The sequence below is a fragment of the Pseudoroseicyclus sp. CXY001 genome, assembly GCF_041714655.1.
Classification (GTDB): domain Bacteria; phylum Pseudomonadota; class Alphaproteobacteria; order Rhodobacterales; family Rhodobacteraceae; genus Pseudoroseicyclus_A.
Window position 1 is genome coordinate 432,265 of sequence record NZ_CP168219.1, and the last position, 54,744, is coordinate 487,008.

The 54,744-nt window shown below is 69.1% G+C and carries 56 protein-coding genes and 1 tRNA gene (2 of these 57 cut by a window edge); 34 read left to right on the forward strand and 23 right to left on the reverse strand.

Going from position 1 to position 54,744, the window contains the following annotated elements; translation table 11 throughout:
• The 5 genes from cbiE to ACAZ03_RS02325 all read right to left on the reverse strand — a co-directional run.
• Positions 1 to 911: the 5' portion of a precorrin-6y C5,15-methyltransferase (decarboxylating) subunit CbiE gene (gene cbiE / locus ACAZ03_RS02305; RefSeq protein WP_373355734.1), read on the reverse strand. The gene continues 334 nt to the left of window position 1, outside the view; 911 of the gene's 1,245 nt are visible here — the first part of the coding sequence; its start codon is at positions 909 to 911; the stop codon falls past the left edge of the window.
• Entirely contained in the window at positions 904 to 1,533 is a 630-nt protein-coding gene (locus tag ACAZ03_RS02310) for a precorrin-8X methylmutase (RefSeq protein ID WP_373357029.1), read from the reverse strand. Before ACAZ03_RS02310 ends, cbiE begins: the two co-directional genes overlap by 8 nt.
• Before the next feature lie 956 nt (positions 1,534 to 2,489).
• Positions 2,490 to 3,785 carry a sirohydrochlorin chelatase gene (locus ACAZ03_RS02315; RefSeq protein WP_373355735.1) on the reverse strand — a complete coding sequence of 432 codons (1,296 nt, stop codon included), beginning with the start codon at positions 3,783 to 3,785 and terminating at the stop codon, positions 2,490 to 2,492.
• Entirely contained in the window at positions 3,782 to 4,030 is a 249-nt protein-coding gene (locus ACAZ03_RS02320) for a DUF6732 family protein (RefSeq protein WP_373355736.1), read from the reverse strand. Before ACAZ03_RS02320 ends, ACAZ03_RS02315 begins: the two co-directional genes overlap by 4 nt.
• Before the next feature lie 350 nt (positions 4,031 to 4,380).
• Positions 4,381 to 4,623: a hypothetical protein gene (locus tag ACAZ03_RS02325; protein WP_373355738.1), complete on the reverse strand. Its 243-nt coding sequence runs from the start codon at positions 4,621 to 4,623 to the stop codon at positions 4,381 to 4,383.
• Positions 4,624 to 4,840: 217 nt separating this feature from the next.
• Between ACAZ03_RS02325 and ACAZ03_RS02330 the strand changes: the two genes are divergently transcribed.
• From ACAZ03_RS02330 to ACAZ03_RS02375, 10 genes are all read left to right on the forward strand, one after another.
• Positions 4,841 to 5,644, forward strand: coding sequence for a hypothetical protein (locus ACAZ03_RS02330; RefSeq protein WP_373355739.1), 804 nt, complete (start codon positions 4,841 to 4,843; stop codon positions 5,642 to 5,644).
• Positions 5,645 to 5,902: 258 nt separating this feature from the next.
• A complete protein-coding gene (locus ACAZ03_RS02335) occupies positions 5,903 to 6,895 on the forward strand; it encodes a glutathione S-transferase family protein (RefSeq protein ID WP_373355740.1) in 993 nt (330 codons plus the stop codon).
• Between the two features lie 163 nt (positions 6,896 to 7,058).
• Positions 7,059 to 7,184: a hypothetical protein gene (locus tag ACAZ03_RS02340; protein WP_373355741.1), complete on the forward strand. Its 126-nt coding sequence runs from the start codon at positions 7,059 to 7,061 to the stop codon at positions 7,182 to 7,184.
• A 71-nt stretch (positions 7,185 to 7,255) separates the two neighbouring features.
• Positions 7,256 to 7,645 (forward strand): DUF1636 family protein, encoded by a 390-nt coding sequence (locus ACAZ03_RS02345; RefSeq protein WP_373355742.1) that lies wholly within the window; start codon positions 7,256 to 7,258, stop codon positions 7,643 to 7,645.
• Positions 7,642 to 8,562 (forward strand): threonine-phosphate decarboxylase, encoded by a 921-nt coding sequence (locus ACAZ03_RS02350; protein WP_373355743.1) that lies wholly within the window; start codon positions 7,642 to 7,644, stop codon positions 8,560 to 8,562. The genes ACAZ03_RS02345 and ACAZ03_RS02350 overlap by 4 nt, the downstream gene beginning before the upstream one ends.
• 49 nt (positions 8,563 to 8,611) lie before the next feature.
• Positions 8,612 to 9,526 (forward strand): adenosylcobinamide-phosphate synthase CbiB, encoded by a 915-nt coding sequence (gene cbiB / locus ACAZ03_RS02355; RefSeq protein ID WP_373355745.1) that lies wholly within the window; start codon positions 8,612 to 8,614, stop codon positions 9,524 to 9,526.
• Positions 9,527 to 9,735: 209 nt separating this feature from the next.
• Positions 9,736 to 10,905, forward strand: a complete 1,170-nt coding sequence (locus tag ACAZ03_RS02360) for a lytic murein transglycosylase (RefSeq protein WP_373355746.1) — start codon at positions 9,736 to 9,738, stop codon at positions 10,903 to 10,905.
• Between the two features lie 417 nt (positions 10,906 to 11,322).
• The gene (locus ACAZ03_RS02365) at positions 11,323 to 12,252 is read left to right on the forward strand and encodes an AEC family transporter (RefSeq protein ID WP_373355747.1); all 930 of its coding nucleotides are present in this window, start codon (positions 11,323 to 11,325) and stop codon (positions 12,250 to 12,252) included.
• 3 nt (positions 12,253 to 12,255) lie between these two features.
• Complete coding sequence (fghA, locus tag ACAZ03_RS02370) at positions 12,256 to 13,077, forward strand: S-formylglutathione hydrolase (protein WP_373355748.1); 822 nt, start codon at positions 12,256 to 12,258, stop codon at positions 13,075 to 13,077.
• Entirely contained in the window at positions 13,074 to 13,517 is a 444-nt protein-coding gene (locus ACAZ03_RS02375) for a YaiI/YqxD family protein (RefSeq protein WP_373355749.1), read from the forward strand. Before fghA ends, ACAZ03_RS02375 begins: the two co-directional genes overlap by 4 nt.
• A 76-nt stretch (positions 13,518 to 13,593) precedes the next feature.
• Here the strand turns inward: ACAZ03_RS02375 and ACAZ03_RS02380 are convergent, their stop codons facing one another.
• A complete protein-coding gene (locus ACAZ03_RS02380) occupies positions 13,594 to 14,916 on the reverse strand; it encodes a mechanosensitive ion channel family protein (RefSeq protein ID WP_373355750.1) in 1,323 nt (440 codons plus the stop codon).
• A gap of 691 nt (positions 14,917 to 15,607) precedes the next feature.
• Here ACAZ03_RS02380 and leuC point away from each other — a divergent pair.
• The 6 genes from leuC to leuB all read left to right on the forward strand — a co-directional run bounded on the left by leuC (position 15,608) and on the right by leuB (position 21,894).
• A complete protein-coding gene (gene leuC, locus ACAZ03_RS02385; RefSeq protein ID WP_373355751.1) occupies positions 15,608 to 17,032 on the forward strand; it encodes a 3-isopropylmalate dehydratase large subunit in 1,425 nt (474 codons plus the stop codon).
• 298 nt (positions 17,033 to 17,330) lie between these two features.
• A complete protein-coding gene (locus ACAZ03_RS02390; protein WP_373355752.1) occupies positions 17,331 to 17,843 on the forward strand; it encodes an HdeD family acid-resistance protein in 513 nt (170 codons plus the stop codon).
• A 19-nt stretch (positions 17,844 to 17,862) separates the two neighbouring features.
• A complete protein-coding gene (gene leuD / locus ACAZ03_RS02395; RefSeq protein ID WP_373355753.1) occupies positions 17,863 to 18,468 on the forward strand; it encodes a 3-isopropylmalate dehydratase small subunit in 606 nt (201 codons plus the stop codon).
• A 382-nt stretch (positions 18,469 to 18,850) separates the two neighbouring features.
• On the forward strand, positions 18,851 to 19,687 hold the full coding sequence (locus ACAZ03_RS02400; protein ID WP_373355754.1) for a hypothetical protein: 837 nt from the start codon (positions 18,851 to 18,853) through the stop codon (positions 19,685 to 19,687).
• A 56-nt stretch (positions 19,688 to 19,743) separates the two neighbouring features.
• The gene (locus tag ACAZ03_RS02405) at positions 19,744 to 20,703 is read left to right on the forward strand and encodes an endonuclease/exonuclease/phosphatase family protein (RefSeq protein WP_373357030.1); all 960 of its coding nucleotides are present in this window, start codon (positions 19,744 to 19,746) and stop codon (positions 20,701 to 20,703) included.
• A 93-nt stretch (positions 20,704 to 20,796) separates the two neighbouring features.
• Positions 20,797 to 21,894 (forward strand): 3-isopropylmalate dehydrogenase, encoded by a 1,098-nt coding sequence (gene leuB, locus ACAZ03_RS02410; protein WP_373355755.1) that lies wholly within the window; start codon positions 20,797 to 20,799, stop codon positions 21,892 to 21,894.
• A 22-nt stretch (positions 21,895 to 21,916) separates the two neighbouring features.
• Here the strand turns inward: leuB and ACAZ03_RS02415 are convergent, their stop codons facing one another.
• Positions 21,917 to 22,429, reverse strand: a complete 513-nt coding sequence (locus tag ACAZ03_RS02415; protein WP_373355756.1) for a DUF421 domain-containing protein — start codon at positions 22,427 to 22,429, stop codon at positions 21,917 to 21,919.
• Positions 22,430 to 22,577: 148 nt separating this feature from the next.
• On the opposite strand from ACAZ03_RS02415, the gene ACAZ03_RS02420 reads away from it, so the two are divergent.
• Together ACAZ03_RS02420 and ACAZ03_RS02425 are read left to right on the forward strand one after the other, a co-directional pair.
• Complete coding sequence (locus tag ACAZ03_RS02420) at positions 22,578 to 23,573, forward strand: DMT family transporter (protein WP_373355757.1); 996 nt, start codon at positions 22,578 to 22,580, stop codon at positions 23,571 to 23,573.
• Positions 23,574 to 23,640: 67 nt separating this feature from the next.
• Positions 23,641 to 23,717: transfer RNA gene (locus tag ACAZ03_RS02425), tRNA-Pro, on the forward strand.
• Between the two features lie 29 nt (positions 23,718 to 23,746).
• Here ACAZ03_RS02425 and ACAZ03_RS02430 read toward each other — a convergent pair.
• Entirely contained in the window at positions 23,747 to 24,295 is a 549-nt protein-coding gene (locus tag ACAZ03_RS02430) for a DUF4453 domain-containing protein (protein WP_373355758.1), read from the reverse strand.
• 97 nt (positions 24,296 to 24,392) lie between these two features.
• On the opposite strand from ACAZ03_RS02430, the gene ACAZ03_RS02435 reads away from it, so the two are divergent.
• Positions 24,393 to 25,271 carry a DMT family transporter gene (locus ACAZ03_RS02435; protein WP_373355759.1) on the forward strand — a complete coding sequence of 293 codons (879 nt, stop codon included), beginning with the start codon at positions 24,393 to 24,395 and terminating at the stop codon, positions 25,269 to 25,271.
• A 30-nt stretch (positions 25,272 to 25,301) separates the two neighbouring features.
• Here the strand turns inward: ACAZ03_RS02435 and ACAZ03_RS02440 are convergent, their stop codons facing one another.
• Positions 25,302 to 26,096, reverse strand: coding sequence for a DUF1013 domain-containing protein (locus ACAZ03_RS02440; protein WP_373355760.1), 795 nt, complete (start codon positions 26,094 to 26,096; stop codon positions 25,302 to 25,304).
• 109 nt (positions 26,097 to 26,205) lie between these two features.
• Between ACAZ03_RS02440 and ACAZ03_RS02445 the strand changes: the two genes are divergently transcribed.
• On the forward strand, positions 26,206 to 26,847 hold the full coding sequence (locus ACAZ03_RS02445) for a ribonuclease T2 family protein (RefSeq protein ID WP_373355761.1): 642 nt from the start codon (positions 26,206 to 26,208) through the stop codon (positions 26,845 to 26,847).
• Here the strand turns inward: ACAZ03_RS02445 and ACAZ03_RS02450 are convergent, their stop codons facing one another.
• A complete protein-coding gene (locus ACAZ03_RS02450; protein WP_373355762.1) occupies positions 26,848 to 27,339 on the reverse strand; it encodes a DUF3859 domain-containing protein in 492 nt (163 codons plus the stop codon).
• 210 nt (positions 27,340 to 27,549) lie between these two features.
• On the reverse strand, positions 27,550 to 29,148 hold the full coding sequence (locus ACAZ03_RS02455) for a phosphoenolpyruvate carboxykinase (RefSeq protein WP_373355763.1): 1,599 nt from the start codon (positions 29,146 to 29,148) through the stop codon (positions 27,550 to 27,552).
• A 365-nt stretch (positions 29,149 to 29,513) separates the two neighbouring features.
• Here ACAZ03_RS02455 and ACAZ03_RS02460 point away from each other — a divergent pair, with 365 nt between their 5' ends.
• Genes ACAZ03_RS02460 through ACAZ03_RS02490 form a run of 7 tightly spaced genes read left to right on the forward strand, consistent with a single transcriptional unit; the run spans position 29,514 to position 34,915 of the window.
• On the forward strand, positions 29,514 to 30,215 hold the full coding sequence (locus ACAZ03_RS02460; protein WP_373355764.1) for a response regulator transcription factor: 702 nt from the start codon (positions 29,514 to 29,516) through the stop codon (positions 30,213 to 30,215).
• Between the two features lie 10 nt (positions 30,216 to 30,225).
• Positions 30,226 to 31,953: an ATP-binding protein gene (locus ACAZ03_RS02465; protein ID WP_373355765.1), complete on the forward strand. Its 1,728-nt coding sequence runs from the start codon at positions 30,226 to 30,228 to the stop codon at positions 31,951 to 31,953.
• A gap of 3 nt (positions 31,954 to 31,956) precedes the next feature.
• On the forward strand, positions 31,957 to 32,373 hold the full coding sequence (locus tag ACAZ03_RS02470; RefSeq protein ID WP_373355767.1) for an HPr kinase/phosphorylase: 417 nt from the start codon (positions 31,957 to 31,959) through the stop codon (positions 32,371 to 32,373).
• Positions 32,374 to 32,376: 3 nt separating this feature from the next.
• Positions 32,377 to 33,294, forward strand: coding sequence for an RNase adapter RapZ (rapZ, locus tag ACAZ03_RS02475; protein WP_373355768.1), 918 nt, complete (start codon positions 32,377 to 32,379; stop codon positions 33,292 to 33,294).
• Positions 33,295 to 33,298: 4 nt separating this feature from the next.
• A complete protein-coding gene (locus ACAZ03_RS02480) occupies positions 33,299 to 33,718 on the forward strand; it encodes a PTS sugar transporter subunit IIA (RefSeq protein ID WP_373355769.1) in 420 nt (139 codons plus the stop codon).
• A complete protein-coding gene (locus ACAZ03_RS02485; RefSeq protein WP_373355770.1) occupies positions 33,715 to 33,996 on the forward strand; it encodes an HPr family phosphocarrier protein in 282 nt (93 codons plus the stop codon). The genes ACAZ03_RS02480 and ACAZ03_RS02485 overlap by 4 nt, the downstream gene beginning before the upstream one ends.
• Before the next feature lie 22 nt (positions 33,997 to 34,018).
• Entirely contained in the window at positions 34,019 to 34,915 is an 897-nt protein-coding gene (locus ACAZ03_RS02490; RefSeq protein ID WP_373355771.1) for a lysophospholipid acyltransferase family protein, read from the forward strand.
• Between the two features lie 4 nt (positions 34,916 to 34,919).
• Here the strand turns inward: ACAZ03_RS02490 and ACAZ03_RS02495 are convergent, their stop codons facing one another.
• Complete coding sequence (locus ACAZ03_RS02495; RefSeq protein ID WP_373355772.1) at positions 34,920 to 35,798, reverse strand: 3-hydroxybutyryl-CoA dehydrogenase; 879 nt, start codon at positions 35,796 to 35,798, stop codon at positions 34,920 to 34,922.
• Between the two features lie 154 nt (positions 35,799 to 35,952).
• Here ACAZ03_RS02495 and ACAZ03_RS02500 point away from each other — a divergent pair, with 154 nt between their 5' ends.
• The gene (locus ACAZ03_RS02500; protein ID WP_373355773.1) at positions 35,953 to 36,816 is read left to right on the forward strand and encodes a DUF6473 family protein; all 864 of its coding nucleotides are present in this window, start codon (positions 35,953 to 35,955) and stop codon (positions 36,814 to 36,816) included.
• 85 nt (positions 36,817 to 36,901) lie between these two features.
• Here the strand turns inward: ACAZ03_RS02500 and ACAZ03_RS02505 are convergent, their stop codons facing one another.
• The 6 genes from ACAZ03_RS02505 to ACAZ03_RS02530 all read right to left on the reverse strand — a co-directional run bounded on the left by ACAZ03_RS02505 (position 36,902) and on the right by ACAZ03_RS02530 (position 41,831).
• Positions 36,902 to 37,825, reverse strand: a complete 924-nt coding sequence (locus ACAZ03_RS02505) for an electron transfer flavoprotein subunit alpha/FixB family protein (protein ID WP_373355774.1) — start codon at positions 37,823 to 37,825, stop codon at positions 36,902 to 36,904.
• The gene (locus tag ACAZ03_RS02510) at positions 37,825 to 38,583 is read right to left on the reverse strand and encodes an electron transfer flavoprotein subunit beta/FixA family protein (protein ID WP_373355775.1); all 759 of its coding nucleotides are present in this window, start codon (positions 38,581 to 38,583) and stop codon (positions 37,825 to 37,827) included. The genes ACAZ03_RS02505 and ACAZ03_RS02510 overlap by 1 nt, the downstream gene beginning before the upstream one ends.
• A 418-nt stretch (positions 38,584 to 39,001) precedes the next feature.
• Positions 39,002 to 39,976: an NAD(P)H-quinone oxidoreductase gene (locus ACAZ03_RS02515; protein ID WP_373355776.1), complete on the reverse strand. Its 975-nt coding sequence runs from the start codon at positions 39,974 to 39,976 to the stop codon at positions 39,002 to 39,004.
• Positions 39,977 to 39,981: 5 nt separating this feature from the next.
• Entirely contained in the window at positions 39,982 to 40,638 is a 657-nt protein-coding gene (locus ACAZ03_RS02520) for a COQ9 family protein (protein ID WP_373355777.1), read from the reverse strand.
• 420 nt (positions 40,639 to 41,058) lie between these two features.
• Complete coding sequence (locus ACAZ03_RS02525) at positions 41,059 to 41,193, reverse strand: hypothetical protein (RefSeq protein WP_373355778.1); 135 nt, start codon at positions 41,191 to 41,193, stop codon at positions 41,059 to 41,061.
• Positions 41,194 to 41,654: 461 nt separating this feature from the next.
• Positions 41,655 to 41,831: a hypothetical protein gene (locus ACAZ03_RS02530; protein WP_373355780.1), complete on the reverse strand. Its 177-nt coding sequence runs from the start codon at positions 41,829 to 41,831 to the stop codon at positions 41,655 to 41,657.
• A gap of 398 nt (positions 41,832 to 42,229) precedes the next feature.
• Between ACAZ03_RS02530 and ACAZ03_RS02535 the strand changes: the two genes are divergently transcribed.
• Together ACAZ03_RS02535 and groL are read left to right on the forward strand one after the other, a co-directional pair.
• On the forward strand, positions 42,230 to 42,517 hold the full coding sequence (locus ACAZ03_RS02535) for a co-chaperone GroES (RefSeq protein ID WP_373355781.1): 288 nt from the start codon (positions 42,230 to 42,232) through the stop codon (positions 42,515 to 42,517).
• A 66-nt stretch (positions 42,518 to 42,583) separates the two neighbouring features.
• Positions 42,584 to 44,221: a chaperonin GroEL gene (gene groL / locus ACAZ03_RS02540; protein WP_373355782.1), complete on the forward strand. Its 1,638-nt coding sequence runs from the start codon at positions 42,584 to 42,586 to the stop codon at positions 44,219 to 44,221.
• 442 nt (positions 44,222 to 44,663) lie between these two features.
• On the opposite strand, the gene ACAZ03_RS02545 is transcribed toward groL, so the two are convergent.
• Together ACAZ03_RS02545 and ACAZ03_RS02550 are read right to left on the reverse strand one after the other, a co-directional pair.
• Positions 44,664 to 45,104, reverse strand: coding sequence for an NUDIX domain-containing protein (locus ACAZ03_RS02545; protein ID WP_373355783.1), 441 nt, complete (start codon positions 45,102 to 45,104; stop codon positions 44,664 to 44,666).
• Positions 45,105 to 45,377: 273 nt separating this feature from the next.
• Positions 45,378 to 46,217 (reverse strand): alpha/beta hydrolase family protein, encoded by an 840-nt coding sequence (locus tag ACAZ03_RS02550; RefSeq protein WP_373355784.1) that lies wholly within the window; start codon positions 46,215 to 46,217, stop codon positions 45,378 to 45,380.
• 197 nt (positions 46,218 to 46,414) lie between these two features.
• Here ACAZ03_RS02550 and ACAZ03_RS02555 point away from each other — a divergent pair, with 197 nt between their 5' ends.
• The gene (locus ACAZ03_RS02555; protein ID WP_373355785.1) at positions 46,415 to 47,227 is read left to right on the forward strand and encodes an esterase/lipase family protein; all 813 of its coding nucleotides are present in this window, start codon (positions 46,415 to 46,417) and stop codon (positions 47,225 to 47,227) included.
• Here the strand turns inward: ACAZ03_RS02555 and ACAZ03_RS02560 are convergent.
• Positions 47,196 to 48,380, reverse strand: a complete 1,185-nt coding sequence (locus tag ACAZ03_RS02560) for an FAD-dependent oxidoreductase (RefSeq protein ID WP_373355787.1) — start codon at positions 48,378 to 48,380, stop codon at positions 47,196 to 47,198. The genes ACAZ03_RS02555 and ACAZ03_RS02560 overlap by 32 nt on opposite strands.
• Positions 48,381 to 48,558: 178 nt before the next feature.
• On the opposite strand from ACAZ03_RS02560, the gene ileS reads away from it, so the two are divergent.
• From ileS to ACAZ03_RS02575, 3 genes are read left to right on the forward strand one after another with little or no spacing between them, the layout of a single operon-like run.
• A complete protein-coding gene (gene ileS / locus ACAZ03_RS02565; RefSeq protein ID WP_373357031.1) occupies positions 48,559 to 51,480 on the forward strand; it encodes an isoleucine--tRNA ligase in 2,922 nt (973 codons plus the stop codon).
• Positions 51,481 to 51,523: 43 nt separating this feature from the next.
• Positions 51,524 to 51,886, forward strand: coding sequence for a VOC family protein (locus ACAZ03_RS02570; RefSeq protein ID WP_373355788.1), 363 nt, complete (start codon positions 51,524 to 51,526; stop codon positions 51,884 to 51,886).
• A complete protein-coding gene (locus ACAZ03_RS02575) occupies positions 51,874 to 52,323 on the forward strand; it encodes a methylated-DNA--[protein]-cysteine S-methyltransferase (RefSeq protein ID WP_373355789.1) in 450 nt (149 codons plus the stop codon). Before ACAZ03_RS02570 ends, ACAZ03_RS02575 begins: the two co-directional genes overlap by 13 nt.
• On the opposite strand, the gene ACAZ03_RS02580 is transcribed toward ACAZ03_RS02575, so the two are convergent.
• Positions 52,320 to 53,153 carry an effector binding domain-containing protein gene (locus tag ACAZ03_RS02580; RefSeq protein WP_373355790.1) on the reverse strand — a complete coding sequence of 278 codons (834 nt, stop codon included), beginning with the start codon at positions 53,151 to 53,153 and terminating at the stop codon, positions 52,320 to 52,322. The genes ACAZ03_RS02575 and ACAZ03_RS02580 overlap by 4 nt on opposite strands.
• 182 nt (positions 53,154 to 53,335) lie before the next feature.
• Positions 53,336 to 54,744, reverse strand: partial view of a primosomal protein N' gene (locus ACAZ03_RS02585; RefSeq protein ID WP_373357032.1) — the 3' portion only. The gene runs 811 nt beyond the window's last position; the window shows 1,409 of its 2,220 coding nt (coding positions 812-2,220); its start codon lies beyond the right edge, outside the window — the gene reads right to left on this strand; the stop codon is at positions 53,336 to 53,338.

Sequence of the window (54,744 nt, forward strand, 5' to 3'; positions counted from 1 at the left end):
GCCGCCAGCGCCCGGCGGTCGGCCCGCGGCTCGATGCCGATGGCGCGGGCATAGCGGGCCGCGCGCATCCATTCGATGGCGACCGAGCCGGAGCCGCAGCCGATGTCCCAGAGGAGCGCCCCGCGCATCGGCATCAGCTTGGCGAGCGTGATGGCGCGGACCTCGCGCTTGGTCATCGTCCCGTCGGAGCGGAAGAGCGCGTCGTCGAGCCCCGGCACGCGCGGCAGGAGCGCGGCGTCGGGCGCGGCGACGCATTCCACCGCCAGCGTGTTGAACTCGGGGACCTCGTGGTCCCAGGCGTCCGCCCGCGCCTCGAAGCGCCGCTCCTCCGCGCCGCCCATGGCCGCGAGCACGGTCATGCGCGAGGCGCCGAAGCCGCGCTCGGTGAGGAAGCGGGCGATCTTCGCCGGGGTCTCGGCCCCGGTGGTGAGGATCAGGAGCCGCGCCTCGGGCTGGATGAAGGCGATCATCTGCTCGACGGGCCGGCCGTGGACGGTCAGCGTCTCGCAATCGGCGAGGGACCAGCCGAGCCGCGCGGAGGCGAGCTGGAAGGCCGAGAGCTGAGGGTGGAAGGTGATCTCCTCCGGCGGGATGCCGCGGGCGATGCGCGCGCCGGCGGAGAACCAGAGCGGGTCGCCGGTGACGAGCACCACGGCGCGACGGCCGCGGAGCCCCCGGATCGTCTCGATCATCGCCGAGAAGGGCGAGGGCCAGGCGATGCGCTCGGCGGTGATGGCGTCGCTCAGGTGGTGGTGCCGGTCGCCGCCGAGGATGACCTCGGCCGATTCCACCACCGCGCGGGTGGCGGGGGTGAGCCCGGCGAGCCCGTCCTCGCCGATGCCGACGATATGGAGCCAGGGGTCCGGCCGGGGCGGCGTGGCGCCAAGCGCGCCAAGAGGGGCGTCAGCCATGGGTCTCTCCCAGCGCGAGAGCGTTGACGGCGGCGGAGGCCATGGCCGATCCGCCGCGCCGGCCCTTGAGCGCGATGAAGTCGCAGCCGCGCGGGTCGGCGGCCAGCTCGGCCTTCGATTCGGCGGCGCCGACGAAGCCGACGGGAAAGCCGAGGATCACCGCCGGCTTCGGCCAGCCCTCATCCAGCTTCTCGAGGAGGTGGAAGAGCGCCGTCGGCGCATTGCCGATGGCCACGACGGCGCCCTCGATCCGCTCCCGCCAGAGCTCCACCTGCGCGGCGGAGCGGGTGGTGCCGAGCATCGCGGCCAGCGCCGGCAGGTCCGGCGCGTTGATGGTGGTGACGACCTCGGAGCCCTTGAGGTGCCGCCGGATGACCCCGGCGGCCACCATCTCGCAATCGCAGAGCACCGGCGCCCCGGCCTCCAGCGCCGCCCGCCCCGCCTCGGCGGCGCCGGGCGAGAAGGCCAGCCGGTCGGCGATCTCGACCATGCCGCAGGCGTGGATCAGCCGGGTGACGACGGGCTCCATCGCCGCGGGGAAGCGCTCCAGCCGCGCCTCCTCCCGCACGATGCGGAAGCTCTCCGCATAGATGGCCGCCGGATCCTTGAGGTAGGGGCGCATGGTGGACCGGCGCGGACTTGAAGAAGGCGCGACACTTTCGACGTTTGACTGCTCCGGTCCCGGCCTCGGCGACGGCTCCGCAACTGGAAGGGTAGCCGGCGCAACGAGTGTTCCGAGCTCTTCCTCGAAGCCATGACCAATAATAGCTGCTTCGCATCGGCGGGCGGCGGCGTCGATCGCCGGCGCCTCCATCATCTTGGCGAGAAGCCCTGAGCCATCGGCACGTGCGAGGGCGATCGCCATATTGGAGACCTGTCGGGCGTCGCGCACGCCTTCTCCGGGTGGAAGCTGCAGGAGCGAGGGGAACATCTCGGCGAGAACATGTGTCGTTCCTTCTCCGAGCGTCTCGAAGGGCCAGACCGAGACATCTCGGCGGCCCTTGCGTAGCCGCTCCAGCGCAGCGATGCCGATCAGAGCCTGACCACCTACGGATCCGGCGCCGGATAGCTTCCAGACTTCCTGAGTACCTTTGGCCATCTCCGAGGGCCGACGATTGGCGGGCAGTGTGCTGCCCCAGCCCTGCGGTTTCTTGCGCGGCAGCCCCGGAATGTCTTCCTTCAGGCCATTCGCCCAGAATGGCCCGTCGCCGGGGAACCTAGTATTGAGCCGGGCGGCCGCGTGAAAGCGGTTGTTGGCGTTGGCCGGTCCGTCGCTCACCTCTGCCGCGATGAGGGCCCAAATGTCGCGCCAGTCGGCGTTGGGGCCAAGGGCGTCGGCGAAGCCCTTCGGATAGCCGAATGCGAAATCGAAGACGAGCAACCAGCGCTCGTCCTGCTTCGTCGCCGCATCGAGATGTGCGCGGATCTGGTCCATCGCGACAGTCCGTGTCGGCGGATTGCGCAACTCCGGGTCTGCCGCGCCTGCCGAAAGCGTGGCGATCCAGATGGAATCCGGCCCGGTCTTGGGGGTACCGGCCGCGGACCAGTCCACGGCGAGGATGCCATCGAAGAGGCGTGTCATGAGCGGTCCGGCTTGCGAGACTTTAGCGCGCTGAGGGGGCCGTGGGGGTGGTCGGCATGGGGGTAGGGCGGGTGGTCGTGGTCATGCCCGTGGTCATGGGAATGCCCTTCGGAATGACCGTGGTCGTGCGAGTGGTCGTGATCATGCCCGTGGTGGTGGTGATGCCCGTCCCCATGGTCGTGCCCGTGGTCATGGGAGTGCCCATGGTCGTGGTCATGCGAATGCCCGTGCTCATGATCGTGGTCATGCCCGTGCACATGCGCCGCGCCGGCCTTCTCCAGCCGGCAGAGCCCCGTGCAGAACGTGTCGCAAAGCGCGCAATCGGCGACGTTGGAGCCGGGGGCGGCGGCGCCCTGGCCCTCGACATGGTGGTGGTGGCTCTCCTGCGGGGCGCCGACCTCGTGCTCGAAGCCGATCACGGCGGCGCGGTACTTGCAGGCGGCGCAGGTGGGGGGCACGACCTCGCCCACCAGCTCCGTCACCCGCTCGGCGAAGGTCTGCAGCACGCCCTCATGCGTGCCGAGATAGGGCGCCTTCAGCCACTCGATCTCGGGATGCCGGGCGGCGACCTCGTCGGTGAAGCCGTAGATCCGGTCGATGAGGATGCCAGAGAAGAGGAAATACGGGAAGACCACCACGCGCCGGTAGCCGAGCTTCGCCACATGGGCGAGCGCCGGTTCCACCAGCGGGAAGGTCACGCCCGAATAGCCGACCTCGCACCAGCCGAAGCCCATACCCTCCCAGAGCATCCGCGCGATCTTGGAGACATTGCCGTTGGCATCGGGGTCGGAGGCGCCGCGGCCGATGACGACGAGGCAGGTCTCGTGGAGCGGCACCTCGGGGGCGCCGGCGAGCGCCTCCTCGATCCGCGCCCGGGCGGCGGCGAGCATCTGGGGCGTGATCCCCAGCTCGCGGCCGTAGATCACCTGGACGCCCGTCTCTTCCTCATAGGCGGCGAGGACGGAGGGGATGTCGTTCTTGGCATGCATGGCGGCGAGCAGCATGCCCGGCACGGCGAGGATGCGCTCACAGCCCTGGTCCTTCAGCGAATCGAGCCCCTTGCGGAGCACCGGATTGGCGAATTCGAGATAGCCGTAATCGAGCGGCCAGTCGGGCGGCAGATAGGAGGGCAGCGCCGAGGCCAGGCCGCGGAACTCCTCCACCGCCGCCTCGGAGCGCGAGCCGTGGCCGCAGAGGAGGACGCCGGTTTTCGGGGAGGGGCCGGGAGTGGCGGCGCCGGGCGCCGCCTCGGCGCCGGAGCCACCGCGGGGGGCGAAGGGGACGTCGCTCATGCCGTCACCTCGTCGCCTTCGTCCTCGGCCCCATCCTTGTCGGCGCCGTCCTTCCCGGCCTCGGCATCCTTGTCCTTCCGGCCCTTCCAGGCGCCCCAGGCGGCGACGGCCACGGCGGCGCCGATGGCGGCGCCGGCGACCCAGTGGTCATGGCCGGCAACGGCCCCGAGATGGCCGATATGGGCGAGCGCGAGGCCGGGCGAGAGCGTCAGCGGCAGGGCGGCGAGGATGATGGTCGGGCGCATGGGTGCCTCCTTCGGGCCGCTCGCGCGCCAGAGAGCCCCGGCGCATCCGGGGCTTTGACGATGCGGCCCCCCAAGGTCCCCGATCTGGGTCGACCAAGGCGCCGCCAACCGTTCTGGCCCGAAAGCGGGCGTCGTCAGAGCCCTCCTAGACGGGAGTGGCCGGGGCCGCAACGCGGGATGCGCCGGATGGGGGGCGAAAGGCGACGTGGGCCCACTTGGGGCGCTAGGGCCACATGAATGGGTATTCCCGAGGGAGAGTCCGGAAAATGAAAGGCGGGAAGGTCAAACATGCGGGACTCTGCTGACCTTCGACGAACGGCAGCTACCGATCCGGGGCAGAACGGTCGTTCTCAGGAATGCCAATCAAAATCTTCGATCTCCTGCCAAGGAGCTAGGTTGCGTTGCGGTTGTACTCCTGAAGTTTTGTCCCGTTCGATCATACGCAGGGCAATTAGCTTCCCAGATTGCTTCAGATCACGAAGCTCATCCAATGAAGCGATGGATATCTCTGCCCGATAAGGACCCATCTTATCGAATTTCACAGGTACAAAAACAGTTTCGCTGCCATCCTCGTTCTTGCGTATACGTTTCAAAGCTTGAGCCTCGCTAACGTGCTTCTAAACGTGTCACTCGAACTAATGGATGGTGGACTTGGCAAGTCAATGCAAGAGTCATCTTAGCCCGACTACAACTTATAGTCTCAAACGGTTGGGTGATGGCGCGCGTTGTGCAATGCTCCACTTCCACTTCCACTTCCACTTCCACTTCATACCCGAATATTGAGTGGGTGCCGAACCTGGAGGTTTGCTAATGGACTATCGTGGCACTGCACGCAAGCACTGCGAAGCCGCCAAGACACTTCTGTCTAGTGGGACAGACGATGACCTGCTTCTAGCCACTCTCAAGCTACGCATGGCCTTGGAGTGCATCACCTATGATCGCTCCAAAGGGTTTACCGAAGATCTGGGCCCAGATGCCATGAAGACTTGGCAGCCGAAAAAGCTCATGGAGCGAATGCTTGAAGTAGATCCACAAGCCGACGCTGATGCAACACTCGCCTTCGGTGAAGAGCCGTTCCCCGGCGAAACGCCCGCATCCATGCGCCTGCTTGGAACAGACCACGTCTTAAATCTACGGACTTTGAAGAAGCACTATGATGCCCTTGGAGCGCATCTTCATGCGCCGACTCTTTCGCAGCTTGAACAGCGCCAACACCACGACTTCGGCAAGCTCCGAGCGCGCTGTGAACGGATCGTCGAGGCATTGGAAACAGCGCTGAGCTCCAAGGTTTGGAACTCCACCCTCGCAATCCGAGGCGAAATAGAGTGTGTGGAGTGCGGGGCTGTCATAAGGCGGCGTTTACCGAGAGACAAAGCAGAGCGTGTTGTTGAGTGCTGGTCCTGTCCAGCCAGCTATACGATGAGCGAAACAGAAGATCAGAAGGTGACCTTCAAACCACGGCAAATTCCAGCAACATGCCCGCAAGCAGACTGCGGGGAAGCGTATTACATTTGGGAACGCGACGCGGAGGCCGGCGCCTCTTGGAAGTGCCAAGGTTGTCAGTCTCAACTGACGTTGGCTCTTGGAGTTGTGATCACGCCAGCAGGACAATAACCGCTTGCCAACATCTGCTAGCCCAAAGCGGTGGCTTTCGTCCCTTCCCAAGGGTGCTTGCGTCGGCAGAAGGCAAGCCGGGACAGAACCCTAAGGCAAACGCTATACATTGCACGTCTAGGGCTGCTCGCGAGAGCGGCCGCTCGCTACGGCACTTTCGGAGCCTGTGGTTTACGCCACCTCTGCCCCAACCCGCTCGCCTTTCCCCACCCTCCCCCTATATGATCCACCTCAAGTGACGCGAGGGAGGACGCCCCCATGGGACAACTGGTCGACGGAACCTGGCATGCCGGCTGGTACGACACCAAGAAGACCGGCGGTGCCTTTGAACGCAGCCAGTCGAGCTTCCGCAACTGGGTGACGGAGGACGGTGCCGCCGGGCCCTCGGGCACCTCCGGCTTCAAGACCGAGAGCGGGCGCTATCACCTCTATGTCTCCTATGCCTGCCCCTGGGCGCATAGGACGCTGATCCTGCGCAAGCTGAAGGGGCTCGAGGAGCATATCGACATCTCGGTCGTCCATCCCGACATGCTCGAGGACGGCTGGACCTTCGACGACACGTTCGACGGCGCCACCGGCGACCGGCTCTACGGCCTGCCGTTCCTCCGCGACATCTACGTGAAGTCCGACCCCAAGGCGACGACGCGCGTGACCGTGCCCGTCCTCTGGGACAAGGAGACCGAGACCATCGTCTCCAACGAGAGCGCCGAGATCATCCGGATGCTCAACAGCGCCTTCAACCAGCTCACGGGCCATTGCCGGGACTTCTATCCCGAGCACAAGCGGGAGGAGATCGACGAGATCAACGCCCGCGTCTACGACAGCGTCAACAACGGCGTCTACAAGGCCGGCTTCGCCACCAAGCAGGGCGCCTATGACAGCGCCGTGGGCGAGCTCTTCCAGTCGCTCGACTGGCTGGAGGACAGGCTGATGTCCCGCCGCTTCCTGACCGGCAGCGAGGTGACGGAGGCCGACATCCGGCTTCTGACGACGCTCCTGCGCTTCGATCCGGTCTATCACGGGCACTTCAAGTGCAACCGCCACCGGCTCGTCGATTACCCCAACCTCTGGGGCTATACGCGCGATCTCTACCAGATGGACGGCGTGGACGAGACGGTGCGGCCGGATCACTACATCCGCCATTACCACTACAGCCACGACACGATTAACCCCAACCGGATCATCCCGGTCGGGCCGGTGATCGATTACAGGGCGCCCCCCGGCCGCGAGGCGCTCGGCCGCGCTGCCTGAGGGGCCATGGCGCGCGACCGCCACGCCAGCGCGCGGCCCCGGCCGCTAAAATGCAATGCAATTGCGCCCGCTCTGCGGGCTATTGCCCATTGCCCGGGCGAGCCGGCTTTGGCATCTAGTTTCCCTAGACGTAAAGCAGCCTGCTGACCGGAGTGTCGTTGTCATGTCGCCGTATCTGGCCATTGCCCTCATCTTTCTCTTCTGCGTGCTGATTGCGGTGCAACTGGCGGGCGGCGGCGGGCTGGGGCTGGCGCTGGCGGCGGGGACAGCCGCCATCGCGCAGGTCTGAGGCCGCGAACGGCGCCCGGGGCGCCGCGTTCGGGCTTGCGGCGAGGGCCGTGGCCCGGCACATGCCTCGGCATGACGAGCTGGATCACCATCTGCGACACCTGCAAGCGCGACGACTGGGCCGCCCGCGGCTTCGGCCAGACCGACGGCGAGCGTCTTGCGACCCTCATCGAACCCCTCGCCGCGGCGGCCGGGCTGGCGACGCGCCGCGTCTCCTGCACCATGGGCTGCGAGCGGGCCTGCAACGTGATCGTGCAGGGCGCCGGCAAGATCGGCTATTCCATCGGCACCTTCGAGCCGGGGCCGGAGGCGGCGGAGGCCATCGTCGGCTTCGCGGCGCTCCATGCGGACAGCGAGACGGGGCAGGTGCCCTACCGGACCTGGCCGCAGGGGGTGAAGGGGCATTTCGTCTCCCGCCAGCTACCCCTGCCGGGGGCGCTCCCGGAAGCGGAGCGCGGGTGACCTCCGGCCGCGATCATGGCGGCGGCGTGGATGCCGCCCGCGCCCGCTGGGGCGGGGCCCGTGAGGACTGGCTCGACCTCTCCACCGGCATCAATCCGCTCCCCTACACAGTGGGCGTCCTGCCGTCGCGCGCCTGGGCGGCGCTGCCTGACGAGGGCGCGCGGGAGCGGCTCGAGGCCGCGGCGCGGGCCTTCTGGGGCGTGCCGGAGGGCGTCGGCATCCTCGCGGCGCCCGGCGCCTCGTCGCTCATCGCCCGGCTGCCCGGTCTCTGGCCGGCCGGCCGGGTCGAGATCGCGGAGCCGACCTACAACGAATGGCGCGCCGCCTTCGAGGGGGCCGGCTGGGAGCAGGGCCCGGGCGGGGGTCGCGTCTTCGTCCACCCGAACAACCCCGACGGGCGGCTGGCCCCGCCGCCCGAGCCGGGCCTCACGATCTATGACGAGAGCTTCTGCGACGTGATGCCGGAGGCGAGCCATGTGGGGCAGGCCGGCGGCGATGTGCTCGTCCTCAAGAGCTTCGGCAAGTTCTGGGGCCTCGCCGGGCTCCGCCTCGGCTTCCTGATCGGCGAGCCGGCGCTCCTCGCCCGCATGGCGGAGGCGCTCGGCCCCTGGCCCGTCTCCGGCCCCGCGCTCGAGATCGGGGCGGAGGCACTGGAGGACGCCGCCTGGGCGGAGGCCACCCGCGCCCGGCTCGCCACCGATGCCGCCCGGCTCGATGCGCTCATGACCGGCGCCGGTGCCCGCGTCACCGGGGGCACGACGCTCTTCCGGCTCTACGAGGTCGAGGATGCCGCCGCCTGGCAGGCGCCCCTTGCCGAGCATTACATCTGGACGCGGACCTTCCCCTACGCGCCCCGCTGGCTCCGCCTCGGCCTGCCGGCGCCGGAGCGCTGGGCGCAGCTCGAGGCGGCGCTGTGAGCGCCGCGCGGAAACCGCATGGTTTCCGCCCTCCCGGCGGCGCCGCGGCATGACGCTGCCCCTCGCCATCGCCCTCGCCATGGCGCTCGACGCCGCCTTCGGGGAGCCCGGCTGGCTCTGGCGCCGCGCCCCCCACCCGGCAGTCCTCATGGGCCGCGCCATCGGCGCGCTCGACAGCGGCTGGAACGCCGGCCCGCACCGCCGCGCGCGCGGCATCGCCGCCGTCGCGCTCCTCCTCGCCGCGGCCCTTGCCCTCGGCCTCGCCCTCGCCGCCCTCCCCGGGCGCTGGGCGGAGGTCATCGCGGGCGCCGTGCTCCTCGCCCAGCGCTCGCTCAGCGACCACGTCACCGCCGTCGCCCGCGCCCTCCGCCGCTCGCTGCCCGAGGGCCGTGCCGCCGTCGGCCTGATCGTCTCGCGTGATACCGGGGCGATGGACGCCCCCGCCGTCGCCCGCTCCGCCATAGAGAGCGCGGCGGAGAACCTCTCCGACGGGGTCATCGCGCCGCTCTTCTGGTTCGCGCTCGGCGGGCTCCCGGGCCTTCTCGCCTACAAGATCGTCAACACCGCCGATTCCATGATCGGCTACCGGACGCCCCGGCACGAGGCCTTCGGCTGGGCCGCCGCGCGGCTGGATGACCTCCTCAACCTCGCGCCCGCCCGGCTCACCGCCCTGATGCTCCGCGCCTTCGGCTCCGGCCGCTGGCGCGACATCGCGGCGGATGCGCGCCGCCACCGCTCGCCCAATGCCGGCTGGCCCGAGGCCGCCATGGCCCGCGCCCTCGGCGTGGCCCTCGCCGGCCCCCGCAGCTACGACGGCGCTCTTCGGGACTTTCCCTTCGTGAACCCCGAGGGCCGCCGCGCCCTCACCTCCGATGACATCGAGGCCGCCACCCGCCTCCTCTGGAAGGTCTGGGGCCTCGCCCTCGCGCTCATCATCGCCCTCGCCGCACTTCTCTGGCGCTGACGGATCCCCCGCGAAAACGTGAGGCGCACCGGGCCGCCGCCCCGAACGGCGCCTGTCCGCCCCCCGGATCCCCTTTCATCTGGCCGAAAATACCTCGGGGGCGTGGGGGCAGCGCCCCCACCCGGGCCCTCGGGGCCGGCGCTCCCGCCCCGCCTCGGTGGACTTGCCCCCCCGATCCGGCGCATCCTGCCGCCAAAACAGGAGCAGCCATGCGTATCCCCGCCCTCATCCTCGCCCTCGCGGGCGCCCCCGCGCTTGCCCAGACCGCGCCCTGCGGCGGCGATTTCGCCGCGTTCAAGGCCGGCCTCGCCGCCGAGGCGCCGGCTTACGGCATCCCCCAGGCCACGGCGGAGGCCTTCCTCTCCGGCATCGGCCGCGACGAGAGCGTGCTCGCCGCCGACCGCCGGCAGGGCCATCTGCAGCGCGATTTCGTGGAATTCTCCCGCCGGCTGATCTCGCAGAGCCGCCTCAACAACGGCGCCCGCTACGCCAGCCAGTATGATGCCATCTTCAACCGCATCGCCGCCGACTATGGCGTGCCGCGCGGCATCCTCCTCGCCTTCTGGGCGTTCGAGACGGATTTCGGCCAGGTCCAGGGCGATTTCAACACCGCGAACGCGCTGGTCACCCTCGCCCATGACTGCCGCCGGCCGGACCTTTTCCGCCCCCAGGTCTTCGCCGCCATGGCGCTGCATGAGCGCGGCGATTTCGACCCGGCCCGCACCACCGGCGCCTGGGCCGGCGAGATCGGTCAGGTGCAGATGCTGCCGCGCGACATCCTCGAGAACGGCATGGACGGCGACGGCGACGGCCATGTGACCCTGAAGACCTCGGCGCCCGATGCGCTCCTCTCCGCTGGGCGGATGCTCTCCGGCCTCGGCTGGGCGCCGGGCCAGCCCTGGCTGCAGGAGGTGATCCTGCCGGCGGAGATGGACTGGTCGCTCTCCGGCCTCGACCGGCAGATGCCGGCCGCCGACTGGGCGGCGATGGGCGTGAGCGCGCGGACGGGCCAGCTCGCCGACCTGCCGGCCTCGCTCCTCCTGCCGGTCGGGCGCAAGGGGCCGGCCTTCCTCGCCTATCCCAATTTCCACGTGCTCTTCGAATGGAACGAGAGCCTCGTCTACGTCACCACCGCCGCCTATTTCGCGACCCGCCTCGAGGGCGCCCCGATCTTCGCCAATGCCGATGCCTTCGAGGCCGGGCTGACGGGGGAAGAGATGGAGGCGCTGCAGGCCCGTCTCGCCGCTCTGGGCCATGACGTCGGCGGCATCGATGGCATCCTCGGCGAGAAGACCCGCGCGGCCGTCCAGGCCGAACAGCGGCGGCTCGGCATGGCGGCCGACGCCTGGCCGACGCGGGTGCTGCTCGACGCGCTTTGAGCAGGGGCGGGGCGGGCGGGTCCCCCCGGCCGCCGCGCAGGGCGAGCGCCGGCCCCGGGGGTTGGCGCTCCTGCCGGTCCCGCATTGCACCTTATGGTGCCGCCACATCGTCGCTCGACGCGTCGCGCTGCCCCGCGAAAGCGCCAGCCCGCGGGACGGGCCGGCGCTCGCCCTGCGCCTGTGGCGCGTGACCCAGGCGGGGGCCACGCCTCACCGCTGGAATCCCCTCGCAGGGAGGGATTCCAACCCACGGCGTCCAATCCTGAGGGTGCCGGGCTGAAGCCCGGCCTACGCTCGCCGCCTTGCGTAGGGTGGGTTTCCAATCCACCGCCCCCCGCGAGCCCGCCCATCAGGGCGGGCCGAGCATCCCGGCCCCCCGCGATTGCCTCGACCCCCGCCATGGGCTAGCCCTCGTCCATGCTCGCCGTGTTCCTCCAGACCCTGCCGTTCTTCGCCGTCATCGGCCTCGGCTACGGGGCGGGGAAGACCGGCTTCTTCCCCGCCGAGGCCACCGCCTGGCTCACCAAGTTCGTCTTCTACTTCGCCCTCTCGGCGATGATCCTGCGCTTCACGGTCACCCTGGGCTTCGGCGAGATCTTCTCCTGGCCCTTCGTCCTCGCCTATCTCTCCGCCACCCTCGCCGGATACCTCCTCGTCACCGCCGTCGCTCTGGCGCGGGGCCGCGGCATGGCCGAGGCGGCGGTCGAGGCGCAGACCGGCGTCATCGGCAACACAGGCTTCCTCGGCCTGCCGATGCTGGCGCTGCTCATCGGCGAGGCGGCGGTCGGGCCGGCGCTGCTGGTCCTCTCCATCGATCTCGTGGTCTTCTCCTCGCTCTTCGCGGTGCTCATGGCGCTGTCGCAGGGCGGCCGCCTCGGCCTCGCCCTCCTCTGGCGGATTCTCCGCGGCCTCGTCTCCAACCCGATGATCGTCTCGCTCGCCGCCGGGCTCGCCGTCTCCGCCTCCGGCCTGCCGGTCCCCGACCCCGTGATGGCGTTCCTCACGCTCCTCGGCGCCGCCGCGACGCCCGGGGCGCTCTTCGCCATCGGCGCCTCGCTCGCCTCCAAGAGCGCCGAGCGGCTGGCGGTGGCGGGCTGGCTCTCCGCCGTCAAGCTGGTGGTCCACCCCGGGCTCGTGGCGCTCGCCGCGCTGATCCTCTTCCCGGTGGAGCCCTTCGGCGCCACGGTCATGATCGCCGCCGCGGCGCTGCCGGTGGCGGGCAACACCTTCATGCTGGCGCAGTTCTACGGGGTGGCGCCGCAGCGGGTTTCGGCGGCCATCCTCTTGTCAACGGCGGCGGCGATCGTCACCTTCCCGCTGGTGATCGCGCAGGTAACGGGAGGATAACCCATGGAAATGCTCAAGGAATCCGTCTGCTTCGGGGGGCGCCAGCAGGTCTGGCGCCATGGCTCCACGGCCACGGGCACCGACATGACCTTCGGGCTCTACCTGCCGCCCGGGCTGGGGCCGCATCCGGTTTTGTGGTTTCTCGCCGGGCTCACCTGCACGCATGAGAACGCCATGGTGAAGGCCGGCGCGCAGATCCATGCCGCCGAGCACGGGGTCGCGCTCGTCTTCCCCGACACCTCGCCGCGGGGCGAGGGCGTCGCCGATGACGAGGCCTATGACATGGGGCAGGGCGCCGGCTTCTATGTCGATGCGACCGAGGCGCCCTGGGCGCCCCATTTCAAGATGTGGAGCTACGTGGGCGAGGAGCTCCCGGGCCTTCTGGCCGAGATGCCGCTCGACCTCTCCCGCCAGGCGATCACCGGCCATTCCATGGGCGGCCACGGCGCGCTGACACTCGGCATGGGCCTCCCCGGCCGGTTCCGCTCGCTCTCCGCCTTCGCGCCAATCAGCCAACCGGTGCAATCGGACTGGGGCCGCAAGCAGTTCACCGGCTATCTCGGCACCGACGAGAGCGCCTGGCTCGCCCATGACGCCACCCATCTGATGGAGACCAAGGGCTTCGACGGCCCCGTCCTCGTCGACACCGGCACAGCGGACGAATGGGGCGAGGATCTCCTCCGCTCCAGCGCCCTCGGCGCGGCGATGGAGGCGCGTGGCCAGGCCGGCGACTTCCGCATGCAGCCCGGCTACGATCACTCGTATTTCTTCGTGCAGAGCTTCATCGGCGAGCACATCGCTTTCCACGCCGCGGCGCTCAAGTGATCTATGTCGATGCCGACGCCTGCCCCGTGCGGGCGGAGGCAGAGCGGGTGGCGCTCCGCCATGGCCTCAAGATGTTCGTCGTCTCCAACGGCGGCATCCGCCCCTCGCGCGAGCCGCTGATCGAGACGGTGATCGTCCCCGACGGCCCAGACGTGGCCGACAAGTGGATCGCGGATCACGCCGGGCCGGGCGATGTCGTCATCACGAATGACATCCCGCTCGCCGCCCGCGCCGTCGAGGCCGGCGCCCTCGTCGTCAAGCCCGACGGCGAGCAGCTCAATGCCCGCAACGTCGGCCAGGCGCTCGCCTCGCGTGATCTGATGGCCGACCTGCGCTCCGCCGATCCCTTCCGCCAGGGCGGCGGCCGTCCCTTCTCGAGGCGCGACCGCTCGCGCTTCCTCGACAGCCTCGAACGCGCCGTCCGCGCCGCCTCTTCCTGATCCCCTTTCATCTGGCCGAAAATACCTCGGAGGTGTGGAGGCAGAGCCTCCACCCGGCCCAACGGGCCGGCCCCCCTCAGTCCGGGTCCACCGCCGGCATGGTGCCGCCCAGCACCTTCACCTCCCGCTGCGGGAAGGGGATCGAGATGTCGTTCGCCTGGAAGGCGTCCCAGAGCGCCAAATAGACATTGCCCCGGATGTTGGTCAGCCCGCCGGTCGGGTCGGTGATCCAGAACCTCAGGATGTAATCCACCGAGGAATCGCCGAAGCCGGTGATGTGGCAGACGGGCGGCCGGTCCGTCAGCACCCGGGGCACCGACCCCGCCGCCTCGATGGCGATGGCGCGCACCTTGTGAGGGTCGTCGCCGTAGGAGGTGCCGAAATGGATGTCGAGCCGGACGAAATCGTTCGAATGGCTCCAGTTGACCACCTGCCCGGTGATCAGGTCCTCGTTGGGGATGAGGTATTCCTTGCCGTCCCGCGTGGTGATCGAGACGTAGCGGGCGCCGAGATGGTTGATCCAGCCGAAGGTCTCTCCCAGCGAGATCACATCCCCCGGCTTGATCGAGCGGTCCAGCAGCAGGATCACCCCCGAGACGAGGTTCGACACCACCTTCTGCAGCCCGAAGCCGAGTCCCACGCCGATGGCGCCCGATAGGACGGCGAGCCCGGTGAGGTCGACGCCGACGATGCGCAGCCCGGCGAAGACGGCGGCGGCGAAAAGCGCGATCTGCGTGATCTTGACGAAAAGGACGCGCAGGCTCGGGCTCAGGTCCTCGTTGCGCTGGATGCGCGCCGCGGCGATGCGCGAGACGAAGCGCGCCGCCGCGAAGAGCGCGCCGATGAGCAGCGCCGCCTCGATGATGAGCCAGACCGAGATGCGCGAGCCGCCGAGGTCGAAGGCGATGGAGGACAGCGCGAGCCGCAGCTCCTCCGTCAGCCCGAGGATCGACAGCGACACCCAGGCCCAGGCGAGGAAGCGCACGAGCCCGCGGAGGAACCCGTTGGGAATGAGCCGCGCGAGAAGCGCGATGAGCAGCCAGGCGGTGGCAAGCTCGGCGAGGATCACCAGCAGGTAGCTCCGCGACGGCCAGGTCACGGCGCGCATGACGAGCACGGTCAGCCAGATCATCGGCACGAAGAGGATGACCCGGAGCCGCCGGTGGAAGGTCAGCAGCCAGCGCATCCGCCACATCGGCACGCCCGTCAGCCGCCGCAGCCATTCGTGGTAGCGGGGGGCGAGGATGGCGCGCAGGAGATGCGCGAGCCCGAAGAGGGCCGCCGCGATCAGCACCTGGTAGATGTTCCACTCCCGCAGGAGCGAGGCGCCGAACAGCATCGCATCGTCCAGAAGCTGCTGGCCGATGCCGATGATCACCTCGAGTGCGCCGCCTTCCATGGGCCGATCCTCGCATGGGCCGAGGGGTTGGGGAAGGTGGCTTGGGGCCGGCGGGCGCGGGGGCCGATCGTCGCCGTCGGGCGCCGGCGATGGCTCTTGCCCAGCCCGGAGCCTCCTGCGACCTGCACGACCTGGCCGCGGTTTCCCCGCCCGGTGCGCGCCGGAACGGCGCAGGGCGAGCGCCGGCCCGTCCCGCGGGCTGGCGCTCTGGTGGGGTTGGGCATGAGCTCGGGGCGGGGAGGTGGCTTGCACCATAAAGTGCGCCGCTCAGCCGGCAGGAGCGCCACCCCCCGGGCCGGCGCTCGCCCTGCGCGGAGCCGTTTGTCCCGGTTGAATTGTGGACGGTGGGTTACAAACCCACCCTACGCCATGATGGGACGGCCAGAGCGTTACCCCCGGCGCTCGCCCCGCGCGGCGGCGTTGCGCCCCCAAGCCGGCCTCCCTGTCACCCCCGGGGACCGCGCACCCCGCGGCACCGGCTCTCTTGTGAGACTCACGGCGGAGGTATATGTGCGCGGCATGACACAGGTTTTCGACATGGACGACCGCGCGCGCCTGCCCTGGCGCTTCTACGGCGCGACCCTGTCGATTCTCGCGCGCGCCTGAGCCCAAGGCGCGCCCCCGCGCGGGCGGCGCCTGACCGAATGCCCCGCGCCCGAGACCACAGCCATCGACATCAGGGAGAGACCCCATGTCCCCCAAGACGCTCTACGACAAGATCTGGGATGCCCATCTCGTTCAGGAAGACGAGGACGGCACCAGCCTGATCTATATCGACCGCCACCTCGTCCACGAGGTGACGAGCCCCCAGGCCTTTGAGGGTCTGCGCATGACCGGCCGCACCGTCCGCGCGCCGGAGAAGACCATCGCCGTGCCGGACCACAACGTGCCGACCACGGCCGACCGGGTGAACGGCATCACCAATCCCGAAAGCCGCATCCAGGTGGAGGCGCTCGACAAGAACGCCAAGGATTTCGGCATCCACTACTATCCGGTCTCCGACATCCGGCAGGGCATCGTCCATATCGTCGGCCCCGAGCAGGGCTGGACGCTGCCGGGCATGACCGTCGTCTGCGGTGACAGCCATACGGCGACCCACGGCGCCTTCGGCTCGCTCGCCCATGGCATCGGCACCTCCGAGGTCGAGCATGTGCTCGCCACGCAGACGCTGATCCAGTCGAAGTCGAAGAACATGAAGGTCGAGATCACCGGCAAGCTCCGTCCCGGCGTCACCGCCAAGGACATCACGCTGACGGTCATCGGCCGCACCGGCACCGCCGGCGGCACGGGCTATGTGATCGAATATTGCGGCGAGGCCGTCCGGGCGCTCTCCATGGAAGGCCGGATGACCATCTGCAACATGGCCATCGAGGGCGGCGCCCGCGCCGGGTTGATCGCCCCCGACCAGACGACCTTCGACTACATCAAGGGCCGCGAGCACGCGCCCAAGGGTGCCGACTGGGACAAGGCGATGGAATGGTGGCAGACGCTCTATTCCGACGATGACGCGCATTGGGACAAGGTCGTGACCATCAAGGGCGAGGACATCGCCCCGGTCGTCACCTGGGGCACCTCGCCCGAGGACGTCCTGCCCATCACCGCCGAAGTGCCGTCCCCCGAGACCTTCACCGGCGGCAAGGTCGGCGCGGCGAAGCGCAGCCTCGACTACATGGGGCTGAAGCCGGGCACGAAGCTGACCGATGTCGAGATCGACACGGTGTTCATCGGCTCCTGCACCAACGGGCGGATCGAGGATCTGCGCGCCGCCGCCGCCGTGCTCAAGGGCCACAAGATCAAGGACGGGCTCCGCGCCATGGTCGTCCCCGGCTCCGGGCTCGTCCGCAAGCAGGCCGAGGAAGAGGGGCTCGCCGACATCTTCAAGGAGGCGGGCTTCGAATGGCGCCTCGCCGGCTGCTCGATGTGCCTCGCCATGAATCCCGACCAGCTCACGCCGGGCGAGCGCTGCGCCTCGACCTCGAACCGCAATTTCGAGGGCCGCCAGGGCCGCGGCGGCCGCACGCACCTCATGTCGCCCCAGATGGCCGCCGCCGCGGCGATCACCGGGCGGCTGACCGATGTGCGCGAGATGATGGCGCCCGAGCAGGAGCCGACGTGATGGAGAGCTGGCTGCTGGCCGACCTGCCGAGCATGGCTTCTAGAGGAAGAGACGACTCAGAGTCACTGTTTTCCGCTGCCAAGGCACTTGTAGCAAAGGTGGCCGTTGTACCAACCAGATCCACCACAAAGGGAACAGGCTACGACAATCTTAGATGTCGAATTGCTCATACTGGGCATGATTGCGGTTCTCCCAAATTGGATCGTAGTCAGATTTTAGTATGCGAATTTCAAAGCGAAATGTCCGCTTCTACCATAGAAGCAGCATCAAGGTTCAGGCAAGCGGAAGGAGCATCCCTATGCGTAGCTGGCTGATCCTCATCCTCATCGGTGTGATCTTCGGCCTGGGCGGCATCGCCGCCCTCGCCAACCCCTTCGCCGCCTCGATCGCGGCCACGACCATCGTCGGGCTGGTGTTCCTGTTCGGCGGCGTCCTGCAGCTCTGGATGGCCTGGAGCGACCGGGAGGATGCGCACCGCATCTGGCATGGGGTGGTCGGGCTCATGGGGCTGGTCGCGGGGGTGTTCCTCCTCGCCGACCCGCTCAGCGGCCTCGTCTCGCTGACGCTGTTCCTCGGCATTCTCTTCCTGATCACGGGCATTGCCCGGCTCGCCGTGGCGCTCCGGCTCAGGGGGAGTGGGCCGTTCTGGCCGCTCCTTCTCTCCGGTCTCGCCTCCCTGGTGATCGGGGTGCTGGTCTTTGCCGATTTCGGCACGGCCGCCGGCACGCTCCTCGGCATCCTTCTGGGGGTCGAGCTGCTCGTCGAGGCTGCCGCCTTCCTTACACTGGGCCTCGTCGCCCGCCGCAGATAACGTCCCCGGAGGACAGTTCATGGAAAAATTCACCCAGCTCACCGGCATCGCGGCGCCCCTGCCGCTGGTCAATGTCGATACCGACATGATCATCCCGAAGCAGTTCCTGAAGACGATCAAGCGCACCGGCCTCGGCGTGAATCTCTTCGACGAGATGCGCTATGACGACCAGGGCAACGAGATCCCCGATTTCGTGCTCAACCAGCCGGCCTATCGCGAGGCGTCGATCCTCGTCGCGGGCGACAATTTCGGCTGCGGCTCCAGCCGCGAGCACGCCCCCTGGGCGCTCGAGGATTTCGGCATCCGCTCGGTGATCTCCACCAGCTTCGCCGACATCTTCTACAACAACTGCTTCAAGAACGGCATCCTGCCGATCGTGCTGCCGGAAGCAGAGCGCGACATGGTGATGGCCGATGCCGAGAAGGGCGCCAATGCCCGGGTCGAGATCGACCTCGAGGCGCAGACGATCACCCTGTCGGACGGCACCGAGATCACCTTCGAGATCGACCCGTTCCGCAAGCACTGCCTCCTGAACGGGCTCGATGACATCGGCCTGACCATGGAGAAGGTCGACGCGATCAGCGCCTTCGAGGCGAAGGCCGGCGAGTCGCGCCCCTGGGTCTGAGGGGCGGCCCGGCGTAAGACTCCGGGGGGCCGATCCCGTCGCCCTCGGTGCTTGAGCCGATGGCGGAGGGGATCGCGCCCCCCGATTCACTTCCGGGCGGATCGGGGCGCTGGCGCGCTTTGTGGTTAAGCTCTCGCTATCCACTACATGTGGATTTTGCTTGCAATTCGGGCTTTTAACAGGGCCCGACGGTTGCATGGGGGCACCAGTTCTGCCCCAAAAATGCCCTGCCTGCGGGGCAGACCGGGGCCGGTATTGTTGCGGACCGGGAAAAGCGGCAAAAACATGGCAAGATCGAGGCAAACCGGACAAATCCGGCCCCCTGGCCGGCCTGTGACCGCATGACACAAGTGCGGCGCTCCGGATCGAAGGCAGGTTTTTCATGCTGACACGTCTGGCGGGAGCCATATTGCGTGCCGTGCTCGTCATGCTGGCGGTCTCCGCCCCGGCCATGCTGCTGCCGGGCGCGAGCGCCGATATCCGCATGACCGTCACGCTGGTGGCGCTCTTCGTCGGGCTCTTCACCTTCGTCGAATACAACGCCGCCTATCCCTCGCTCCTCACCTTTCGCGATGCCGCGCCCTTCAACCGCATCCGCTTCGGCGGGCTGGCGGTGATCTTGGTGATCCTGCCGCTCATGCAGCTCGATGGCGGCAGCTCGGTGCTGCGCCAGCTCGTGGCGGCCATCGGGCGGCTCCTGTCCGAGGGGCTGGACTTTCCCTATTCGCCGGTGCGCCTGACGGTGCTGATGATGCCCGAGGGCGCGGCGGCGCCGCTGCTCGACGCGGTGCGCGTCTCGGCGGCGATGGCCTATTTCATCTCGCTGGCGATGCTCGTGGTCTTCATCGTCTATCAGCGCCTCTCCGGCTGGCCGCTCAACCGGGGCGGCTTCAACGTCTGGATCAACCTGCCGACCTTCGACCCGACCTCCGGGGGCGATGTCGTCGACCGGCTGGGGCGGGACGCGATGCTGAACCTCATCGCCGGGTTCCTCCTGCCCTTCATCATCCCGGCCCTTGTCAAAGGCGCCTCGAGCCTGTTCGATCCTCTCAGCCTTGCCGAGCCGCATACGCTGATCTGGATGATGACCGCATGGGCGTTCATTCCGGCCACCCTTCTGATGAAAGGCGTCGCCCTCAGCCGGGTGGCGCAGATGATCCGCGTGCAGCGGCTGCGCGGCGCCGCGCGGGCCGCCGAGGGCGAGCTGGCCGCCGCCTGAGGGCCGGGCTGCTCCTCGCGCTGGCGCTTCTGGCCGGGCCCTCCGCCGCCGAGACCCTGCGCTTCGCCACCTACGGGGCCGCGCTCAGCCGGGCGGGGCCGGGGCTTCTGCTTTCGGACATTCTCGAGCGGGAGGAGGGCGCGCTCGCGGCGGCGGAGGTCGTGGCGGCGGCGGCGCCGGATGTGCTCCTCCTCACCAGCTTCGATTATGACGCGCGGGGCGCGGCGCTCGGCGCCTTTGCGGAATTGGTGGAGGAGCAGGGGCTGCCGCTGCCCCATGCCTTTGCGGGCCGCCCCAATGCCGGCATGGCGACGGGGATCGACATGGATCTCGACGGCCGCGCCGGCACCCCGCGCGATGCGCAGGGCTATGGCGAGTTCGCGGGCGACGGCGGGCTGGCCGTCCTCTCCCGCTATCCCATGCGGCTCTTGGCCGATTTCACGCCGCTCCTCTGGGCGGACATGCCGGGGGCGACGCTGCCGACCTGGCGGAACGGCCTGCCGATGCTGCCGCCGGAGGTGGTGGCCGTGCAGCGCCTCTCCTCCACCGCCCATTGGGTGCTGGAGGTGGCGGCGCCGGAGGGTCCGGTGACGCTGATGGTCTGGGCCGCGACGCCGCCGGTCTTCGACGGGCCGGAGGATCGCAACGGCCTCCGCGCCCGCGACGAGCTCCTGCTCTGGGACCGCTATCTGGACGGCGCGCTGGGGGAGGCCCCGGCCGCGCCCTTCGTGCTCATGGGCCTGTCCAACCTCGACCCCGAGGCGGGAGAGGGCGACCGCGCCGCCATGGCGGCCTTCCTCGCCGATCCGAGGCTGATCGACCCGGCCCCCGTCTCCGCCACAGGCGAGCGGGCCACGGCGGAGTGGGAGAGCGGGCGGCGGCTCAGGGTCAGCTACGTCCTGCCCTCGGCGGACTGGCAGGTGGCGGGCGCCGCCGTGCACTGGCCCGCGCCGGGCGAGCCGCTGGCCGAGGCGGGCGGGCCGCACCGGCTGGTCTGGGTCGACCTCACCCGCTAGCGGCGATGTCCCGCCCGCCTGCGACCCCCGGCTTTCTTGACCCTTCCCGCGCCCCGGGCTACCGCAGCGCGGACCAGACATGGAGCGATCAAGATGGCCAATTCCCTTCTCATCCTGCCCGGTGACGGCATCGGCCCCGAGGTGATGGCGGAGGTCCGCAAGGTCATCGACTGGTTCGGCACGCGGGGGCTCGCCTTCGACGTCTCCGAAGACCTCGTGGGCGGCGCGGCCTATGACGCGCATGGCACGCCCTTGCATGACGACACGATGGCGAAGGCTCAAGGCGTCGATGCCGTCCTCCTCGGCGCCGTCGGCGGGCCGAAATACGACGTGCTCGACTTCTCGGTGAAGCCCGAGCGCGGGCTCCTCAGGCTGCGGAAGGAGATGGACCTCTTCGCCAACCTCCGCCCGGCGCAATGCTTCGACGCGCTGGCCGATTTCTCCTCGCTCAAGACCGAGGTCGTGGCCGGGCTCGACATCATGATCGTCCGCGAGCTGACCTCCGGCATCTATTTCGGCGAGCCGCGCGGCATCACCACCGAGAACAACGAGCGCGTGGGCATCAACACCCAGCGCTACACGGAGAGCGAGATCGACCGCGTTGCCCGCGCCGCCTTCGAGCTGGCCATGAAGCGGAACCGCAAGCTCTGCTCGATGGAAAAGGCCAACGTGATGGAATCGGGCATCCTCTGGCGCGAGGTGGTGACCGAGGTCGGCAAGGATTACCCCGAGGTCGAGCTTTCCCACATGTATGCCGATGCCGGCGCCATGCAGCTCGTCCGCTGGCCGAAGCAGTTCGACGTCATCGTGACGGACAACCTCTTCGGCGACCTCCTCTCCGACGCTGCGGCGATGCTCACCGGCTCGCTCGGCATGCTGCCCTCCGCCTCGCTCGGCGCGCCGATGGCGAACGGCCGGCCGAAGGCGCTCTACGAGCCGGTGCATGGCTCGGCGCCCGACATCGCGGGGCAGGGCAAGGCGAACCCGATCGCCTGCGTCCTCTCCTTCGCGATGGCGCTGCGCTATTCCTTCGACGAGGGGGAAGAGGCCGACCGGCTGGAGGGTGCCGTCGAGACGGTGCTGGCCGAGGGCTACCGCACCGCCGACCTCCTCGGCGAGGAGGGCAAGGCGCCGGTCTCAACCAGCGAGATGGGCGACGCCATCGTGGCGGCACTGGCGGCTTCGGTCTGAGCTGGGCCCGCCGGCGCAGGCCTCAGGGCAGCGCCCGGGGCTCGCGGCTGACGCCATCAAGGAGGCCCTCGGCGAGCTCCGCCTCGGGCGCGGCATAGATGACGCTGACATCGCCCGTGGTCTCCAGCACCACGGCGCGGATCTTCCGCCGCTCCACCGCACCGGCCTGCCGGAGCTTGGCGCGCACGTCGGCGCGGGTGATCTGGGCGCTCGTCATGTTCGCCTCGATGAACGCGCCCTCCTCCATCAGGAGGAGCGGAGAGTTATCGACCACGGCGCGCAGCCCCGGCAGGCGCGCGCGCAGCCGGCTGACCAGCCCCTGGATCACGAAGAGAACGCCAAGCGCCACCAGCCCCGCGCCGAAGCCCCGCTCCGACGTCAGCGCCGTGGCGAGGACGGAGCCGGTGGCGACCGTCAGCGCGAAATCCACGCTGGAGATCTTCGAGAAGCTGCGCAGCCCGTTCAGCCGCGTCAGCGCCACGACGGCGAGCGTTGCGATCAGACCCCGGGCAAAGACGTCAAATATCGTTTCCATGAAAGGCACCCCCAGTTGAGGCAAGGCCGCAGCGAGGGTCCGGGTTCCGTAGCGGCGGGGGCAACCCCGCCTTGACGTCGGCCCGAGGGGCGGCAATCTGCGGACGGGGCCCCCTCCGGGCTCCGGCGACATCAACCGGATCGGCATCATGGGTTCGAACCTCAAGGGCGTGCTCCTCGCCCTCGCGGCCTTTGGCATCTATGCCACGCATGACACCGTCGTGAAGTTTCTCGGCGGCGGCTATTCGGCCGTCCAGCTGATCTTCTTCTCGACGCTGCTGTCCTTTCCGCTCGCCACCTTCACGCTCATCTCCGACAAGGCGCCCGGCACGCTGCGGCCCGCCCATCCCGGCTGGGTGGCGGCGCGGACGATCGCGGCGCTGATCGGGGCGCTGTGCAACTTCTATGCCTTCTCGACCCTGCCGCTGGCGCAGGTCTATGTGATCCTCTTCGCCTCGCCGCTCATCATCACCGTCCTGTCGATCCCGGTTTTGGGAGAGAAGGTGGGCATTCGCCGCTGGACGGCGGTGGTCGTAGGCCTCGCGGGGGTGGTCGTCGCCATCGCGCCCTCGGGCGCCGACGGCTTCGGGCTGACCTGGGGCCATGCGGCCGCGCTCGTCGGCGCCTTCGCCGGCTCCTTCACCGCGATCTCGGTGCGCAAGATCGGGCCGGACGAGCGGCCCGTCGTGCTGATGCTCTATCCGATGATCCTCAACTTCTTGGTGATGGGCGCGGCGCTGGCCTTCGTCTACGAGCCGATGCCGGTCTCGCATCTGGGGCTTCTCGCCGCCATGGCCTGCCTGGGCTTCCTCGGCGGGCTCGTCATCATCGCGGCCTACAAGGCGGGGGAGGCGGCGGTCGTGGCGCCCATGCAGTACAGCCAGATCCTCTGGGCGGTGGCCTATGGCTATCTGGTGTTCGGCGAGGCGCCGGGGCGGAACACGATGATCGGCGCCGTGGTCATCATCGCATCGGGGCTTTTCATCCTCGGCCGCGAGAGCCGCAAGGCGGAATCGGAGCAGCCCGTCACGCAGACGCGCATGTCGCGCGATGTGGGCACCGCGCCCCGCCCCTCGGTGCTGATGCGCATGATCGATGGCCGCCGCCAGGGCCGCGGCGCCGCCGTCGCGCAAAGGAGCGATTGACCGCCGCCCGGGGCGCCGATTCCGCCTTGCAATCCGGGCGCCCCTTCGCTACCTCCGCCGCCACGGTCGGAGTGTAGCGCAGCCTGGTAGCGCACCTGCTTCGGGAGCAGGGGGTCGGAGGTTCGAATCCTCTCACTCCGACCAATTCCCCCCTATCGCAGCAATCCCGGCGCTCAGCCGGCAAGCGCCTCGCAGGTCTCTTCGTTGAGCGGCGGGCTCGGGGCCCAGCCCATGCCGTTGCCGCTCTCCGAGATGAAGAAGCCCCAGCCGCCGACCTCCTCATAGGACCACAGGATCGTCTCCCCGGGCTGGATCACGCCGGTGGCGGCGCTCGCCGCGCTGCGCCCGGAGCGGAGCACCAGACGCTCGCCCGTCCAGCCGAGGCAGGCGCTCTCATAGGGCGCGGGGACGGGGATGTCCTCGAGGCGGAGGCGCTGGGCGAGGCCGGGGATGGCGAGCGCCGTGGCCGATGTGTCGGTCCTGCAGCCGAGCCAGCCCTCTTCCTCCGCCAGCCGCTCCGCCAGCGCCTTGTCGGCGGGGGAGAGGGCGGGGGCGGAGGTCGTGCAATCGCCATTGTCGAAGATCGCCGCGCCGAGGGGCGAGCCGAAGCAATAGCCGGCCCTGTCGAAGATCTGGTTCCGCGTGAACCAGTATTCGGCGCAGAGGTCGAGCGCCGCGGCGGGCGCGCCGAGGAGGGCGAAGAGGAGGGCGAGGCGGATCATGCGGGGCTCCTGTCCTGCTGCGCGCATCTTGGCGGTTTCCCCTCCGGCAGGAAAGTTGGCGGTTGTGCAGGCGCCGTGTTCCCGCAATGTTCGCGCCATGGCGCTGCAACCGCATCTTCAGCCCCGGCAAGACCGGCTGCCCTTCGCGATCCGCACGATCCTCTTCACCGTGCTGGCGCTCTCCTTGGGCGATGCCATGGTGAAGCTGTCCGGCGGGGCGCTGGGGCTGGCGCAGATCTTCGTGCTGCGCTCGGCCATCGTGGCGCCGGTGCTGCTTGTGCTGCTCTGGCGGCGGGGGGAGCGGATGCCGCTCGCGGACCCTTTCGTCACCCTGCGGAGCCTCATGCTGGTGGTGATGTGGGTGCTCTATTACCTGTCGCTGCCGCATCTGCCGCTCGCGGCCGCGGCGGCGGTCTATTACACGCTGCCCATCTTCATCACGCTCTTCTCGGCGCTGTTCCTCGGCAGCCGCATCTCGCGCCGCGGATGGCTGGCCGTCCTCGGCGGCTTTGCGGGCGTCGCCCTGATCCTCCGCCCCCAGCCCGACGATCTGAACCTCTGGGCGCTTCTGCCGCTCGCCGCCGCCATGCTCTATGCCGGGGCGATGATCCTTACCGGCACGCGCTGCCGCGCGGTGCCGCCGCTGGCGCTGGCCTTGCATCTGAACCTCGGCTTCATTCTCGGCGGGCTCCTGCTTCTCGCCGGGCCGGAGGCTCCGGCGGGCGCCTGGCAGGCCATGGGCGGCGCGGAGCTGCGGCTCCTCGCCATCATGGCGGGGGCCATCCTGATCGGCTCCATCGGCGCGGCAATCGCCTATACCAACGGGCCGGCGGCGGTGATCGGCAGCTTCGATTTCGCCTATGTGGCCTTCGCGGTGCTCTGGGGGCTGATCTTCTTCGGCGAGCGGCCGGATGCGCTGGCGCTGGCGGGGATCGCCCTCGTCACCGGCTCCGGCATCCTCGCGCTCCGCAGCTAAGCGAAAGGGCCCCGAAGGGCCCTTGCTCCGTCAGCGCTTGCTGTCGTCGTCGTCGTCCTCATCGTCGTCATCGCTGTCGCCGGGGAGGTTGAAGAAGCTCTCGGCATCGGGGATCGAGCGATCGTCGTCCTCCTCCTCCTCCTCGGCGGGGCCGCGCGGGTCGTCGCCGCTGCCGAGCGAGAAGGTCTCGAGGCCGGACATGTTGGAGGGCATCCGCGCCTCCGTGCCCATCGTGAGGCTCTGCGAGGTCGAGACGAGCTTCATCCGCTCGTCATCGCTCATCACCTCGCCCTCGCGGGCGCGCTTGGCATTGGCCTTCTGCACGGCGGCATCGAGCTCGGACTGCTTGCAGAGCCCCAGCGCCACCGGGTCGATGGGCTCGATATTGCCGATGTTCCAGTGGGTCCGCTCGCGGATCGCCTGGATGGTCGGCTTGGTTGTGCCGACGAGCTTGGAGATCTGGCCGTCGGAGAGTTCGGGGTGGAACTTCACCAGCCAGAGGATCGAGGCCGGCCGGTCCTGCCGCTTGGAGAGCGGCGTGTAGCGCGGGCCGCGGCGCTTCTCTTCGCCGACGGAGGCGGCGTTGAACTTGAGCTTCAGCCGGTGGGCCGGGTCCTTCTCGGCCTTGTCGATCTCGTCCTGCGTGAGCTGGTTGTTGGCGATCGGGTCGAAGCCCTTCACGCCGGTCGCCACATCGCCGTCGGCGATGCCTTGGATCTCCAGCTCGTGCATGCCGACGAAATCGCCGATCTGCCGGAAGGTGATCGTGGTATTGTCCACCAGCCAGACGGCGGTGGCCTTGGCCATCAGCGGTTTGTCAGACATCTCGGATCACCTCTTGCACCATGAGCTTCCCCGATCCCCGGTTTGGGGGCGAGCCTTCGGAAAGGCCCGGTTCTCGCTGTCGGGGAACGTGGGCTATATAGGAGCCACCATGCGCTTTGGAAAGATCAAAATACCGCTGGGTCCGGTGATGGCGGCGCTCCTCTGGGGCGGGGCCGGGATGGCGCAGGATGTCGCGGGCCGGTTCGACCATTACGTCCTGGCGCTCTCCTGGAGCCCCACCTGGTGCGCGCAGACGGGTGCGGAACGGGGCTCTCCCCAGTGCGACGGCACCCGGGGGCTGGTGCTGCACGGGCTCTGGCCGCAACACCGCATCGGCTGGCCGGAATATTGCGACACGGACGAAAGGGGCCCGGGCCGGGCGGAGGTGGCGGCGATGCTGCCCTTGATGGGCGATCCCTCCGCGGTGACCTATCAGTGGCGCAAGCACGGCGCCTGCTCGGGCCTCTCCGCCGCGGCATTTTTCGCGCTGGCACGGCAGGCGGTGGCCGAGGTGGCGGTGCCTGAGCTCCTGACCGGCGACGCGCCGCAGCGGCTTTCGGCGCAGGAGGTCGAGGCGGCGATGCTGCGGGCCAATCCGGACATGGTGGCCGACGGGGTCACGGTGACCTGCCGCGACGGGCATATCGCCGAGATCCGGCTCTGCCTCACGAAGACGCTCGAGCCCCGCCCCTGCGAGCCGGATGTCCGCCGCGACTGCCGCCTGGCGGATGCGCTCCTCCCCGCGCCCTGACTACTCGTTGCAGGCGCGCAGGAGCCCGGAGTTGGGGGCGGGGGCGATCACCTCGAAGTCGATGCCGTAGAGCACCTGGCCATTCGCCTGCGCCTCGATCCGCCAGATGCCGGTCTTCACCTCTTCGGGCTCCTCGAGCCGGTAGTAGAAGGCCGACAGCGCGGAGCCGGAGATCGACATGTTGAAACGCTGCTGCTCGGTGCCCGCGCCGTTGAAGGCGGGGTGGGTGACGACGACCGTGACGTTCGAGATGTCGCCGATGCCGGATTGCGCCTCGACGCCGAAGCCGATGCCGAGCACGGCGGGGACGATCTGCGTCTCGGCGATGAAGGGCAGCGAGCTGCGCACGCGGCCGTTCGGGAAGGTAGAGGGGCAGATGGCGCCGGCATGCCATCCCGAGATGGAATCCGACACGTAATCCTCGGCCAGGGCGGGGCCCCCGGTCATGACGGAGGCGGCGAGGAGGGCGGCAGTCAGGCGGCGGCTGGCCATGGGCAATCCTTCACGAAATGTTGTCGCGAGAATCGGGCCTGCCGGCGCCCGGGTCAAGGCGCTTTGGCGCTGGGCGCCCGGCGGACGGCCCGCGGGGCGACTGTAGAAGCGCATCAGGGGCAGGGTCGGAGGCGAGCCTGGGGGCGGCTCGCCTCCTTATACTGCCTCCCGACCGTTGGCCGGGGCCGGGAGGCAATGCGGGGGCGGGGCTCAGCCGATGGCGGCGGCCTTCACGTCCTCGTCGATGAAGGGCACGTATTGCCCGAAGTTCTCGGCGAACATCTCGACGAGGCGCGCGGCCTGGGCGTCATAGGCCGCCGGCTCCGCCCAGGTGCGGCGCGGGTCGAGCAGCGCGGCATCGACGCCGGGCACCGAGACCGGCACCTCGAAGCCGAAGTTCGGGTCCTTGCGGAAGATCCCCTCGTTCAGCGAGCCGTCGAGCGCGGCGGCGAGCAGCGTGCGCGTCGCCTTGATGGGCATCCGCTTGCCCGTGCCATAGGCGCCGCCGGTCCAGCCGGTGTTCACCAGCCAGCAGGTGGCGCCGTGGCGGGCGATCTTCTCCTGCAGGAGCTTGCCGTAGACCTCCGGCCGGCGCGGCATGAAGGGCGCGCCGAAGCAGGTGGAGAAGGTGGGCGAGGGCTCCGAGACGCCGACCTCGGTGCCGGCGACCTTCGAGGTGAAGCCGGAGAGGAAGTGATACATCGCCTGCGCCGGCGTCAGCCGCGCGATGGGCGGCAGCACGCCGAAGGCATCGCAGGTGAGCATGACGACGTTCTTCGGGTGCCCGCCGAGCGCCGTGTCGGAGGCGTTGGAGATCGCCTCCAGCGGATAGGCACAGCGCATGTTCGCGGTGATCGAGTCATCCTCGAAGTCGAGCTCGAGCGTCTCGGGGTCGTAGACCATGTTCTCGATCACGGTGCCGAAGCGGCTGGTGGTGCCGTAGATCTCGGGCTCCGCGACGGGCGAGAGGCTGATGGTCTTGGCGTAGCAGCCGCCCTCGAAATTGAAGGTGCCCTTCTCCGACCAGCCGTGCTCGTCATCGCCGATGAGCACGCGGCTGGGCTCGGCGGAGAGCGTCGTCTTGCCGGTGCCCGAGAGGCCGAAGAAGACGGCGGTATCCACCGGATTGCCGGGGGCGTGGTTGGCCGAGCAATGCATCGGCATGATGCCCTTCTCCGGCAGGAGGTAGTTGAGCAGCGTGAAGACGCTCTTTTTGTTCTCGCCGGAATATTCCGTGCCGGCGATGAGGATCATCTTCTCGTCGAGGTTGAGCGCGATCACCGTCTCGGAGCGGCAGCCGTGCTTCGCCGGATCGGCCTTGAAGCTCGGCAGGTTGATGATCGTGTACTCGGGCACGAAGCTGTCCAGCTCCTCCCGCGCCGGGCGGCGGAGGAGGTGGCGGATGAAGAGCCCGTGCCAGGCGAGCTCGGTCACCACGCGCACGTCCAGCCGGTGGGCCGGATCGGCGCCGGCGTAGAGATCCTGCACGAAGGCCTCGCGGCCCTTCGCATGGGCCAGCATGTCGGCCTTGAGCGCGGCGAAGCTCTCGGGGCTCATGGGGGCGTTGTTGTCCCACCAGATCGTGTCTTCGGTCGTGGGGGTGCGGACGACGAACTTGTCCTTCGGGCTGCGGCCGGTGTGCTTGCCGGTGGTCACCAGAAGCGTGCCGCCCTTGCCGAGCTTGCCTTCGCCGCGGGTGAGCGCGGCTTCCAGAAGGCCTTCCTCGAGGAGGTTGTAGTGAACCTCGGCCAGCCCCTCGATGCCCTGACGCGCCAGCGTCATCTCAGGGTTCACCCTGCCATGATCCATTGTTTCCTCCTCAGCGGACGGGCCGGGCATACAGCGTTCAGCCCCTGTCAAAGCGGGTCATAGCACCCGTGCGCTTTGACCAGCCACCCTGATTTTTCCCTGTTAGCGCAACCATTTGCATGTTAGCGCCAGCGGGATTTTTCCGTTAGCGCCATCATGGGCAGACCGTCGCCGAGGGCGCGGCGGGCTGGTGTCGCCGCCGCGGCCGGTGTGAGGCATTTTAGCCATTGCTCAGGGAATTTCGCCCCAATTGGGGCATGATGCCCAGGGCGATTCGCAGATTTACGTTGATTCGTCTCGGCGAACCGGGGGATAGGTTGTGAAAATCGAGGCAAAAACATAACCGAGCAGCAAGGATTAGCGCGATGTCCAAGATCGCATTGGTGGATGACGACCGGAACATCCTGACCTCTGTCGCCATGACGCTCGAGGCCGAAGGGTTCGAGGTCGACACCTACAACGACGGGCAGACGGCGCTCGACGCCTTCTCCAAACGTCTGCCGGACATGGCCGTTCTCGACATCAAGATGCCGCGGATGGACGGGATGGACCTCCTGCAGCGGCTTCGCCAAAAAAGCTCGATGCCGGTGATCTTCCTCACCTCGAAGGACGACGAGATCGACGAGGTGCTGGGCCTGCGCATGGGCGCCGACGATTACGTCAAGAAGCCCTTCAGCCAGCGCCTCCTGGTCGAGCGCATCCGCGCGCTCCTCCGCCGGCAGGAGGCCGTGGCCGGCGACATCGGCCCGACCACCGAAGAGACCAAGGTCATGGTTCGCGGCCATCTGACGATGGATCCCCTGCGCCACGCGGTGAAGTGGAAGGGCAATGACGTCTCGCTGACGGTCACCGAATTCCTGCTCCTTCAGGCGCTCGCGCAGCGGCCCGGCTTCGTGAAGAGCCGCGACCAGCTGATGGACGTGGCCTATGACGACCAGGTCTATGTCGACGACCGCACCATCGACAGCCACATCAAGCGGCTCCGCAAGAAGATGCGCCAGGCCGACGATGATTTCGCCGCGATCGAGACGCTCTACGGCATCGGATACCGCTACAACGAAGAGTAGGGGCCCCGCGATGACCAGCGCGCCGAAGATCGATGTCCGCGATCTCGGCTCGGTCCGCCGTGCCGCAGAGATGACGGCGCGCAAGCGGGCCGAGCGCAATGTCATTCTGCTCGGCGACGACTGGGTCGACCCCGAGGGCGGCGAGCGCGAGATGCAGGAATGGCGGAGCCGCCGGCGCGGCGGCATCCGCCTGCGCCATTCGCCGCTCGCCCGGAAGATCATCACCTTCAACCTCGTGGCGCTGATCCTGCTCGTGACGGGGATGCTCTATTTCGCGCCCTCCCGCGACAACCTCGCCTTTCAGCGCGCCTCCGGCCTCGTCGCCGAGGCTGAGCTGATCGCCGATGCCGTCGAGATCGGGCTCGGCGGCGCTGTCGGGCCGCTCGATCCCACCCCGCTTCTGGATCGGCTCGACCTCCGCCGCGGCGTGACCGTCTGGGTCTTCGACGAGACCGGCGCCGTCATCGGCCGGGCCGAGGCCGGCGAGGCGGGCGAGGTGGCGGGGCTCGATTACGGCGGCGGCGGCACGCTCATCACCAACGCGCTCTCCACGGGCTGGGAGGCGGTGGCGCGGCTTCTGACCGGCGCCTCCGAGGCGCCCGCCCCGCAGGAGGTGCCGACGGCGCTCGTCACCCAAGCGCTGGGCGGGCAGAGCGCGGTGGCCGATCTGCGCGACAGCGACGGTAACACGATCTTCGCGGTGGCGACGCCGATCACGGCCGCGGGCGCCCCCGTCGGCGCCATCGGCGTCACCTCCGCCCCCGGCGAGATCGACGCGCTCCTGCGGATCGAGCGCGAGCGGGTGCTGCAGATGTTCGTCGTCGGCATCATCGTCTCGATCGCGCTCAGCCTCGTCCTCGCCTCGACCATCGCCAACCCGCTGGCCGAGCTGGCGGCGGCCGCCGAGATCGGCCGCGACAAGAACGCCCGCAAGATGGCGCCCAGCCGCGTGCGCATTCCCGACCTCTCGGCCCGGCCCGACGAGATCGGCCGCCTCTCCGCCGCGCTCCGCGGCATGGTGGCGGCGCTCTACGACCGGATCGAGGGCAACGAGCAGTTCGCCGCCGACGTCGCGCACGAGATCAAGAACCCGCTCGCCTCGATGCGCTCCGCGCTCGGCTCGATGCGCATGGTCAAGCGCGAGGATCAGCGCGAGAAGCTGCTGGAGGTCATGGAGCACGACGTCCGCCGGCTCGACCGGCTGGTCAGCGACATTTCCAACGCCTCGCGGCTCGACGCCGAATTGGTGAAGGAGGAGGAAGAGACCTTCGACCTCCTCAAGATGGTGGCCAATATCAACGACTTCCTCGGCGACGACGCGCGGCGGAGGGGCATCGACTACATCACCGACCTGCCGCCCGGGCCGGTCATGATCTCCGGCCTCGAGGGGCGGCTCGCGCAGGTCTTCGTCAACATCATCACCAATGCGATCTCCTTCTGCGAGGAGGGCGACGCCATCCGCGTCTGGGCCCGCAAGCGCGAGAATCGCGTGCTGGTGGTGGTGGAGGATACCGGCCCCGGCATCCCCGACGAGGCGCTGACGAAGATCTTCCAGCGCTTCTATTCCGAACGGCCGGAGGCGCAGTTCGGCAACAATTCCGGGCTCGGCCTCGCCATCTCGAAGCAGATCGTCGAGGCGCATGGCGGCGTCATCTGGGCGGAGAACATCCGCCCCACCGACACCGATCCCACCTCCGAGGCTCTCGGCGCCCGCTTCGTCGTCGGCCTGCCGGTCTGACCCGTGGACGAGGTGCTCCATGCCTCCACCGTCGCGGTGGAGGGGCGGGGCCTTCTGATCCTCGGGCCTTCGGGCAGCGGCAAATCCTCCCTCGCGCTTGAGCTGATGGCCTATGGCGCCGAGCTGGTGGCGGATGACCGCACCATCGTCACGGGGGAGGAGAGCGCGCTCTTCGCGGCCGCCCCCGCCGCCATCGCCGGGATGATCGAGGCGCGGCACATCGGCCTCCTCAATGCCCCGGCGCGGCCCCGGGCCCGCCTTTTCGCCGCCATCGACCTCGGGCAGGTTGAGGAGCAGCGTTTGCCGCCCCGCAGAAAATTGACCCTGCTCGGTTGCGATCTGCCCTTGCTTCACAAGCCCGTAACGGGCCATTTTGCAGCTGCAACATGGGCCTATATGAAGGCAGGACGGAGATCCTGAGAGATGAAAGACGCCGCGCCCCGCACGGAGGACGGCAGACAGCGCCTCGTCCTGGTGACCGGCCCTTCCGGGGCCGGCCGATCCACGGCGGTTCATGCGCTGGAAGACCTCGGCTTCGAGGCGATCGACAATCTGCCGCTCTCCCTTCTGCCCCGTCTGATCGACGGGCCGCCGCTTTCGCGGCCGATCGCGCTTGGGCTCGACGTGCGCAACCGGGATTTCGGGATCGAGGCGCTGATCGAATCGATCGATCGGCTCGCGGCGCGGCCTGATATCGCCGAGGAGCTGCTCTATATCGACGCCGACGAGGACACGCTCGTCCGCCGCTATTCCGAGACCCGCCGCCGCCACCCGCTGACCGACGACGGCCCGCTCTACGGCATCCGCCGCGAGCGCGAGCTCCTGGTGCCGATCCGCGCCCGCGCCGATGTGCTGATCGACACCGGCGGGCTCAGCCCCCATGACCTCCGCGCCGAGATCGAGGGCTTCTATGCGCCGCCCGAGGGCAAGCTGCTGACCGTCGAGCTGCAGAGCTTTTCCTACAAGCGCGGGCTGCCGCGCGGGCTCGACTTCGTCTTCGACTGCCGGTTCCTGCGCAACCCGCACTGGGAGCCGGCGCTGCGCGACCGCGACGGGCGCGACCCGGCGGTGGTGGATCACGTCACGGCCGATCCGCTCTTTGAGCCTTTCTTCACCAACCTGTGCGATCTCTTCGCCCTGATCCTCCCCGCCGCCCGCGCGGAGGGAAAGACCCACCTGGCCATCGGTTTCGGTTGTACCGGGGGGCAACACCGCTCCGTCGCGCTTGCTGAACGGTTGGCAAATGCCCTTGCAGCGGGGGGATGGCAGGTGTCTAAACGGCACAGGGAGCTGGAACGCAGGGCGGAGGCCGAACTCGCGGGGCGGGGTGAAGGCAGGTGAAACCGTGATCGGTATCGTCATTGTTGCCCATGGCGGGCTGGCCAAGGAATATCTCGGCGCGGTCGAGCATGTTGTCGGCCGTCAGGACGGGATGCGCGCCATCTCCATCGGCCCCGACGACGATCGTGCCGCCAAGGAGTTCGAGATCTGCGAGGCCGCCAATGCCGTGGACACCGGCGAAGGCGTCGTGCTCGTGACCGACATGTTCGGCGGCTCGCCCTCCAACCTCTCGCTGCGCGCCTGCGCCCTCAGCAGCCGGCGCATCCTTTACGGCGCCAACCTGCCCATGCTCATCAAGCTCGCCCGCTCGCGGCATCTGAGCGTGTCGGAAGCCACCGACAAGGCGCTGGCCGCGGCCCGCAAGTACATGGATTACCATGTGGCGGTGCAGGAGCCGCAGGTCGCGCGCTGGGGCACCTCGTGAGCGGATCCCCGACGCGGCGCAGCCTGAAGATCGTGAACATCAAGGGCCTGCATGCGCGGGCCTCCGCCAAGCTCGCCGACCTCGTTGAGCGGTTCGACGCCGAGGCCGAGGTGTCTCGTGACGGTATGACCGCGGCGGGCGACTCCATCATGGGGCTTTTGATGTTGGCAGCGTCAAAGGGAACGACTATTGAAGTCGAGACGACGGGAAATGAGGCAGAGGCCTTGGCCGATGCCATAGCCGAGCTGGTTGCGGACAAGTTCGGCGAAGGGGACTGACCCCGTCAAGGAGGGGGCCGCGGTGACCGATCTCAGCAATCGCAAGCTTCGGGCGATCGGGCCTGTCGCGCCGCCGCAAGAGCGGGCGCCGCGCGTCTACGACCGCGCCTCCCTGACCTATTCCGAGACCTTCGACAGCGCCTTCAAGCGCAATGCCATCAAGACCATCGAATGGATGACCGGCAAGATCGAGATCCTGCGCCGCGTCCGCCGGTTCGAGAAGCTGGGCGCCACGCCCGGCGCCGCCTTCTGGACGGCCTCCATGAAGGTCATGGGCATCGAGATCCAGACCCCGCAGGTCGAGATCGACAGGATCCCCAAGACCGGCCCCGTCGTCTTCGTGGCCAATCACCCGCACGGGCTGGTGGACGGCATGGTGCTGGCCGACATCTTCAGCCGCGTGCGCGAGGATTACCGCATCCTGTCGCGCTCGATCCTGACCGGGCTCGACGAGAGCGCGTCGAAGTTCATGATTCCGGTGCCCTTCCCGCATGAGCCGGACAGCCAGAAGAAGATGGTCGCCATGCGCGCCGAGGCGATGGAGCATCTCTCCGCCGGCGGGCTGGTGGCGCTCTTCCCCTCCGGCGTCGTCGCCTCGGCCGACACGCCCTTCGGCCCGCCGATCGAGGCGGAGTGGAACGTCTTCACCGCGAAGATGATCCGCCGCTCGGGCGCCACCGTGGTGCCCTGCTACTTCCCCGGCCACAATTCGCGCTGGTATCAGCTCGCGAATGCCATCTCGCCGACGCTGCGCCAGGGGCTTCTGATCCACGAGATCGTCCACAGCTTCGACAAACCGCAGCGCCCGGTGATCGGCGAGCCGATCTCGCCCGAGGAATGCGAGCGCCGCGCGCAGGATCCGCGTGGCTTCATGACCTGGCTGCGGGCGAAGACGCTCTCGCTCGGCGAGACGCTCTGACCGCTCAGCGCGTCGGCACCGGCTCCTCGCCGCGATAATCGTAAAAGCCCCGCTTGGTCTTCCGGCCGAGCCATCCGGCCTCGACATATTTCACCAGAAGCGGGCAGGGGCGGTACTTGGTATCCGCCAGCCCGTCATGCAGGACGTTCATGATCGACAGGCAGGTGTCGAGCCCGATGAAATCGGCCAGCTCCAGCGGCCCCATCGGGTGGTTGGCGCCGAGCTTCATCGAGGTGTCGATGCTCTGGACGCTGCCGACGCCCTCGTAGAGCGTATAGACCGCCTCGTTGATCATCGGGATCAGCACGCGGTTGACGATGAAGGCCGGGTAATCCTCCGCCGTGGCGGCGGTCTTGCCGAGGCGCTCAACGACCTCGAGGCAGGCGGTGAAGGTGGGCTCGTCGGTGGCGATGCCGCGGATCAGCTCGACGAGCTGCATCACCGGCACCGGGTTCATGAAATGGAAACCAAGAAACTTTTCCGGCCGGTCGGTGCGACTCGCCAGGCGCGTGATCGAGATCGATGAGGTGTTCGAGGTGAGGATTGTTTCCGGCCCGAGATGCGGCACCAGATCCTCGAAGATCGCCGTCTTGACCGATTCCTTCTCGGTCGCCGCCTCGATGATGAGGTCGCGCTTGCCCAGATCGCTTAACGTGAGCGTGCTGTCGATCCGCCCCAAAGCCGCCGTCTTGTCGGCCTCCTCGATGGCGCCGCGGGTGACCTGGCGGTCGAGGTTGCGGGTGATGGTCGTGCGGGCTTTTTCCAGCGATTCCTGAGAGATATCGGTGAGGAGCACCTCGTAGCCCGCAAGCGCGAAGACATGGGCGATGCCGTTGCCCATCTGGCCGGCGCCGACGATCCCGACGGTCTTAATACTGCCCATATTAACCCTCATGTTCTGGTTCTCAGGATAATCGCGCGACGGAGCGCTCGCTTCAAGGACCGCCGGGATTTTGGCTAGAATTCTCCCCTTAGTCTTTTGAAAAGCTTTCTCCGCGATTTCTTATGATGGTGAGTGGAAGAACACGGTGGGTGCCATGAGGCATGACGCGCTTGAGGGGCGAAGTCTGAATTACACGCCGTGCCGCTATGGCACGTCGAAGATCTTCTTTCGCGGCCCGCAACGCCCGCTCGATGGGCGCTATGTCTCCTTCGTCGGCGGCACCGAAACCTACGGCAAGTTCATCAAGGAGCCCTTCGTCACGCTCGTCGAGCGCGAGATCGGCATGCCGGCCGTCAATTTCGGCTGCGCCAACGCCTCCATCGGTGCCTTCCTCGCCGAGCCCACGATCATCGACGCCTGCCGCGGCGCCTATGCGAACATCGTGCAGGTCATGGGGGCGCAGAACCTCTCCAACCGCTTCTATTCCGTCCATCCGCGTCGGAATGACCGGTTCCTGAAGCCCTCCACCGTGCTCGAGGCGATCTATCCCGAGGTCGATTTCGCCGATTTCTGCTTCACCCGGCACATGCTCTCGGCGCTCTACGAGCTCTCGCCCGAGCGGTTCGAGATCGTGCGCGGCGAGCTGCAGCAGGCCTGGACGAGCCGGATGACGAGCTTCCTGCGCGAGATCGGGCCGCATACCTCGCTTCTGTGGTTCTCCGACCATATGCCGAGCGAGCAGCATTGGGCCGAGCGGCCCGAGGGGCTCCAGTCGGAGCCGCTCTTCGTCTCCCGCCGGATGATCGACGCGCTCCGGCCCTTCGTGCGCTCGGTCATCGTCGTGCAGCCGTCCGCCATGGCGCGCGCCGAGGGGACGGCCGGCATGTGCTTCGCCCCGCAGGATGAAAGCGCCGCAGAGGGCCTGCCCGGCGCCAAGGCGCATCGCGAGGCGGCCGAGGCGATCACCGCCTCGCTCGGCTTCGTCACCCAAGGGGGCTCCGAGCGGCTGCGGGCCTGAGCCTTCGGCGAAACGCCAGACAGGGTCAAACGCAAGACGGCCGGCGCGGGATGCGCCGGCCGTCTGCATGTCTGGCCTCAGGGGCTCAGAGCTTCTCGATCAGCTCCGGCACGGCGGTGAAGAGGTCGGCCACGAGGCCGTAGTCGGCGACCTGGAAGATGGGCGCCTCTTCATCCTTGTTGATCGCGACGATGATCTTGGAATCCTTCATCCCCGCGAGGTGCTGGATGGCGCCCGAGATGCCGACGGCCACATAAAGCTCCGGCGCCACGACCTTGCCGGTCTGCCCGACCTGCCAGTCGTTGGGCGCGAAGCCGGAATCCACCGCGGCGCGGGACGCGCCGACGGCGGCGCCGAGCTTGTCGGCCAGCTTCTCGATCAGCGCGAAGTCTTCCTCCGAGCCCACACCGCGGCCGCCTGAGACGACGATGCCGGCGGAGGTCAGCTCTGGCCGGTCGCTTTCGGCGACCTTGTCCTCGACCCAGCTCGACAGGCTCGAGACGGCGGGGGCCGAGACCTCCTCCACCGGCGCGGCGGCGCCGGGCTCGGCGGCATCGAAGGCCGTCGTGCGGATGGTGAAGACCTTCTTGGAATCGGACGACTTGACCGTCTGCACGGCATTGCCGGCATAGATCGGCCGCTCGAACGTGTCGGCATCGACCACGGCGGAGACGTCGGAGATCACCATGACATCGAGCAGCGCCGCGGCGCGGGGCATGATGTTCTTGGCATCGGTCGTCGCCGGGGCAGCGATATGCTCGTAATCGCCGGCGAGGCCGACGATCAGCTCGGCGGTGGTCTCGGCGAGCCGGTGGCCGAGGCTTTCGCCCTCGGCCAGCAGCACCTTGGCGGCGCCCAATGTGGCGGCGGCCTCGGCGGCCTCGCGTGCGGAGGCGCCGGCGCAGAGGAGGTGCACTTCGCCCAGCGACGCCACGGCGGCGATGGCCTTGGCGGTGGTGTCGGTGTTCAGCGCGCCATCGGTGATTTCAGCCAGAAGAAGAACGCTCATCAGATCGCCCCCCGCTCTTTGAGTTTCGCCACGAGCTCGTCGACCGAGCCGACCATCTCGCCGGCCTGCCGCGCCGGCGGCTCGACGGTCTTTACCACGGTGAGCCGCGGCGTGACGTCGACGCCGTAATCGGCGGGCGTCTTCTCTTCCATCGGCTTCTTCTTGGCCTTCATGATGTTCGGCAGCGAGGCATAGCGCGGCTCGTTGAGGCGCAGATCGGTGGTGATGATGGCGGGCAGCGTCACCTTGATGGTCTGCAGGCCGCCATCGACCTCGCGGGTCACCGTGGCGCTATCGCCCTCGACATCGAGCTTGTTGGCGAAGGTCGCCTGCGCCCAGCCGGTCAGCGCCGCCAGCATCTGGCCGGTGGCGTTCATGTCGTTGTCGATCGCCTGCTTGCCGGCGATGACCAGGCCCGGGCCTTCGGCATCGACGATCCCCTTGAGGATCTTGGCGACGGCGAGGGGCTCGATGTCCTGATGCACGTCGTCGGCGGCGACGACGAGAATGGCGCGGTCGGCGCCCATCGCGAGCGCGGTGCGCAGGGTTTCCTGCGCCTGCTTCACGCCGATGGAAACGGCGATGACCTCTTCGGCCTTGCCGGCCTCCTTGAGGCGGATCGCCTCTTCGACGGCGATCTCGTCGAACGGGTTCATCGACATCTTGACGTTGGCGAGATCGACCCCGCTGCCGTCCGCTTTGACGCGGACCTTCACGTTATAATCGATCACCCGTTTGACGGGCACGAGCACCTTCATAATGGCCTCCCCGGCGGTCTTTTCCTGGTCCCGGCGTTGGTAACGCGGGGGGCGGGGCGATTGAAGCGCAAAACCGACGCTGGGAAGAGCGGGGACGCCACGTAGACGTCGTTGTGCTGGCGGAGAGGGCGGCAAGGGGGGCTGTCTGCCCCCCGCCCGCCCTGAAGGGCCGACTCCCCCCGAGGATTTTCGGGAGCAAAGACCGGGGGATGGCGGCCCCGGGCGGGCTGTCCGGGCGCCGGTGGGGGCCGGCGCCCGGGGCCGGGCTTACTTCTTCTTGTCGGTCTTGGTCGCGGCCGGCTTGGGCTTGCCCGGCTTGTCGTCTTTCTTGGCCATTCTGGCCTCCATGGTTGACGTGCCGGAATCATCAGCACGCCGCCCCTGAGTCGCGATATCACGTCACCGTGTTGCCCCTTGGTCAGGCGCTGGTGTCGAGCACGATCTTGCCGATGTGGTTGCCCTCTTCCATCCGCGCATGGGCGGCGGCGGCATCGCTGAGGGGGAAGCACGCGTCCATCACCGGGGCGATGCGCCCCGCGTCCAGGAGCGGCCAGACCCGGGCGCGGAGCTCTTCGGCGATGGCGGCCTTGGCGGCGACGCTCTGGGGGCGGAGCGTCGAGCCGGTGATCGTCTGCCGCCGGACCATGAGGGAGCCGAAGTTTACCTCCGCCTTCGGGCCCTGCAGAAAGGCGATCTGCACGAGCCGGCCATCCGTTGCGAGGGCCTTGAGATTGCGGGGGATATAGTCGCTGCCGACCATGTCGAGAATGACATCGGCGCCGCCCTCGGCCTCCATCACCTCCACGAAGTCCTCCTCGCGGTAGTTGATGGCGCGCTCGGCGCCGAGATCGGTGCAGGCGGCGCATTTGTCGGCCGAGCCGGCGGTGGCGAAGACGCGGGCGCCAAAGGCGGCGGCGAGCTGGATCGCCGTCGTGCCGATGCCGGACGAGCCGCCATGAACGAGGAACCGCTCACCGGCCCGAAGGCCGCCCCGCATGAAGACGTTGGACCAGACGGTGAAGAAGGTCTCCGGCAGGCAAGCGGCCTCCTTGAGCGAGAGGGGCGCGGGCACCGGCAGGCAATGGGCCGCCGGGGTGACGGCGGCCTCCGCATAGGCGCCGCCGGGGAAGAGCGCGCAGACCTCGTCGCCCGGCCGGGGCCAGGAGACGCCGGTGCCCACCGCCTCGACCGTGCCGGCGCCCTCGAGCCCGGGCAGGTCGGAGGCGCCGGGGGGCGGCGCGTAATTGCCCGCGCGCTGCAGGCAGTCGGGGCGATTGACGCCCGCATAGGCGAGGCGGATCAGCACCTCGCCGGCGGCGGGCGAGGGCAGGGGGCGCACGGCCGGGGCAAGAACCTCCGGCCCGCCGGGGCGGGTGATCTCTGTGACGCGCATGGGGCTCAGCTCGGGAGGTCCCAGCGGCCGGGAAGGTCGCGGGAGGTGGGCGCCTTGATGCTCTCGAAGAGGCGGAAGGCGGGGGTGAAGAGCGGGTTCTTCTTCAGGCGGCCCTTGGTTTCCTCGAAGCGCATGACATCGGCGATGCGCCGCTCGATGAAGGCGCGCGACCGCTCCTGCCCGGGGCTCTGGTCGCCGAGCCAGTAGAGCAGCGCGGCGGAATAGACCGCCGAGAGGATCGCCCGCTTGGAATACCAGTTGCCGTCGGTCGAGGTGTCGCCGAGGGCGCGCCAGATGGTGTCGGCCGTGTCCCAGACCAGGCGGGAGCCGAGGGCGGCGTTCTGCGGCAGGGCGAAATGCGCCGTGGCGCGGCGGAGCACCTCGACATCGCCGGCGAGGCGCAGCCGCGCCTCGACCGCGCGGGCCACCTTCTCGGAATAGCGCAGCCCCTCGGGCAGGGCGGCGACGGCCTCCGGCAGCGCCGCATCGCCGCGGCGGTGGAGCGCGGCGGCCAGCGAGGTGGCACCGCGCGGGGCGAGGGCCCGCGCCTCGGCGACGGTCATGCCGGCCTCGCGGGCGGCGGCGCGGAAGGCCTCGTCCGACCAGCCGTCGAAGGGGACATGGGGGAGGATGGCGTCGATCAGGGCGTCCTGGGTGGTCATGGGGGCCTCCTTTGCCGCGAGTGTGCGCCTCCGGGCGCAGGAGGACAACGGGGGGCCCGTGCAGAAGTTGCGGGGGAAGGGAGGGGCCGGCACCGGGGGGCAGGCCCCGGTGCCGGCTGCGCCGCCGGCGATCAGACTTGCGGCGCGAGGGCCGGCTGCCGCCAGAGGCGGGAAAGCCAGCCCTGACCCTTCGCCCGGACGGGCCGCGGCGCGGGCTCCAGGCGGAGGGGCAGAAGGGGGACGACAGGACCCCCGGCATGCAGCGGGTCGAACCGCAGCCGTTCGGGGGCAGACCGCCGGATCACCCGGCGCTCTTCGGAAGGGTAGACATCCGCGCGATGAATGGACGCGGGCAGGTCGTAAAGAGGAGGAAACATCTGGTTTATCCTTCAAATGTCCTCCGGCTGTCGGGTCGAACGATCAGCCGGTTGTTTTCGTACAGATCTCGGGTTTCGGCCATTCGGCGGCGGCGCCATGGGCGCGGGCCGCGCGTGGACGGAGGGAGAGGAAGGCGCCGCTGGTGGCGCAGAGAAGGGTGGCGGTTGCGTTGTGCATTCCTGTCGTCCTTTTCAGGTTTGCGGGGCCGGATCGGCCCCTCGGGGTTTGGGGCAGAACGCCCCGGGGCTTGTCGCGCCCATGCGGCGCGCAAGGTCGGAAGATGCGGGGGCCGCGGATCCGGGGCGCGCGCGAGAGGCGGCGGCGGGCGGATATGGCAGGGCCGGGCCTGAGGGGCCGGTGTGCCATCGCGGGTCTGGTGCTTTGGGGAAATCGGGAGCGGGTCAGCTCCCGGACGGGCTGGCGGCGCGCTTAGCGCGCGAGGAAAATGATCCTGGTCATGTGCAAGCCCTCCGTCGGGATGTGACGTTGGGCCTCGCCTTAGGGGGCGATCACGATTCTGCCAAGCCCCTATTTATGGGGGTGCGCGAAGGTGCCGCGCTTCCCGGCCGGATATGGCCGATGGGCCACAGGGGGCGGGGGCGTGACGGGGGCCCGTCTGCCGGGCCCCCGCCTGTTGCTCAGCCGTTCCGGCCCGGCAGGCGCCGCGGCGGGCGCGGCGCGGCCTGGGGCACGCCTTTCGGCGGGCCTGCCTTGGGCGGCTTGCCGCTTGCGGCGCGCTCGGGCGTCTGGTTCGGGGCGGGCGGCGTCTTGTCGCCCGTGCGGCTCTTGCCGCGGGTGCTCTTGCTCTTGGGCATGTCTGCTCCTGAATGGTCTGAAGGATCGGGCCGGCTCCCGAAGGGCCGACGGTGAGGGCTTCAGCCCCTCAGCGGATGCGCATGTACTTGATGATCATCGCGAAAAATCCTCTCGCAAAAGCCGGCCGGGGCCGGAGGGCGGCGGGTCGTCGCCGACTTGGTTGCCGGGCCGGCGCATCTCGCCTATCCCTGCCCCCTTGCCGCCAGAGTATCGCGGCGCCCGGGCCCCGTCCAGCGGGGCTATCGGGCGCAGCGCGGGGCGGCCCGGCGCCTTGACACCCGCTCCCACGCTCTCTATCTCCGCCTTGTTAGCACTCACCGATGTAGAGTGCTAAAGGGGCCAGCCGGCATAGACCCGGCGGCTCCGGAAGGAAACTTTGAGCCAGGGAGCTGCAAAGATGGCATTCAAGCCGCTTCACGACCGGGTGCTGGTGCGCCGTGTCGAATCCGAAGAGAAGACCAAGGGCGGTCTGATCATCCCCGACAGCGCCAAGGAAAAGCCGGCCGAAGGCGAAGTCGTCGCCTGTGGTGACGGCGCCCGCAAGGATTCGGGTGAACTGATCGAGATGGGCGTCAAGGCCGGCGATCGCATCCTGTTCGGCAAATGGTCGGGCACCGAGGTGACGGTCGAAGGCGAGGAGCTGCTCATCATGAAAGAGAGCGACATCCTCGGCATCATCGCCTGAGCCGCGCGGCCGGCGATCCCGCCGGCCCGGCATTCCACGCAACACTAGCTTTCAGGAGCAAGCCACATGGCAAAGGACGTTCGTTTCGATACCGACGCCCGCAACCGCATGCTCAAGGGTGTCAACACCCTCGCCAACGCGGTCAAGGTGACCCTCGGCCCCAAGGGCCGCAACGTGGTCATCGAGAAGAGCTTCGGCGCCCCGCGCATCACCAAGGACGGTGTGACGGTCGCCAAGGAGATCGAGCTCGAAGACAAGTTCGAGAACATGGGCGCGCAGATGGTGAAGGAAGTCGCTTCCCGCACCAATGACGAGGCCGGCGACGGCACCACCACCGCCACCGTTCTCGCCCAGGCCATCGTCAACGAGGGCATGAAGTCGGTTGCGGCCGGCATGAACCCGATGGACCTCAAGCGCGGCATCGACGCCGCGACGGCTCGCGTCGTCGCCGCCATCAAGGCCGCCGCCCGCCCTGTCAACGACAGCGACGAAGTCGCCCAGGTCGGCACCATCTCCGCCAATGGCGAGAAGGAAATCGGCCGCCAGATCGCCGACGCGATGCAGAAGGTCGGCAACGAAGGTGTCATCACCGTCGAGGAGAACAAGGGGCTCGAGACCGAGACCGAAGTCGTCGAAGGCATGCAGTTCGACCGCGGCTTCCTCTCCCCCTACTTCGTGACCAACACCGACAAGATGACCGTCGAGCTCGAAGACGCCATCATCCTGCTGCACGAGAAGAAGCTCTCGTCGCTGCAGCCGATGGTCCCCCTTCTCGAGGCCGTCATCCAGTCGGGCAAGCCGCTCCTGATCATCGCCGAGGACGTCGAGGGCGAGGCCCTGCCGACGCTCGTCGTCAACAAGCTGCGCGGTGGCCTGAAGATCGCCGCCGTCAAGGCTCCGGGCTTCGGTGACCGCCGCAAGGCCATGCTGCAGGACATCGCGATCCTGACCGGCGGCCAGGTGATCTCGGAAGATCTCGGTATGAAGCTCGAGAATGTCACGCTCGACATGCTCGGCAAGGCCAAGCGCATCTCGATCACCAAGGACGAGACGACCATCGTCGACGGTGGCGGCGAGAAGTCCGAGATCGAAGCCCGGGTCAGCCAGATCCGTCAGCAGATCGAGGACACCTCCTCCGACTACGACCGCGAGAAGCTGCAGGAGCGGGTTGCCAAGCTCGCCGGCGGCGTCGCCGTCATCCGCGTTGGCGGCATGACCGAGGTCGAGGTCAAGGAGCGCAAGGACCGCGTCGATGACGCGCTCAACGCGACCCGCGCTGCCGTTCAGGAAGGCATCGTGGTCGGCGGCGGCGTGGCCCTCGTGCAGGCCGCCAAGTCGCTCGACGGCCTTTCCGGCGAGAATGCCGACCAGGACGCCGGCATCAAGATCGTGCGCCGCGCGCTGGAAGCGCCGCTCCGCCAGATCGCCCAGAACGCGGGCGTCGACGGGTCGGTCGTGGCCGGCAAGGTCCGCGAGTCGGATGATCTGAAGTTCGGCTTCAACGCGCAGACCGAAGAATATGGTGACATGTTCAAGTTCGGCGTCATCGACCCGGCGAAAGTGGTGCGCACCGCGCTGGAAGACGCGGCCTCCGTGGCCGGCCTTCTGATCACCACCGAAGCCATGGTGGCCGACAAGCCGAAGAAAGACGACGCCTCCGGCGGCGGCATGCCCGACATGGGCGGCATGGGCGGCATGATGTAAGCCACCCGGCTCAGACTTTGGGGAAGGGCGCTCCGTCGGGGCGCCCTTTTCTTTTGGGCGGGGGGGCTTGCTCGGCCCGCCCTGACGGGCCGTCTCGCGGTCTTCGTAGGGTGGGTTTTCAACCCACCGCCCGAGCGCCGTTCGTCCGGTGCCCCCGCCCGGTGCGCGCCGCAGGCGCAGGGCGAGCGCCGGCCCGTCCCGCGGGCTGGCGCTCTGGTGGGGCTGGGCCCGACCTCGGGGCGGGGAGGTGGCTGCACCATAAAGTGCCCCGCACCACCCGCAGGAGCGCCACCCCCCGGGCCGGCGCTCGCCCTGCGCGGCAGCGTTTGTCCCGGTTGAGATGTGGACGGTGGGTTACAAACCCACCCTACGCCGGAAGGCGCCCGCCCGCGGCCGTAGGGTGGGTTTTCAACCCACTTTCCGCGCAACGCCTTACCCTCTCCTAGCCGACGATCGGCTCCAAAGGGTCGTACCAGACCGCCCCAGCCTCCCCGAAGGCCACCTCCGGCAGGCTGTCCGGTTTCAGCCGGATGCCCGCGAGCTCCTCCGGCGCGAAGAAGCGGCGCCGGGAGACGATGCCCTCGGGGTCCTTCCAATCGTCGCTCAGCGCCCCGCCCGTCACCCGGCAGCGGAAGTAGAGATCGACCTGGTGCAAATCGCCGCCGGGGGCGTGGAACTCGTTGATGAGGCAGGGCGCGCCGACCGAGATCTCCAGCCCCGTTTCCTCCCGCACCTCGCGGGCGAGGTTCTCCGGCAGCGAGGCATGGGGCTCGGCGCCGCCGCCGGGCGCGCACCAGAGGTCCGAGCCGCGCGCATAGGCATTGACGAGGAGAAGGCGCCCCTCCTCCACGATCACGGCCCGGGTGGCGAGGCGGATCGGCATGGGGCGACGATGGCCCCGCGGCCGGGCGGGTGCAAGGGCGGGCGCGGGGGTGGTGGGGGCGGGGAGGGACCGCGAGTCTTGCGTGGGTCTCTCCCGCGCGGGCGGGCTCTCAAGGGCGGTACCGCTTGGTGCGGCCGCCAAGACAGCCTCCAATGCGGCCTGCCGAGAGGAGCCCCGCCAGCCGGGCGCAAGCCGGGCGGATGCCTCCCTAACCCGCGCGGCGCGGGCATTGGGGGCCGGGGCGGGCGGGTCTCCTCCGCCCCGGCCGACCTCTTACAGCGTCTCTTCGAACCACTCGATGGTCAGGCGGCTCAGCTCGTCGAACACGGCCATGTCGCCGGAGAAGATGTTGAAGGTGTGATCGCCGCCCTCGATGAGGGCGCCCTCCTTCACCTCCGATCCGGTGGCGGCGAGGATCGTCTCGACCGTGGCCGGCGGCACCACCGTGTCTTCGGCGCCGTTGATAGCCAGAAGCGGGCCGGTATAGCCGGTGAGCTCGGTGCCGAGGTCGATGGACTCGACATCCGTGAACCAGTCGATCGACAGGTTGAGCGGCTCGCGCCAGTCGAAGGTCAGCTCATAGATGCCCGTCTCCTCGGCGGCCGCGCGGCCCTCGGCGAAGCTGCCCGACATGTCGGTGAGGCCGGCCCAGGTGACGACGCTCTGCACCTCCGGCGTGCGGGCGGCGGCGAGGAGGGCGACATAGCCGCCCTGGCTCCAGCCCATGACGCCGAGCCGCCCGGCATCCACCTGCGGCAGGCTGGCGGCATAGGCCAGCGCCTCGAGCCCGTCGGCGAGGCCGCCCGAGGGCGTGTACTCGGCATAATCCACCGGGCTGTCGCCATTGCCGGCGAAGTCGAAGCGCAGCGAGGCGATGCCGGCCTCGGCGAGGCGCGGCGCGAAGATGTCATAGCCCATCCCCGCCTCGTGCCGGTCGGAGCCGGTGCCGTGGAACATCAGCACGATGGGGAAGGGGCCGTCGCCGCCGGGCAGCGTGATCGTGGCGGGGATCGGATGGGCCGAGCCCTCGATCATCACGTCCTGCTCGCTGATCTCGGCGAGAGCGGGGCTGGCCGCGAGGGCGGCGAGGGCGAGGGGCAGCAGCTTGTTCATGACGGGCTCCATTGCTCTTGAGGGTCGCGGCGATGTCATCAGAGGGGCGGGGGACCGGCAAGGGGCCTGGCGGGGCTCTAGTGTCGCAGCGCCGGCGCCCGCACGGCCCTCCGCGCGCCGGGCGATCCGGGCTGCGACGCAAGGTCGCCGCCCCCGGCAAGCTCCCTTTTGCGCGGAGCTGCGCTATATCTTGGAACATGCTTCGACGCGCCACCCTTGCCCTGTTCCTCACCGCCGGTCTTGGCCTGGCGCAATGCGGGACGCTCGCGCCGGGCGGCGTTGCCCCGGCGAGCGCCGAAGGGGCGCTGCCCGCTGCTGGTGCCGACCGGGTGGCTCCGGAGGGGCAATGCGTGATCCTCCTCCATGGGCTGGCGCGGGGGGAGGGGAGCTTTCTCGTCCTTCAGGAGGTGCTGGAGCGCGACGGCTACCGGGTCGTCAACAACGGCTATCCCTCCACCGAAGCCTCCATCGAGGATCTCGCGGCCGAGATCCTGCCCCGCGACATCGCCGCCTGCGGCGATTCCATCGGCATCAACATCGTCACCCATTCCATGGGCGGCATCGTCACCCGGCACTGGCTGGCGGGGCACGACGTGCCCCGGCTCGGCCGCGTCGTCATGCTGGCGCCGCCGAACAACGGCTCCGAGCTTGTCGACACGTTCGACGAGCTCGCCGTCTTCGACTGGATCTACGGGCCGGCGGGGCAGGAGCTCGGCACCGACCCCGAGGCCCTGCCGAACCGGCTGCCGCCGCCCGACTATCCGGTGGGGGTGATCGCCGGCACCGGCTCGCTCAACCCCTTCTATTCGGCGCTGATCGAGGGGCCGGATGACGGCAAGGTCTCGGTGCAATCCGCGGCGCTGCCGGGGCAGACGGATTTCCTCGTCCTGCCGGTCAGCCACACGTTCCTCATGAACAACCCGCTCGTCATCGCCCAGGTGCGCGCTTTCCTGCAGACCGGCGCGTTCGAGCATGACCTCACGGCGGCGGAGCTTCTCTTCGGCGGCTGAGGCGGCCGAGCGGCGGCACCAGCCGGCCGGCGACGAGCCGGGTGAGGATCCAGGGCAGCGGCGGGGTGAAGGAGAGCGGCGCGAGGAGGTGATCGCGGATCACCGGCAGGATGCGGCTGCCGCTCTGGTATTGCGGGGTGAAGGCGGCGCTGATCGCCTGATAGCCGAGCACATGCGCCCGCCGGGCGCGGGCATAGAGCCTCAGCGCCGCCTCGCCCTCCGCCCGCTCCAGCGCCCGGGTCAGCGCCAGCGCATCGAGAAGCGCCATATTCGCCCCCTGCCCGAGCTGCGGCGAGGTCCGGTGCGCGGCATCGCCGATATGGGCGAGGCCGGGGCGCCACGGCCGCAGGAGCTGGCCGTGGCTGTAGCGGGCGAAGACCATCTGTGAGGGCTCGGTCACCTGCGCCGCGAAGGGCGCGACATCGGGCCAGAGCGCCGTGGCCTCCGCCGCCCAGGCGCCGAGGCCGGCCTCGGCCCAGGCGGAATAGCCGTCCTCCGGCAGCGACCAGAAGATCGCCGCCTGCGGGCGGGTCTCGCCCGGCGGGGTGCCGATGGGCAGGACGCCGACCATCCGGTCGGCGCGGCGGTAGCGCTGGGTCAGCCGGTCGGGCGGCAGCGGCGTGCCCTCCGGCCAGTCCACATTGGCCCAGAGCGCGCCGTAGGGCAGGGGGCGCGCCTTGAGCGGCGAGAGCGGCGAGCGGGCGCCGGCGGCATCGACGATCAGGTCGAACGGGCCTTCGCGCCCGCCGCCGGAGAGCTCGATCCAGCCTTCCCCGGCGCCCATGACATGCGCCCCCGGCACCAGCTCGGCCCCCGCCGCCAGCGCCGCCTCCAGCAGCGCCGCGAACAGGCTCGCCCGGTGGATCGCCAGCCCCGGCACGGCGCCGTAGCCGACGTCGAGCACCCGCCGGCCGGAGGACGCCTCGTGCCCCACGAGCCGGGTGATCCGCCGCCCCCGCGCCAGCGCCGCCTCCACGGCCCCCGCCTCGGCCAGCACCTCCAGCCCCACCGGCTGGATCACCAGCCCCGAGCCCACCGGCGCCGGCGCCGGGAAGCGGTCGAAGACGCGCACCGCGTGCCCGGCCCGCGCCAGCAGCGCCGCCGCCGCCAGCCCGCCGATGCCGGCGCCCGCGATCCCGATCCTCAGCCCCACACTCGCCTCCCTTTACCCGGCCCCGCCACGAGACTATATCCTGCCCCCATGGCACGTCCCCTCGCCATTCGAATTAGCATCCCGGCGCTCTGAGCCAGAGCCGCCGGGCAAGACGTTGCGCGCGCGCGCCACGCAATCTATTCCCCCCATGACCGACCGACCCGAGGAGCCGCATCCGATGTGCGCCGACGACGTGACCGTGCCCGACTACAAGGACACGCTGAACCTCCCCCTTACCGATTTTCCCATGCGCGCCGGCCTGCCGAAGCGCGAACCCGACTGGCTCGCCCGCTGGGAGGAGATCGGCGTCTATGACCGCCTCCGCGAGAAGGACGGCCGCACGCCCTTCACGCTCCACGACGGCCCGCCCTATGCCAACGGCCATCTGCACATCGGCCATGCGCTCAACAAGACGATCAAGGACATGATCGTCCGCTCGCACCAGATGATGGGCCATGACGCGCGCTACATCCCGGGCTGGGATTGCCACGGCCTGCCGATCGAATGGAAGATCGAGGAGAAATACCGCGCCAAGGGTCAGGACAAGGACGACGTCCCCGTCCTCGAGTTCCGGCAGGAATGCCGCGACTTCGCCGCCGGCTGGGTCGACGTCCAGCGGGAAGAGTTCAAGCGCCTCGGCATCACCGGCAACTGGGCGGAGCCCTACCTCACCATGGATTTCCATGCCGAGCGGGTGATCGCCGAGGAGTTCATGAAGTTCCTGATGAACGGGACGCTCTACCAGGGCTCCAAGCCGGTCATGTGGTCTCCGGTCGAGGAGACGGCGCTGGCCGAGGCCGAGGTGGAGTACCACGACAAGGAGAGCTTCACGATCTGGGTGAAGTTCCGCGTGCTCGGCGCCAAGGGCACCGATCTGGACGGCGCGCAGGTGGTGATCTGGACGACGACGCCCTGGACGATGCCGTCCAACCGCGGCGTGGTCTATGGCGCGGGCTATGAGTACGGGCTCTACGAGGTCACGGACACGCCCGAGGAATGCTGGGCGACCAAGGGCGATCGCTACATCCTCGCCGACAAGCTGGCGGCGGATGTCTTCGCCCGCGCCCGCCTCTCCGAGGACCAGTGGCGCCGCGTGGCCGACGTGCCGACCGCCTCGCTCGAGGGCCTGAAGCTCGCCCACCCGCTGGCCGGGGCCGAGGGCTCCGAAGGCGAATGGGACGCCCCCCGCGACTTCCGCGCCGCGCCCTTCGTCACCGATGACGAGGGGACCGGCTTCGTCCATTGCGCTCCGTCGCATGGCCTCGAGGAATACGACCTCTACCGCGAGCTCGGGATGCTGGGTGAGGTCATCACCTACAACGTCATGCCCGACGGGAGCTTCCGGGAGGATCTCCCCTTCTTCGGCGGCAGGAAGATCCTCAACGAGAAGGGCAAGGAAGGCGACGCCAACAAGGCGGTCATCGACAAGCTCGCCCAAGTCGGCGGCCTTCTCGCGCGCGGCAAGATCAAGCATTCCTACCCACATTCCTGGCGCTCCAAGGCGCCGGTCATCTACCGCAACACGCCGCAATGGTTCGCCGCCATCGACCGGCCCGTCGGCGACGGGCAGGACGCGCTGGGCCAGACGATCCGCGAGCGGGCGCTGACGGCTATCGACCAGGTGACCTGGACCCCTCGCTCCGGCCGCAACCGGCTCCATTCGATGATGGAGGCGCGGCCCGACTGGGTGCTCTCGCGCCAGCGCGCCTGGGGCGTGCCGCTGACCTGCTTCGTGAAGACCGGCGCGCTGCCGGACGACCCGGAGTTCCTGCTCCGCAACGAGGCCGTCAACGCCCGCATCACCGCCGCCTTCGAGGAGGAAGGCGCCGACGCCTGGTACAAGCCCGGCGCCAAGGAGCGCTTCCTGGCTAACGACGCCGACCCCGAGGCCTATACCCAGGTCTTCGACATCCTCGACGTCTGGTTCGATTCCGGCTCCACCCATGCCTTCGTCCTCCGCGACCGGCCTGACGGCACCGCGGACGGGATCGCCGATGTCTATATGGAAGGGACCGACCAGCACCGCGGCTGGTTCCATTCCTCGCTGCTCCAATCGGTCGGCACCACCGGCCATGCGCCCTATCGCTCGGTCGTGACCCACGGGTTCACGCTCGACGAGAAGGGCAACAAGATGTCGAAGTCGCTCGGCAACACCATCGCCCCCGATGACGTGGTCAAGCAGTACGGCGCCGACATCCTCCGCCTCTGGGTGGCGCAGACCGACTACACCGGCGACCAGCGCATCGGGCCGGAGATCCTGAAAGGCACGGCCGACAGCTACCGGCGCCTCCGGAACACCCTCCGGTTCATGCTCGGCTCCCTCGCCGACTTCACCGAGGCCGATCGCGTGGCGCCGCAGGAGATGCCGGAGCTGGAGCGCTGGGTCCTCCACCGGCTGGCGGAGCTCGACCAGACGGTGCGTGACGGCTACCGCGCCTTCGACTTCCAGGGCGTCTTCCAGGCGGTGTTCCATTTCGCCACGGTCGAGCTGTCGGCCTTCTATTTCGACATCCGCAAGGATGCGCTCTATTGCGACGGCGACACCGCCCGCCGCCGGGCGGCGCGCACCGTGCTCGACCTGCTCTTCCACCGGCTGACCACCTGGCTCGCGCCGGTCCTGGTCTTCACCATGGAAGAGGCCTGGCTGGAGCGCTTCCCCGGGGCGGAGAGCTCGATCCACCTCACCGACATGCCTGACACCCCGGACGCCTGGCGCGACGAGGCGCTCGCCGCCCGCTGGTCCGCGATCCGCCGCGCCCGCCGTGTCGTGACCGGCGCGCTCGAAGTGGCCCGCCGCGACAAGGTGATCGGCGCCAGCCTCGAGGCGGCGCCGGTGGTGCATGTCGACGAGGCGACGGCGGAGACGCTCAAAGGGGTGCCCTTCGAGGATCTCTGCATCACCTCGGCCATCTCGGTCACCACCGACCCGGCCCCCGACGAGGCCTTCCGCATGCCGGACGTCCCCGGCATCGGCGTGGTCTTCGAGACGGCGGAGGGGGAGAAGTGCCAGCGCTGCTGGAAGATCCTCCCAGATGTCGGCACGCACGCCCATTCCGGGCTCTGCGCCCGCTGCGACGAAGCGGTCTCCGAGGCGGGCTGAGGGGGCCTTGCACTTCCCCGGGGCCGGGCGCAGGCTCGGCCCCATGGAGTGGAAGCCCGAAGGATATACCGACCTCGCCCCCTATCTCCTCGTGCCCGATGCCGGCGCGGTGCTCGACTTCTGCGACCGGGTCTTCGGCGCCGAGCGGCTGCGGGTGATCCGCGAGGGCGACCGGGTGATGCATGCCGAATGCCGGATCGGCGACACGGTGCTGATGATGGGCGAGGCGGAGGGGCCGCAGATGATGCTCCACCTCTACCTCGCCGACCCCGACGCCGCCTTCGCCCGCGCGCTGAAGGCCGGCGCCTCCGAGGTGCAGCCGATGTCCGAGAAGGGCGACGGCGACCGCCGCGGCGGTTTCCAGAGCCCCGACGGGACGATCTGGTTCGTGGCATGTCAGGTGTGAGGGCCGGGGCGGAGACCGCCATCGGCCCCTTCTGGGTGGAGGAGGCGGAGGGCCGCCTCACTGCCGCCGGCTGGGGCGTTGCCCCACCGCCGAAGGGCGGGCTCGCGGCGGAGGCGCTGGCCCAGCTCGCCGCCTATCTCGCCGGCACCCGCCGGGAGTTCGACCTGCCCCTCGACCTCGGCCCCAAGGCCCGCAATCTGCAGGCCCTCGCCGACATCCCCTATGGCGAGACGATCACCTATGGCGACCTCGCCGCCCGGCTCGGCATCTCGGCCCAGGGCGCGGGGCAGGTCTGCGGCTCCAACCATCTGCCGATCTTCGTGCCCTGCCACCGGGTGCTCGGCGCCGGCAGCCTCGGCGGCTATTCCGGCGCCGGCGGCATCGAGACGAAGGTCTGGCTCCTCCGCCTCGAAGGCGCCGCCGGGCTCCTGATCTAGCGGGCGAGCGGCACCCAGACGGCAATGCCGCCCGGGGTCATCGGATTGTAATCCGCCTCGTAGAGCTCGAATTCCGGCCCTTCGCCGATCTCCTCGCCGCTGGTCTCGGCCCAGCCGCCGAAGATGCCGCCCCAGGTGCGGCTGAGCGAGCCGATGTCGCCCTCATGCTCGAAGGCCGCATAGCGCCCGGCCGGCAGCTCGAGCCGCTCGAGCCCCTCGGGGGTGGTGTCGCCTTCCACCCCGATGAAATAGGCAAAGCTGCCGTCTTCCTGGAAGTCATGGCAGACCCCGAAGGTCGGCCGCCCCTCCAGATGCTCGCCGAAGCTCTCGTTCGCCTCCTGCCAGAAGGCGGGGATACGGCTGCGGCTTTCCATGTCGAAGCGGGCGCCGCGCCCGATGAGGCGGGCGCCGGGATAGGTTTCGATGCGGGCTTTGGGGATGTATCTGGTCTCGGGGGACATGATGAGGGGCTCCTGAAGGGGCAGGCCGGCCAGATCCTCCGGCCGGCGGATGGAGGAGGGGGCGCGCCCGAACCGGGCCCGGAAGGCGCGCGAGAAGCCCTCGGCGCTGTCGTAGCCGGCCAGAAGGCCCGCCCCGGTGACATTCTCCCGCCCCTCGGCAAGCGCATGCGCCGCCTCGGTCAGCCGCCGCGCCTGCACATAGGCCATCAAGGGCTGGCCGGTGAGCAATGTGAAGGCCCGGGTCAGATGAAAGGGGCTGACCCCCAGCCGGGCGGCGAGAGAGGTGAGGCTCGGACCGTCCGCAAGATCCGTCTCCACCCGCCAGCGGGCGAGGTCGATGAGGCTCTGCTTTCGGTTCGTATCCATCATGCCGTCCTCCTAGCCCGCCGCCTGGCGCCCCGCCTGACGGATCTTGCTCTCTGCCGTCTTTGCTCCAGAAAAATCCTCGGGGGGAGTCGCCGGAACGGCGAGGGGGGGCAGACAGCCCCCCAAAATTCTCCCTCGAAGAATTTTAGCCCAAAGATTTTTCGAGGAAAAATCTTCGCACCCGCTCACCAGAAGCTCTGCGGGTCGATGTCGATCGCCAGCCGGAAGTTGGCCGGCAGCTTCAGCGGCGCCACCCAGTCGGCGAGCGCCTGCTGCAGGGGCGCCGTCTTCGCCGCCTTGACCAGCAGCCGCACCCGGTGCCGGCCCCTGACGCGCGCGATGGGTGCGGGCGCCGGGCCGTAGACCTCCGCGCCGATGGCGAGGAGCGGCCCGGCGTTCCGGGCCAGCGTGGTGCCGATGTCGAAGGTCGCCTGCAGGTCGGGGGAGGAGAGGACGATGCCCGCCATCCGCCCGAAGGGCGGCGCGCCGGCCGCCCGCCGCTCCTCCGCCTCCGCCGCCCAGAAGCGCTCCTCCTCGCCCGAGAGGATCGCGCGGATCACCGGATGCTCCGGCTGGTAGCTCTGCAGAAGCGCCTCGCCCGGCACCTCCGCCCGCCCGGCCCGGCCCGCCACCTGCCGGATGAGCTGGAAGGTCTTCTCGGCCGCGCGCAGGTCAGACCCCTGCAGCCCGAGGTCGGAATCGATCACTCCCACCAACGTCAGCAGAGGGAAGTTATGGCCCTTGGCCACGAGCTGCGTGCCGATGATGATGTCGGCCCCGCCCGCGGCAATATCGAGGATCGCCTCCTTCAGCGCCCGCGCCGAGCCGAAAAGGTCGGAGGACAGCACCGCCAGCCGCGCCTCGGGGAAGCGCGCCGTCACCTCCTCCGCCAGCCGCTCGACGCCGGGGCCGATGGCGGCGAGCTTGCCCTCGACGCCGCAGCTCGGGCAGGCCTCGGGCATCGGGATCGTCTCGCCGCATTGGTGGCACATGAGCCGTTTGAGGAACCGGTGCTCCACCATCCGCGCATCGCAGTGCCGGCAGGCCACCTGCTCGCCGCAGGCCCGGCAGAGCGTCACCGGCGCATAGCCCCGCCGGTTGAGGAAGAGGAGCGATTGCTCCCCCTTCTCCAGCCGCGTCTCCACCGCCGCCGCCAGCGTCGGGGAGAGCCAGCGGCCGGAGGTCATCTCCTCCGCCCTCATGTCGATGGCGCGCATCTTCGGCATGATGGCCGGGCCGAAGCGCGAGGTCAGATCGAGCCGCTCGTACTTGCCCTGCTCGGCATTGACCCATGTCTCGAGCGAGGGCGTGGCGGAGGCGAGGATGACGCCGGCATTGCAGAGCGAGGCGCGCAGCACCGCCATGTCGCGGGCGTTGTAGAGAACGCCGTCCTGCTGCTTGTAGGAGCCGTCGTGCTCCTCATCCACCACGATGAGCCCGAGCTCGCGGAAGGGCAGGAAGAGCGCCGAGCGGGCGCCGACGACGAGCTGGGCGCCGCCCGTGCCGACCATCCGCCAGAGCCGCCGCCGCTCGGTCATGGTGATGCCGGAGTGCCATTCGGCGGCCTTGGCGCCGAAGCGCTCCTCGACCCGTT

Bases quoted from the DNA above. Each gene is read 5' to 3' on its own strand.
- ACAZ03_RS02310 (WP_373357029.1), bottom strand. From the start codon at position 1,533: ATGCGCCCCTACCTCAAGGATCCGGCGGCCATCTATGCGGAGAGCTTC.
- ACAZ03_RS02315 (WP_373355735.1), bottom strand. From the start codon at position 3,785: ATGAGCGACGTCCCCTTCGCCCCCCGCGGTGGCTCCGGCGCCGAGGCG.
- ACAZ03_RS02320 (WP_373355736.1), bottom strand. From the start codon at position 4,030: ATGCGCCCGACCATCATCCTCGCCGCCCTGCCGCTGACGCTCTCGCCC.
- ACAZ03_RS02330 (WP_373355739.1), top strand. From the start codon at position 4,841: ATGGACTATCGTGGCACTGCACGCAAGCACTGCGAAGCCGCCAAGACA.
- ACAZ03_RS02335 (WP_373355740.1), top strand. From the start codon at position 5,903: ATGGGACAACTGGTCGACGGAACCTGGCATGCCGGCTGGTACGACACC.
- ACAZ03_RS02340 (WP_373355741.1), top strand. From the start codon at position 7,059: ATGTCGCCGTATCTGGCCATTGCCCTCATCTTTCTCTTCTGCGTGCTG.
- ACAZ03_RS02345 (WP_373355742.1), top strand. From the start codon at position 7,256: ATGACGAGCTGGATCACCATCTGCGACACCTGCAAGCGCGACGACTGG.
- cbiB (WP_373355745.1), top strand. From the start codon at position 8,612: ATGACGCTGCCCCTCGCCATCGCCCTCGCCATGGCGCTCGACGCCGCC.
- ACAZ03_RS02360 (WP_373355746.1), top strand. From the start codon at position 9,736: ATGCGTATCCCCGCCCTCATCCTCGCCCTCGCGGGCGCCCCCGCGCTT.
- ACAZ03_RS02365 (WP_373355747.1), top strand. From the start codon at position 11,323: ATGCTCGCCGTGTTCCTCCAGACCCTGCCGTTCTTCGCCGTCATCGGC.
- fghA (WP_373355748.1), top strand. From the start codon at position 12,256: ATGGAAATGCTCAAGGAATCCGTCTGCTTCGGGGGGCGCCAGCAGGTC.
- ACAZ03_RS02380 (WP_373355750.1), bottom strand. From the start codon at position 14,916: ATGGAAGGCGGCGCACTCGAGGTGATCATCGGCATCGGCCAGCAGCTT.
- leuC (WP_373355751.1), top strand. From the start codon at position 15,608: ATGTCCCCCAAGACGCTCTACGACAAGATCTGGGATGCCCATCTCGTT.
- ACAZ03_RS02390 (WP_373355752.1), top strand. From the start codon at position 17,331: ATGCGTAGCTGGCTGATCCTCATCCTCATCGGTGTGATCTTCGGCCTG.
- leuD (WP_373355753.1), top strand. From the start codon at position 17,863: ATGGAAAAATTCACCCAGCTCACCGGCATCGCGGCGCCCCTGCCGCTG.
- ACAZ03_RS02400 (WP_373355754.1), top strand. From the start codon at position 18,851: ATGCTGACACGTCTGGCGGGAGCCATATTGCGTGCCGTGCTCGTCATG.
- leuB (WP_373355755.1), top strand. From the start codon at position 20,797: ATGGCCAATTCCCTTCTCATCCTGCCCGGTGACGGCATCGGCCCCGAG.
- ACAZ03_RS02415 (WP_373355756.1), bottom strand. From the start codon at position 22,429: ATGGAAACGATATTTGACGTCTTTGCCCGGGGTCTGATCGCAACGCTC.
- ACAZ03_RS02420 (WP_373355757.1), top strand. From the start codon at position 22,578: ATGGGTTCGAACCTCAAGGGCGTGCTCCTCGCCCTCGCGGCCTTTGGC.
- ACAZ03_RS02430 (WP_373355758.1), bottom strand. From the start codon at position 24,295: ATGATCCGCCTCGCCCTCCTCTTCGCCCTCCTCGGCGCGCCCGCCGCG.
- ACAZ03_RS02435 (WP_373355759.1), top strand. From the start codon at position 24,393: ATGGCGCTGCAACCGCATCTTCAGCCCCGGCAAGACCGGCTGCCCTTC.
- ACAZ03_RS02440 (WP_373355760.1), bottom strand. From the start codon at position 26,096: ATGTCTGACAAACCGCTGATGGCCAAGGCCACCGCCGTCTGGCTGGTG.
- ACAZ03_RS02445 (WP_373355761.1), top strand. From the start codon at position 26,206: ATGCGCTTTGGAAAGATCAAAATACCGCTGGGTCCGGTGATGGCGGCG.
- ACAZ03_RS02450 (WP_373355762.1), bottom strand. From the start codon at position 27,339: ATGGCCAGCCGCCGCCTGACTGCCGCCCTCCTCGCCGCCTCCGTCATG.
- ACAZ03_RS02455 (WP_373355763.1), bottom strand. From the start codon at position 29,148: ATGGATCATGGCAGGGTGAACCCTGAGATGACGCTGGCGCGTCAGGGC.
- ACAZ03_RS02460 (WP_373355764.1), top strand. From the start codon at position 29,514: ATGTCCAAGATCGCATTGGTGGATGACGACCGGAACATCCTGACCTCT.
- ACAZ03_RS02465 (WP_373355765.1), top strand. From the start codon at position 30,226: ATGACCAGCGCGCCGAAGATCGATGTCCGCGATCTCGGCTCGGTCCGC.
- rapZ (WP_373355768.1), top strand. From the start codon at position 32,377: ATGAAAGACGCCGCGCCCCGCACGGAGGACGGCAGACAGCGCCTCGTC.
- ACAZ03_RS02495 (WP_373355772.1), bottom strand. From the start codon at position 35,798: ATGGGCAGTATTAAGACCGTCGGGATCGTCGGCGCCGGCCAGATGGGC.
- ACAZ03_RS02500 (WP_373355773.1), top strand. From the start codon at position 35,953: ATGAGGCATGACGCGCTTGAGGGGCGAAGTCTGAATTACACGCCGTGC.
- ACAZ03_RS02505 (WP_373355774.1), bottom strand. From the start codon at position 37,825: ATGAGCGTTCTTCTTCTGGCTGAAATCACCGATGGCGCGCTGAACACC.
- ACAZ03_RS02510 (WP_373355775.1), bottom strand. From the start codon at position 38,583: ATGAAGGTGCTCGTGCCCGTCAAACGGGTGATCGATTATAACGTGAAG.
- ACAZ03_RS02515 (WP_373355776.1), bottom strand. From the start codon at position 39,976: ATGCGCGTCACAGAGATCACCCGCCCCGGCGGGCCGGAGGTTCTTGCC.
- ACAZ03_RS02520 (WP_373355777.1), bottom strand. From the start codon at position 40,638: ATGACCACCCAGGACGCCCTGATCGACGCCATCCTCCCCCATGTCCCC.
- ACAZ03_RS02525 (WP_373355778.1), bottom strand. From the start codon at position 41,193: ATGCACAACGCAACCGCCACCCTTCTCTGCGCCACCAGCGGCGCCTTC.
- ACAZ03_RS02530 (WP_373355780.1), bottom strand. From the start codon at position 41,831: ATGCCCAAGAGCAAGAGCACCCGCGGCAAGAGCCGCACGGGCGACAAG.
- ACAZ03_RS02535 (WP_373355781.1), top strand. From the start codon at position 42,230: ATGGCATTCAAGCCGCTTCACGACCGGGTGCTGGTGCGCCGTGTCGAA.
- groL (WP_373355782.1), top strand. From the start codon at position 42,584: ATGGCAAAGGACGTTCGTTTCGATACCGACGCCCGCAACCGCATGCTC.
- ACAZ03_RS02545 (WP_373355783.1), bottom strand. From the start codon at position 45,104: ATGCCGATCCGCCTCGCCACCCGGGCCGTGATCGTGGAGGAGGGGCGC.
- ACAZ03_RS02550 (WP_373355784.1), bottom strand. From the start codon at position 46,217: ATGAACAAGCTGCTGCCCCTCGCCCTCGCCGCCCTCGCGGCCAGCCCC.
- ACAZ03_RS02555 (WP_373355785.1), top strand. From the start codon at position 46,415: ATGCTTCGACGCGCCACCCTTGCCCTGTTCCTCACCGCCGGTCTTGGC.
- ileS (WP_373357031.1), top strand. From the start codon at position 48,559: ATGTGCGCCGACGACGTGACCGTGCCCGACTACAAGGACACGCTGAAC.
- ACAZ03_RS02570 (WP_373355788.1), top strand. From the start codon at position 51,524: ATGGAGTGGAAGCCCGAAGGATATACCGACCTCGCCCCCTATCTCCTC.
- ACAZ03_RS02575 (WP_373355789.1), top strand. From the start codon at position 51,874: ATGTCAGGTGTGAGGGCCGGGGCGGAGACCGCCATCGGCCCCTTCTGG.
- ACAZ03_RS02580 (WP_373355790.1), bottom strand. From the start codon at position 53,153: ATGATGGATACGAACCGAAAGCAGAGCCTCATCGACCTCGCCCGCTGG.